We start from the raw sequence: 57,671 nt of genomic DNA, 5'->3' as shown, positions 1-57,671 counted from the left end.
TTGAACAACTGCCGCAAAAAATGGCTGATAGATTATCTGAAACCCTATCTAAGAGTGATGAGAATCAAATAGCAGGTACCGATATTCCTGATATTCATCAACAGACTGCACTGATAGCAAACGCACTTAAAGAGGCGCTTACGCCACTGACGATGCGAATGGACGAGAAGTTGGCAATTGATAGCAGCACCGATCAATCTGGCAAACTTATCGTCAATAGTCTTAATAGGCTGAACAAAATATTTGATGATTATGAATAGTCGTATTGATAATAGAGGTAAACTATTGATGTATCAAACAAACCAATGAGAAAAATATGGCGCACAAAAAGAAAAACGTCCGTAAGAAAGAATGTCCTGTCTGCGAGCGTGAATTTAGCTGGACTAAAAAGCTAGATAAAAACTGGGAGAGCATGGTCTATTGCTCCGACCAATGCCGACGGGTGAAAAAGTATGAGGGTCTAGATCATCAAAAAGAAGATAAATAGGCAGTAATAATTGACCATAGATATACTGCACAAGGGGGCAGATGATGGCACATAAAAAGGTAAACCTACCGCAAAAAACCTGCCCCGTCTGTCAGCGTCCATTTACGTGGCGCAAAAAGTGGGAAAAGGATTGGGAGCAGGTGATTTATTGTTCTGAGAAGTGTCGTAGAGCCAAGGTTAAAGTTGACTAAGAATTAACTATAGCTATTTCCTGCTTTTCGCTCATATCTGCTGGTCTATGCGAAACACTGGCTAAGGTATGGTGCGTCGCTTGCTCCGCGCGCCACTCCAAACTAAGCCATTGCAACTCGCCTAGCCAAGCAGGATAACCGCTACAATCAGGGCTAAACCACTCCCTAAGGCAACCATTATAAAGTAGGCAAGATCTAACCTGACTTCGAAGTATAGAGAATCGACTACCTGTAAGGTATATTCAGCGTGCATTTAGACTTAGTATGAATTATTTATCGCTTTTGAAAATTATAATATAAAGATATTTAATAGGGTTAGTATGGATGAATAATTTTGACAAAGCCTGCGCTACTATGTCTATGAGTTTTATTAATCAAATTTGTTATTGATAGGAGATTTAATATGAAAATGATATCTTATTGGAAAAACCCAAAGGTGATTTATACAGATACTGAGATGTCACTTATTATTGGAAGATATGACCACATGAACGAAAATGGTGGAGGAGAGAAAGCACTTGGCATACATTGGATAAATTATCCTCAATCTAGAGGAGTATTAAGTCCTTGTGTGATACCTAAGGGTACAAGAAATGCTATTTTGTCCGGTTTATTACATGATGCAATAATTTTAAAAGATAAAATCAGAATTGAAAAAATTACTGAGGCACTTGAATATTTTAGTAGATAGGTTGGGTCTCGTGCCTCGACACCAACCTACGAAAACGCCAAATCTTCAAACTGTACGTACTGCAAAATTTGGCGTAGGGTGCTCCCAGCGCACCAATTTCATAAAACTTCTACCTTACCAATGCGATCAAAAAACTTGGCAAAATAATTGCAGTTTACTAAATTATAAGAAGCCTTATTCTGATAACATAGTGCTATTTAAAGTTATATATTTTTAGGTGAGTACTTGATGAAAAAGATGACTTTTATTGACGTCTTCGCGGGTGCTGGCGGGCTGTCGGAGGGTTTTGTAAAAGCAGGGTTTGAGCCAATCGCCCATGTCGAGATGGATACTCATGCCTGTAAGACGCTTGAGACTAGAAACTACTACTATGCTTTGAAAAATGCCAACAAATTACAGGTATATTACGATTATCTATTGGGCGTTATTTCGCACGAAGACTTAGCAGAAAGTGTGCTGAATAAACTTGATAATGTCATTAATGCTTCAATCGGTGATGACAATACAAATATATTTAATCGTATTGATGAGTTATGCCAAGGTAGAAAGGTTGATTTAATTATTGGTGGACCTCCTTGCCAAGCGTATTCAGTCGTTGGTCGGCATCGTATCAATAAGCTCGAAGAGGACGATCCAAGAAATTTGTTATATAAACAATATGGTCTTTTTCTTGAAAAATATAGTCCAAAAGTATTTGTTTTTGAGAATGTTTTAGGGTTATTAAGCGCAGACAATGGAAGATATTTCTACGATATAAAGGATTATTTCAGAACGTTGGGTTATGAGTTAGATTCAAGAGTACTAAATACATCTGATTATGGGGTACTTCAGAACCGTAAGCGAGTAATACTTATTGGTTGGAAGAAAGGTAGTGACTTTTCTTATCCTGAACTTGTAGCAGAGCCGAACCCATATACTGTAGCCGATATCTTAGAGGATTTAGCTTATCTTGAGCCAGGTGATCAAAAGAACATTACTAACTATGCTAACGATATCAATGATTATCTTGAAAAATCAGAAATACGTAGTGATATGGATTTTGTTACCCAGCATGTAGCAAGACCGCATAATGATAGAGATTTAGAGATATATAAAATAGCTATTGATAAGTGGATAGGTAGCAGAGAAAGGCTTAAATATGCTGATTTACCAGAACGATTGAAAACACATAAAAATCAGACATCATTTACTGACCGTTTTAAAGTCGTAGATATTGATAATTACAGCCATACTATACTTGCTCATATATCAAAAGATGGACATTACTATATTTATCCTAGTACAGAGCAAATTCGTTCATTATCAGTGCGAGAAGCGGCTCGCATCCAGTCTTTCCCTGATGACTATTATTTTGAAGGTGGAAGAAGTGCCGCTTTTAAACAAATTGGAAATGCTGTGCCGCCATTAATGGCTTTAAAAATAGCTACAGAAATAAAGAGAGCTTTATGAATAAAAACACTTATACGATCAGACCTTCTGCAAGGTTAATAAAATCAATCGGTGAAGGCTTAATCGGTGATTCAAATTCAGCACTGATCGAACTAGTAAAAAACTCATATGACGCTGATGCTAAATCTGTTGAAATACTGTTTGAATATAAAGAAATTGATAGCGAGGATGTTTTATCTATAATTGTGAATGATGACGGTCATGGGATGGACTCTGAAACTATAATTAACAAGTGGCTAGTACCAGCTACGGGCGACAAATTAAATAGGAAAACTAGTCCCCAACTAGAGAGAAAGCTTCAAGGTCGTAAAGGCATAGGAAGGTTTGCTTCAGCTATTTTAGGGCAGGAATTAACTTTGACCTCTACTGTTGAGGATGAAAAGACAACTATAATGGTGGATTGGAGAGAGTTTGAATCAGATAAATTCTTATCAGATATAGAGTTGCTAATTGAAAATGAAGACGGCAACTTTAAACCTAGAACTACAATTGAAATTCTAGCAAAAGATATTGATGATGATTTAAAAAAATCATACTGGAATCAAGATGAGTTAGAGAACCTGATTAGTGAACTCAGAAAATTATTGTCGCCTTTTCAAGAGTATGAGAATGATTCTTTTCAAATATCAATTGAAGTTATAAATGCACCTTTTGATTTTATAAAAGAAAAAATTAGTGTTGAAAGTTATCCAATTATTGAATTTTATGATTATAGGATATTTGGAAACATTTCAGATAATGGAGAAGCAAGTCTAACCTACTTGAATGCTAAAGATATCAACAATATTCAGCGTATTAGTTTCACAAAAAAAATCGATTTGTTAGGTAATAAAAAATATTGTGGAGAACTATATATTGATCTTAGAGTTTTCGATAGAGAGCCAGATGCTATAGATAATTTGATAAATAAAGGACTCATAGACTCTTTTTCTGGCGAAAAAATGGGTAAGCTAGAGGCTAGAAGAGAACTTAATCGTGTACATGGAGTCAATATATTTAGAAATAGATTTCGATTAAAACCTTATGGAAATCCTGGCGTAGATTGGTTAAGGCTTGATAACTCTAGAATTCAAAATCCTTCTCTAAGAGTGAGTAACAACCAAGTAGTAGGATTCATATTCATAGAGTCTGAGGAAGAATCAGGCTTAGAAGAGAAAAGTGCTCGGGATGGGCTTAGAGAGAATAATTACTATAATGGTTTAATATATATTGCTAGAGACATTCTTAAAGAGCTAGAGGAAAGAAGATTTATATATCGTGACCAGACTAATAAAAGCAGAGGAAAAAAGGATAATATTGAAGCAGCAATAGATGATCTGTTTAATTTTGATGAAATAAGAAATATTGTAGAGAAAAGTCTAAAAAAACAAAATGTTAAAAGAGAAAAAATAGATGATATTGTTAATTTAATATCGAAAGAGGAGAAAGAGAAAAGTAAGGCTTTACTTGATATCAAAAGACAGATCGCAGTCTATCAAGGTCAAGCTACACTAGGCAAGATTGTAAATGTAGTTATTCACGAAGGTAGAAAGCCACTACAATATTTTAAGCAAGGATCTAGAATAGTTACGAGAGATATCGACGCTTTCAAAAAAACTAATGATTCAAAGTACCTAGAAAGCATAGAGAGCAGCTTAAATAAATTTGGAGATAATTCTAATAGAATAACTCAATTATTCAAAAGAATTACACCACTAGCAAGCCTTAGAAAAGGTCAGAAGAAAAATTTCAAAGTATCACAGGTAGTTGAGGATAGTATAGGTATATTTCAGACGCAGTTAGAAGATAGTAATATAACTTATGATATTAATATTCAAAGTGATTTTGAGATATATGGATGGAGAGAAGACTTAGTTACAGCTTTTACAAATTTGATAGAGAATAGTATTTATTGGGTCAATACTAAAAATGATGTTTTAAAAAATATCTCTATAGCTATATATCAAGAATTAGAAATGTTTGTTATAGATTATGAAGATTCAGGCCCAGGCATATCCAACGAAAAAATTGAATCAGGAATCATTTTTGTACCAGGATTTACTAGTAGAGACTCGATTGAAGAAGCCACTGGTTTAGGTTTAGCTATTGCAGGCGAAGCTGTAGAAAGAATGGGTGGCAAATTGATAGCTATGGAGCACAATGGAGGTGCATTTTTTAGATTTGAGTTTAAGGGGTTATCTTGATGGTTAAAAACTTAGAAATTCTTGTAGTTGAAGATAGTGAAAGTGTGATTGAAACCTATAGAGATATGGTTGATTCTCATAATCGGCATGACGATTTATACAATATATCTATTGATTCGGTAAAAGCTTTAGATGAAGCAATAGGTAAATTAAATGTTTTAGATAAAACTTATATCGGAGCTGTTGTAGATCTGGATTTGGCAAATTCAAATGGTGAAGATCAGTCTGGTAAAAAGGTTATAGAATTCATAAAGAAAAACCTTAGACTTCCAGTATACGTTATATCGTCTACAACCTTTAATTTGTCTGGAGAAGAGTTAGAAGAGAGCGACTTATATAAAGTTTATGATAGAGATGACGATTACGAGTTTATAGAAGATTTTATAAAAATTCATTCAACTGGAATAACTGACATTCTTAATCGAACAGGTAAAATTGAACAATTTATAAATACTATTTACTGGGATCATCTCTCAAGCTCTTTACTTCCTTGGATTGAGGACGAGATTAGGTCTGAAGAAGACAAGAAGCAGTCTTTAATCCGTTACTGTATCATGCACTTACAAGAATATTTAGATATGTCTTCAGGGGGAGTTGATGAGTTTTCTGATTATTTTCCAGCAGAGTTTTTTATTACAGGTCCTATAAAAAATAGAATGTTCACTGGAGATATCTTTACCTACAATAGTTGCCGTTATGTAGCAATAACTCCAGCCTGTGATTTTGGTAACAATAAGGCTGATAGAATATTATGTCTAAAAATAAATGAATTAAAAAAAATAGATGATAGGTTCATCCCTTTAAATATGACTAGTAGTGCTAAGAAAGATCTGAAACCGCTTTTAACTAATAATAAGCCTCGGTATCATTTCATTCCTTCGCTATACTTTAAAAATAAAAGCTATGATTCGGGAATTATTGACTTTCAAAATCAAACATCTTTCGATTTCAAAGAAATAAGCGACAATTCAAAAGTCGAAAGAATTGCCACTATATCTCAGCCCTTTTTAAAAGATTTAATTGAAAGGTATTCAAGATATTATGCCCGTCAAGGTGCTCCAAACATCTCTAGGAAACAATTAGAAGATAGTTATCTAAATTAAATCCCGTATTTTTAGAACTCTACTAACTTTTTGGTGAAAAAAATTAAATACTACAAATAGTAACAAGAATTAGATGCTGCATCTAGCCTCGATTGTCGCCTAGAGTGGCAGATAGAAGCAAAAGTGGGATTGGCTACTTAAGTAACCAATCTCATCTGAAACACTTCTTCAGAAAGTCCTAACCAAAACCAAACCTACAAATTCGGATTCAGCCACTTCTCAGCAGTCTTGATATCCCAACCTTTACGCTCAGCATAACTCTCTAACTGATCGCTGCTGATTTTACCGACGTTAAAGTATTCACTCTCAGGATGCGAGTAGTAAAAACCGCTGACCGATGACGCAGGCCACATCGCATAGCTTTCGGTGAGCTTAGTACCGATAGCATCGCCCGTACCAATCCACTCAAATAACTTGCCTTTTTCGGTATGCTCAGGGCAAGCAGGGTAGCCAGGCGCAGGACGGATACCGACGTATTTTTCTTTGATCATCTCGTCATTGGTTAGATTCTCGTCAGCCTGATAACCCCAGTACTCTTTACGTATGAGCTCATGCAGATGCTCGGCAAAGGCTTCCGCTAAGCGGTCAGATAAGGCTTGGGTCATGATGGCATTATAGTCGTCACCAGCTGCTTTGTACTGTTCAGCAAGCGCCTCTGTGCCCACGATAGAGACGGTAAAACCGCCAAGATAATCGGTATGCGCATCTGATGGCGAGATAAAGTCTGCCAAGCTAAAGTTTGGCTTGCCGCTGGCTTTATCTGACTGTTGACGCAAATGCTCAAATTGATATTCTGCTGTGCCGCCCTCAGTCGGTGCTTTGTCATAGACGGTGACGGTATCGGCACCCGTGCGACGGGCTGGCATGAGCTTAAAGACGCCTTTGGCGACGATTAACTTCTCATCAATCATCTTTTGCATCAAGTCATTGGCATTATCAAACAAATCACGCGCCGCTTCGCCAACGACATCATCTTGCAAGATTTTTGGGTATTTACCCGCCAAGCCCCAAGAGATAAAGAACGGTGTCCAGTCGATATAAGACAGCAGGCTAGTGATGGGGTAATCATCAAATATCACTTGTCCAAGCTTATTTGGCACTGGCGGTACATAGTTGTCCCAATCGTACTGAAAGCCAAGCTCAATCGACTCAGCATAAGATATTTTCGCCGCTTTCGGTTGACGTTTGGCAAGGCGCTCACGTACTTTGATGTACTCTTCGCGCGTCTCATCGATTAAGCCTTGACGGTGCTCTTGTGATAGTAATTTTGTCACGACACCAACGGAGCGTGAAGCGTCTGATACATAAATAACCGCATCGTTTTGGTATTGAGGCTCTACTTTAACCGCCGTATGCGCTTTAGAAGTCGTTGCCCCACCAATCATCAAGGGTAGGGTCATGCCGCGTTCTTGCATTTGCTTAGCGACGTAGACCATCTCATCGAGACTTGGAGTAATCAGACCTGACAAACCGATGATATCGACTTCCTCTTTGATGGCAGTATCGAGGATTTTTTCACACGGTACCATCACGCCAAGATCGAGGATTTCATAGCCGTTACAGCCAAGCACCACGCCGACGATGTTTTTACCGATATCATGGACATCACCTTTGACCGTTGCCATGAGGATTTTGCCTTTCTTTTCACCCTCAACTTTTTCCGCTTCGATGTATGGGTTTAGCCAGGCAACCGATTGTTTCATCACGCGTGCTGATTTGACCACTTGCGGTAAGAACATTTTACCTGCGCCAAATAAATCGCCGACGATATTCATGCCATCCATTAATGGCCCTTCGATGACTTCTAGCGGCTTAGGATATTTCTCCCACGCCTCTTTGGTATCGGCGTCGATAAAGGTGGTTATACCTTTCACTAGTGCATGGGCAATACGCTCCTCGACCGTGCCTTCGCGCCATGACATATCGACGGTGCTGTCTTTTTTCTTACCGCCGTCTTGATAACTTTCAGCGATGGTCATCAAACGTTCGGTCGCCTCTTGACCGCTTTCGCCTTGGTTGCGGTTGAGCATCACATCTTCGATGGCGTCGCGAGCTTCCTTCGGAATATCATCATAAACCTCTAGCATGGCTGGGTTAACGATACCCATGGTTAAGCCGTTTTGAATTGCATGGTATAGAAAGACTGAATTGATGGCTTCACGAATCGGGTTGCCACGGAAACTAAACGACACGTTGGAGACGCCGCCCGATACCATGGCGTTTGGCAGGTTATCGGTTATCCATTTGGTGGCATTGATAAAGTCAGCGCCGTAATTATTATGCTCAGTGATACCGGTCGCAACCGCAAAGATATTGGGGTCAAAGATGATATCTTCCGATGGGAAGCCGACCTCATTAACCAAGACATCGTAGCTGCGCTGACAAATCTGAATTTTACGCTCGTAAGTATCAGCCTGACCGTCTTCATCAAATGCCATGATGATGACCGCTGCACCATAGCGCATACAAAGCTTGGCACGCTCGACGAACTCGGCATGACCTTCTTTTAATGAGATAGAGTTGACGACGGATTTACCTTGGATACGTTTGAGACCTTCTTCGATAATGTCCCATTTTGAGGAGTCAATCATCAAGGGTACGCGGCTGATATCCGGCTCACCAGAGACCAAATTGACGAAGTGAATCATCGCTTGCTTGGAGTCAAGCATGCCCTCATCCATATTGATATCGACGATTTGCGCGCCGCCTTCGACTTGGTCGCGGGCGACATCCAGCGCTTCGGTATAAGCTTCGGTCTTAATCAAGCGTAAGAATTTCTTTGAGCCAGTAACGTTGGTACGCTCACCGACGTTGACGAACAAGCTCTCAGGCGTAATGGTAAAAGGCTCAAGTCCCGATAAGCGGCAAGCAGGGGCGATTTCAGGAATGACGCGCGGTGGATAATTGGCCACCATATTAGCGATTTGGCGAATATGCTCAGGCGTCGTACCACAGCAGCCGCCGACGATATTTAAGATACCAGCTTTGGCAAAGCCTTCAAGCAGTGCCGCGGTTTCTCTAGCGCTTTCATCATACTCACCAAACTCATTGGGCAGACCAGCGTTCGGATGCGCAGATACATAAGTATTGGCGATATTTGATAGTGTTTGGATATGTGGACGTAGCGCATCAGCGCCCAAAGCACAGTTGAAGCCAACTGATAATGGTTTAGCATGGCGAATCGAGTTATAAAATGCCTCAGCCGTTTGACCTGATAAGGTACGACCGGACGCATCGGTAATCGTGCCCGAAATCATAATCGGTAACTCAAAACCAATATTATCGAAGACGCCGGTTACCGCAAAGATGGCTGCCTTGGCATTTAGCGTATCAAAAATGGTCTCGATTAACAGGATATCGACGCCGCCTTCTATCAGTGCCAACGTCGCCTCGCGATAGTTCAGTACTAATTCATCAAAGGTAATATTACGAAAGGCGGGGTCGTTAACATCAGGAGATAATGAACAGGTACGCGACGTCGGACCAATAACCCCAGCGACAAAGCGCGGCTTTTCTGGGGTCTTAGCGGTGTATTCATCAGCAGCTTCGCGCGCAATCTTGGCAGCAGTTTTATTCAGTTCCGGCACCAGATGTTGCATATTATAGTCGGCCATCGATAGGCGCGTACCATTAAAGCTATTAGTCTCAATAATATCCGCACCGGCTTCCAGATGGGCAATATGAATCTCTTTAATCATCTGCGGCTGCGTGAGTACCAGTAAATCATTATTACCACGTACATCTTGCTCAATATCGGCAAAACGCTCACCGCGATAATCTGCTTCCTCGAGCTTATAGTTCTGAATATGCGTGCCCATTGCTCCATCTAACATCAAAATCCGCGACGCCATCTGCTCGGTGATACGAGCGCGCGCGTCCTGTTGCTGTACCTTATAAGGAAACACAGCCGGCGGCGTGAGAATAAAATCATTAGCCGTGTTTGATGCATTAGCTACATCTGTATAGCCATCAGCGGGAGAAGAGGTCGGTGATGTATTAGTCTTTTGAGTCATAGGAGCGCTGCTTATAGAGTCAAGATAATAAAGGGAAGGAGGTAACGTCGTTCAATATTTTTTAGGGTTAGCTTGGTAAATTAGCTTAGTAATAGAATAGGGCGTTTAAATCATATACTTCATAAAATAACGGCTTAAAACCGATAAGCAAATCTGGATTATTCTAGCATGAAATGTCTATGAATCACGGAATTGTACTTATTCCGCTTTGGCAAAACCATTGCAGCCATCGCATTTAAACATATTTGAAATTTGGCGTTTTACAAATAGCTTTATGATTAAACGTGCCATGGCTCACACATGATAGTGTTAGATTTTATGGCATTGATTTTCTTGTATTGATTCTATTGGATAATGCCATTTGGTACAAATGAATATCCTTTCACGCAATGATTACATAAAGCTTTGCTTTCAATAGTGAAACTCTGATTATTCACCTAAAACACTGACAAAACTTACATCGATAGCACAAAAAATAGCGTAAACGTAAATTTATAAAGACCAGCTATATGTTAATTTAAGTTCAGAAGGATTGGCGTTTCATAAGCAATGCTTATTAGTAACTGCTAATGATTTTTATTTGTGAGTGATTAACAATTGGGAATCAACCAGCGATGTAAGCAGTGCTTCTGATATAAGCAGTGGTTCTAAGGAAAGACAATCTGACTGTAAGACAGGCATAAAAACTGAATAAATTATAGTCATTCAATCATTAAGGACAATGTTATGAAACTAGTTAAAATCGCCACCCTTGGCACTCTGGCACTTTCTATCGCAGGTCTTAGCGCTTGTAATAATATGATGCCAACCAAAAGCCCCACTATGAAAGCACCGATGCATAGCCAAGCTACCACCAGTATGAACGTGGTACAAATCGCTCAAAGTAATCCAGATTTTTCGCTATTGGTAGAAGCGGTGGTCGCTGCTGATTTAGCAGGCGCATTATCTGATACCAGTGCAAGCTATACGGTATTGGCACCGACCAATGCCGCCTTTGTTCAAGCATTACAAGAAACGGGCATGACCAAAGCTGAGCTGTTTGCCAACAAACCATTGCTCACTAAGATTTTGACTTACCATGTGCTAAAAGGTAACACGCCCGTTTATCAAAAACACGTCAGACCCGGTAATTACACCATGCTAAGTACGGATACATTGGTCATTACACCACAAGGCAGACTCATGGATGAAAATGGCCGCATAACCAAGATTTTAAAAACTGATATCGCTGCGAGTAATGGAGTGGTGCATGTGATTGATAGAGTATTAATGCCTAAATAAGTAATTAATTAATTTCTTAAATAAGCTCTTATATAAGCTGTATAAATTCAAACAGGTATTTAATAAGCTGCTCATTTAGGTGGTACACAAGCTCATATAGTACAAAGCGATATTATTAGCCTATAAGCCAAAAATGGTTTTTAAGCTAAAAAGGGTTATTAACCTAACAATGGCTTTGTACACGTGATCGATACAGTGTCCCTACCTAAGTAAGCACCAATTAAAAAATAATCAGCTAATATGGTAGTCATTGAAATCGTTGGTTTATTTCTAAGCTTTCTTTATTAACTTAGCATATTAGTTATTAAAAGTTATCGGTATTACATATTCACTAAATTACTTATTTATAAGCCATTCACTCAAATCCTTCTCCATCTTTAACCCTTACCCATTTATAAACATCCAATCACCAACTATTTACCCCAAAGGAATACCCTATGTTAAAGAAGAACCTATTATCTATCGCTGTCGTTACCGCTGCATTGTCACTAGCTGCTTGTAACGATAAAGAAGCCGTTACCGAGCCAGTTAAGCCAGAAGCGACTACTGACGTCGTCGTTGAGCCAGAAGTTGCCCCTGAAGCAATGGCTGAAGCAGACGCGACTGCCATGCCAGCAGATATGGCTACCCAAAGCATTGGCGAGATGGCGGCCGGTAATGAAAATCTAACCATTTTAACGGCAGCACTACAAGCCGCCGACCTTGATGACATGATGATGGCAGAAGGTCAGTACACGGTATTTGCCCCAACTGATGATGCCTTTGCTGCTTTATTAACCAAGCTGAACATTACCAAAGAGCAGTTATTGGCAGATAAAGAGATGCTCACTAGCGTCCTGACTTATCATGTCGTACCGATGGTAGTAAAAGCCGCTGATATCCCTTATGGCAATGCTATTGAAACCGCAAACGGTCAAACGTTCTCTATCAGCGATGCCAACGTCATTACTGATGCGAGCGGCAATACGGCTAATATCGTTGGCACAGATATGATGGCGACCAATGGTGTAGTCCATGTGATTGATAATGTACTGCTACCTAAATAAGCTGATTTTATCGCTATAAACAACAGTAAAAGCATCTAAGTGTTTAAGAAGCCCAGCCACCGAGCTGGGCTTTTTTATATTTTATGACTTATTTTATGACTCATCGCAAAATATATCACAGTCTTTATGACAACATTACGCGCATAAAAAAGCCCGAGACGATGGCCTCGGGCTTTTGTTTTTTATCGATGTTATCAATGCTATCGATACTATTCATGCAATACTATCAATCTCATCGATACTATTAATACGACTTAGACAGCACTACAGTAGAGTGAATTATAGGCGCTCTTTATGTAGTGGATCTTGGGCTGCCATTCTTTGTTGTTGCTTAAGATGACGCTCTTCCCAATACGGCGCGTTTTTGATACCGAATTTTGCTGGATCAAAAGTATAGTGCTTCACGCCAGCTTTACGCTGTGCTTCATAGTCTTTAAGCATGGTAAGCGTTGGACGGGCGACAAAGAAGATGACCAAAATACCAACGATATTAAGCCAAGCCATGAGACCAACACCAATATCACCAATCGCCCAGATATAACCGGCTGAGTTAAGACCACCGTAGGCAACCATCACCATGATTAGTACTTTAACTAAGAATAGACCGGTTTTATTGGCACCGCGGCTGATAAAGCGCGTTAAGTACGCGACGTTTACTTCAGCAATATAGTAGTAAGCCAAGATGGTGGTAAAGGCAAAGAAGAATACGGCGATAGCGATAAAGGTGTTACCAAATTGACCGTATACTGATTCCATTGCCATTTGGGTAAAGGCAGGTGAGTTAATCTCAACGCCCGCTGCAACGTTTTGTACGATATATTGACCGTCAGGTAGCGTACCTTGGATGTTATAAGTACCCATGGTCAAAATCATAAAGGCAGTCGCCGAACAAACCAATAAGGTATCAACATAGACTGAAAATGCTTGTACTAAACCTTGCTGTGATGGATGCTCAACTTCAGCCGCACCAGCAGCATGAGGACCTGTACCTTGACCGGCTTCATTAGAGTAAATACCACGTTTTACACCCCAACCGATGGCCGCACCAAAACCGGCTTGAGCGGTAAAGGCATCACCAATGATTAAGCCAAATACTTCTGGAATCATCTGGTAGTTTGTAAACATGATGACTAGCGCTAGGCCAATATAACCCAGTGCCATAAAAGGAACCGCATACTCAGTAAAGGTTGCGATACGTTTAATACCACCAAAGATAATAATCGCTAGTACCACTAGAATGATACCCAATGCGACAAGACGCATAGAGCCCACTTCTAAGCTACCGATATTCATCACGGTGCCTTCACCCATCACCTGTGCAAAGGCATTGATAACGCCGTTTGCTTGCACACCAGGTAAGAACATACCACAAGCTAAGATAGACGCGATGGCGAAAATAATGCCGTACCAGCGTTGACCAAGCGCGCGCTCAAAGTAATAAGCGGGACCACCACGATATTCGCCAGTGACGACGTCTTTTTCTTTATAAATCTGCGCAAGGGTTGATTCGACATAAGCGGTAGATGCGCCTAAGAACGCCACAACCCACATCCAAAATACCGCACCAGGACCACCGAAGCCGATAGCTGCTGCTACCCCTGCGATGTTACCCATACCCACACGACCTGCTAAGGATACGGCAAGTGCCTGAAATGATGAAATACCCTGTGCACTCGACTTACCTTTAAATAGTAAGCTGATCATTTCACTGAATAAACGTACTTGTACGAAGCGCGTCATGATGGAATAAAATAAACCTGCGCCCAAGCATAAATAAATTAATGCCGGGCTCCAGATAATTCCGTTTACTACATTAACTAAACTTTCCATATGTATATATTCCTAGTACTGTCTCAAAATGGCTATATATGATGATGCTTAGAGTAAGTTTGCTATTTAATTTCCTTATTAAAACCAACTTCTCAAATAATCGGCATCTACTTGAACCTATCGATTAAGTTTCATACGCGCTTAGCCACCAAGAATGGACTGTAGTTTTCTGTCTTTATCCGCTGGGTCTATTAGCAATATTGATCGCAGGCAAGCGCTTATTGGCGCTAGCTAGTAATCAAATTCACTCCTTATTAACTGCTTATTTATAAATGGCAATAAATGAGCGGCGGTTGCTATTCTTATCTATCTTTTTGCGCTTTGATAACGACGATATTTTGTTATCACATTATAAATGCTTAAGCAGTTATCAATAGATCAGCGGATAAAGCAGGCGGTTATAATATTAAATCTCCATCCTTAAGGTGATGGCAATCCACTTTCTATGAGTCATATCGGTCGCTTACATCTCTATGCTAAGCTTGATAGGCAAGCATCTGTTTGCTTATCAATCCTTTTTTAAGGGGCTGTTATCAATTCTCTAATACCAAAAATGTAACAAGTCCACTACCAAATGTATTCAAACCGTACGGCTACGTAACTGCAATTTGCCATATTTTTTAGCCAATTACTAGAATTTTCTTTATAAAGGCGTTTATATAGTAGTGTTTATTAACACTGAATTTATGCCAGAGAGTGATAAAACCCTTTATTTATCACGCTTTTGTTACGACTTCTTCAATGTTGCTGAAAATATCGTTAGGATTTATGAGTTAAGAGAGGTCGAAAAAAGCGCTCAAACTCTTGCTAGGAGCCGTGCTTTTGCGGTTGTGTTTTGGTAACGATGAATTGTAAAAGTAACCTGATAGCGCCATTATTAGCACAATGTATGGCAGGCGACACATTTGTAGAGGAGGCGATATACGCCTATATAAATGTGTATGATTAAAAAAGTGCTTAAAAAAACGTCTTGTTTGTTATTTATCATTTTTAGGAGAGTCAAAAATGACGCGTAAATCTATTGTAAAACCTATGTTGCTAGCAGCCGTATTGGCCACATCTACCGTTGGCTTAACAGGTTGTGGTTATAACAATCTGCAAGCGCAAGACGAGCAAGTCACTGCGTCGTGGTCGGAGGTGGTCAACCAATACCAGCGCCGCTCGGATTTGGTGCCAAACTTAGTTAAAGTTGTGCAGCAATATGCTGAGCAAGAACAAGAGGTATTTACCCAAGTTGCTGCAGCGCGCTCACAAGCTGGCGGTATCACCATCACTCCAGAGCTGCTTAATGACCCTGAAGCGATGGAGCGTTATGCCGCTGCCCAAGACCAGATGACTGGGGCGCTATCACGTCTAATGGCAGTTTCTGAGCGTTATCCTGATCTAAAGTCAGATGCGCTGTTCCAAGACTTGCAAGCTCAGCTTGAAGGCACGGAAAACCGTATCGCTGTGGCGCGTAATCGTTATATCCAAGAAGTTCAAGGCTATAACACCACAGTGCGCCAGTTCCCAACCAATATTACTGCCAAAGTATTTGGTATGGATCCAAAGCCAAACTTTAGCGTCGCCAATGAAAAAGAGATATCGACTGCACCCAGTGTAGACTTTGGTGATGACGATACGAAGACCGCTCAATAAAGTGCAGTAAAGTAAAATCGTGGCGGATAAAGATGAGCGTTTATAGTGAGTTTTTCTATTGAGCGCTTTTATATCCGTCGCCTTGCCGTTAGCTTGGTTTTGCAGCCATTAATTTAGTCCAGATGTTATTTGAGGTGGTATAGATTAGATGAATAATTCAAAAGCACTTTTATCCGCATTATTATTCACCCTAAGCATCGCTAGTGGCTCGGTGCTGCATGCTGCGCCCAATACCGATGCTAATACCAACGGCAGTGTTAATGATAATATTGCTGTCGCTAGCGATAGCGCCTCAGATATGCAAAATCGTAGTGTCGAGGATTTGGTGGCGATTGCAAAAGCTGCAGAATCTAATGAAGCCCTTAACGATGCCGTTTTAGGTAACGAAGCGATTAATGAGGCCATCATTGGCAACGATGCTATTAATCCCAATGCGGCAAACGCTAATAATGGTAGCGGCGAAAAAGGAACAGGCGCGTCGACAGCCACTAAACCAGCTGTGCAGTCGAGTGCTGAAAGTGTCGATGCTGATAAGCTCATCCTAAATTCACCCGTCATTGATCAAGCCAATATCTTAAACCCGCAAGAAAAACAACGCTTAGAGGCGCAGCTAAGAGGTATTTATCAGCAAGGTTTGGCGCAAGCTGCGGTTGTCATTGTACCGACGACCAATGGCATGCCAATCTTTGACTATGCGTTACAGGTCGCCGAAAAATGGCAGCTTGGTAATAAAGACATTGATGATGGCTTGCTGATGGTCGTTGCCGTCAATGACCGCGATATGTACATTTTGACCGGTTATGGGTTAGAGGGTGTGTTGCCCGATTCTGCGGTCAACCGTATTATTCGTGAAGATATTACGCCGCTATTTAAGCAAAATGACTATGGCGCTGGGATATTGGCTGGCGTTGGTGCCCTGCAAACGCGTCTGACCGCTGACCCTGAAGTGTTGGCGCGTGCCGATGCGCAAGCGGCTGAACGCAGTCAAAGCCAAAGTGATATTGGTGAAAATCCATCACCGGTGTTTTTATTCGTGATGGCGATGATATTTGGTAGCTTTATTACCAGTATCTTTGGGCGCATCTTTGGTTCTATCCTGACTGCTGGCGGTTTCTTTGCAGGCTCGCTTGCCTTGGGCGGTGGTTTCTTTATGACCTTAATTATGGCGATATTTTTATGGCTGTTTTTAATTTCGCGCGGCTCAGGTGGCGGGCGCGGTGGTCGTGGAGGACGCGGCGGCGGTGGTATGGTGTTCTTACCGGGTATGGGCGGCAGTAGTGGCGGCGGCTTCGGCGGTGGTGGTTTTGGCGGCGGCTTCGGAGGAGGTGGCGGCGGCTTTGGCGGCGGCGGGGCAGGCGGCTCTTGGTAAAGGCGGTTTTGATAAAGGCGTGTTAGGTTCAGACATTAGATGACTGCCAGCAATGGCGTACTTGAGGAAATAATATAATGGTAAAAAGCAATTCGTCGCAGGCAAGTTTTGCTCGTTGGTGGCGTCAAGTACTGTTTGTCCCTATGCTGCATAGCAAATGGCTAACGCCCGCGGCTAAAGCGCGGCTGACAGAGCAGGTGACGTTGGCTGAGCGTGGGCATCGCGGTGAGGTGTTTTTAATTATAGAAAATCACTTACCTGTCCAAGATGCCTATCGTCTTGACTGTCGTGACCGGGCGATTGATTTGTTTAGTGAATATCGCGTTTGGGATACGGAAGAAAATACGGGTGTTTTAATCTACGTCAATATCTGCGAGCATAAGCTTGAAATCGTCGCGGATCGCGGTATTAGCACGCATGTGAGCCCGACTGTGTGGCGCGCCATGTGTGAAAAAGCGGTCTCAGGTATTGCCAATCAAAAAACTGAAGAAAGCTTAGCGGAGCTACTAGATGAGGTAGGTCAGTTATTGCGTCAGTATTATCATCTAGGCGATGATCCCGCCGGTAATGAGCTGTCTGATACTGTGGTATTTTTAAAATAGCGTTTTTAATACTGTATTTTTGAAATGGCTTTTATGCAGTAACCCTTATTATGAAGCAACCCTTATTATAAAGTTACCCTTATAAAGTCGTGTTTATAGCTGAATGCAAGGGTTTGCTGTTTGTCTATGGGGTTTTACGGCCAATTGAAATATAATAGCCTTTATAAATATACCCCGCTGACAAACGCAGCGCTTAATAAAAACCACTACTGGAACATTATGATTGAATTAATAAAGAAATTACCCAAAGCAGAGCTGCATTTGCATATTGAAGGCTCATTAGAACCTGAGCTGATGTTTAGATTGGCGAAAAAGAATAATATAGACATCCCTTATAATGACATCGAGGATGTACGCCGCGCCTATAATTTTACCAATCTACAAACCTTTTTAGATATCTATTATGCGGGCGCCAATGTCCTAATGACCAAAGACGATTTCTACGATTTAACGTGGGAATATATTTTAAAATGTGTTGAAGACAATGTCATTCATACTGAGATATTTTTTGATCCGCAAACCCATACCGCAAGAGGCGTGCCTTTTGCAGCCGTTATTACTGGCATCAAAGAGGCACTCGATGATGCTAAAGAAAAATACGGCATCACTTCTTGTATCATCATGTGTTTTTTGCGTCATTTATCGCAAGAAGATGCCTTTGAAACCTTAGAAGAAGCAATGGCATTTAAAGACGATATTATCGGTGTCGGTCTTGATTCTTCGGAGCTGGGTAACCCTCCTGCCAAGTTTAAAGAGGTCTTTAAAAAGGCCAAAGAAGCAGGCTTTACATTGGTCGCTCATGCTGGCGAAGAAGCCGATTTTTCGTATATTTATGAAGCGTTAGATTTACTGGGTATTAGTAGAATCGATCATGGTGTGCAATCGATAAAAAGTGCCGCATTGATGCAACGCCTAAAAGAGGAGCAAATGCCGCTGACGGTTTGCCCAAACTCTAATATCGAACTTAAAGTTTTTGACAGCTATCAAGCGCATAATATCAAAGCGCTGTTAGATTATGGTCTTAATGTCAGTGTCAACTCCGACGATCCTGCTTATTTCAAAGGCTATATCAATCAAAACTTTATCAATTTATGTGAAAATCTGCCGCTAACGGAAAACGATATCATTACTTTGGTAAAAAACTCTTTTAGATCATCATTCATAGATGATGAATTAAAAGAAGCATACTTAGCGAGAGTTGATCTTGCGCTGCAATAAGCATTGATGTAGTAAGGCACTGATTGAATAAAGCACTGATTGCATATATCTTTAATAATAAAGGCTTAACGATTGATTCAATCGTTAAGCCTTTTGTTTTGTCATTTGCTATTATTTTAGGGTCAAGCGATTATAAAGCAGTGATTTTTTGGATTAATAACGGCATCACCATTCCTGCTTTTTCCGCTAAGGTGATATCCACGATGGCATTGGGTGTCGGATTTGGATTTATCTCGATGATTTTGGCACCATTATCTTTTGCTAACAGTGCCAGCCCAGCGGCAGGGTAGACGAGACTTGACGTACCAATACTGATAAAAGCCTCACAATTAGCCGCCGCTTGTTCAGCCGTCTCCCATGCTTGTACGGGCAACGCTTCACCAAACCAAACGATATCTGGTCTAATATAACCATCACAATGCGGACAGCTAATCAGCGCCTCACTATAATCCATAGTGTCGGCGCTGCTGTATGAGCCTCTAGACTGCTTCTGATAGGGTGTCTTACATTGGCTACAGCGATTACGCCATAGATGTCCATGCAGATGAGTGACCGTACTGCCAGCCTGTTCATGCAAGTCATCGACATTTTGAGTAATAAGCGTTATGTGCTGGCCAGAGGATTGGCTATGATACTGCCACTGCGCTAAGGCGTCATGGGCGGGATTTGGTTTTTTATCGGCGACCACTTGTCTGCGCCATTGATACCATCCCCAAACCAGCTTTGGGTCACGTGTAAAAGCCTCTGGCGTCGCCAAATCTTCAGCGCCATAGTTTTCCCAGAGGCCTGTTTGCTTATCTCGAAAAGTAGGAATACCGCTTTCTGCGGAAATCCCTGCGCCAGTTAAAATACAAATGCGCTGTTTTGCGCCAAGTAGTTTGGCCGCACGCTCGACTTCTGCTATTAACGCTGCTGATAATTCTGCTAACATGACCTAACCCTTATTAACAATGGATATAGACTTCTATGATAGATGGAATGTGGTGGCTTGTCATATTGCTGGCGGTCGTCGTTGGATTATGGTTGTTGGCAAAATCACGCGCCCCTAAAGCTGCTGATAAGCATAGTTCAAAGTCGACAGCTATGAAGACACCGATAAATGATGCGCTGCAAAAAACCTCAGAGTTGCTAAAGCAGCATTTTCCTGACTACCGTGTCAACCGCAAAGCCAATCATTTGCTTATCAGTAAGCAAGATAAAAAAATTGCCATGATTACGATTGATAAAAAGATTGCCGCCGGTCAGCGCCGTTTAGGTGACGTACCTGTAATCAATTATCACCGTGTACCCAGCCGCGCTCAATTAACCGCAAATTTACAAGATGCAGAGTAGGGTTATATAAATTAAATAGATTTAACAACTCTATGTACAACATTTTATCGATGTTAGCGCACAACGATAGGCAGCAGTTAAGAACCCCAAACGTTGCTGTCAAAGGGTTATAGAGATAATAGGTGAGACTAGGAAAAGGTAAAATACTGCTGATTATGGTGATTGGTGCGCTCGGCGGGAATCGAACCCACGACCCTCGGCTTCGGAGACCGATACTCTATCCAACTGAGCTACGAGCGCATAATTTATTGACTAAAAACGTACTAATTAACGCCCTGTATAAACGAGGATGATTAGCTGTCGTTAATACTGCGAGACGTCTAAAAATTAAGACCGCTTAGTCTAACAAATAAAAGCCATAAAGCCAATGAATGAAGGTCGCTATTGAGGTTTTTTAAGAAAAAACACCATAGTCAGCAAACAGGCATGGCAATCTACCTGTCTTTTCCCTTATAATGTCAGGGAGAATCCATATTTATAATCACCGATTACAAGCGCGCCTGCATGCGGGATGGCTGTTTGCTATTGATAACTGGTTTGGTTGTCAAAGGAGGACAGACAGAATGTCCAAGCCGTGTCGGCCCTTGTATACGCAATAAGAGAACGTGACGAATGAGAAAAGTAGTTATGTTATCGGCAGCTGCCATTCTAGGAATCGCTAGTATCGCTGTGAGCCAAGCTGAAAGTGTTGTAGACACTCCTGTAACCATCTCTGATGTTGCAGAAGGGCAAGACGTTGTCGAAAATGCGCCGCAAAAACTGGGTGATGATACCCAAGCGGCTGCAGATACCACCGATGGGGCTGCACCTGCTGATGCCGCTGCAACTGCAACAGACGGCGCTGATGCCGCTGCGCCAACTGAAGCAACTGCCGCTGCAGCACCTGCTGCTGAAGAGCCAATTCCAGAGGACACGCCGCAAGTACAAAAGCTGATTGCTTTGTATCCTAACTTGATTGCTCGTATTCAACCTGTTGCTAAAGTATGCTTTGAAGACGACGAAGTTTGTGACGTGACCGCACGTTCTGCTGGTCCAGCTGCAGGCGATGGTCCTCGTGATGGTAAAGATGTTTATAACGCTGTCTGCCAAACTTGTCATGCGTCAGGCTTACTTGGCTCACCTATGTTAGGTGACGCTGGTGCTTGGGGACCTCGTATCGCAAAAGGTACAGAGACTTTGTATACCCATGCTATCAATGGCTTCAACGCCATGCCTGCCAAAGGCGGCGCGGATATTCCTGATGAAGAAGTACAAAGCGCGGTTGATTATATGATTGGTGAAGCAAGCTAGTTTTTATTAGTTATTAGTTATTAGTTATTAGTTGCTAGATAATAAGCTACATTTAGCCAAATGGTTTTTAGGCTTATGAGTTAACTGTGTAAGCATGATTTATTGCTAATAAATCTATTCAGCCTTTTAACGCCTGTATTGATAAAGCGTCTATTTCATTTAATGAGGTAGGCGCTTTTTTAATGATGAGTATTATCAATATGATACTTCTCATAGGGAACAGTTGAAATTCATTGCTAGTAGCCTCACTTTATGACATTACATCGTCTCTTCTAGATATTAGTATGCTAAAAAATACCAGTATGCTAAAAATCGCTGTCCATACAAATTTATAACCAATAAAGAGGTATTCATGTCTGAAGTACCAGCACTTGCTATTCAGAATTTATCCAAAACCTATAGCAATGGGTTTTCGGCACTCAAAGATGTCAGTTTAACCGTCCCGCAGGGTGGTTTTTTTGCGCTGCTTGGGCCAAATGGTGCTGGTAAGTCAACGATGATTGGCATTATTAGCTCACTATTTAAGCCGACGGCCGGTAGCGTAAAGATTTTTGGCACGGATTTATTAGAAAATCCTTCGGTGGCCAAGCAATACCTTGGGGTTGTACCGCAAGAATTTAACTTTAATCAGTTCGAAAAAGTGGAAGACATCTTGATTACTCAGGCGGGTTACTTTGGTATTTCTGCCAAAGAAGCACGTCCACGGGCCAAGCGCTTACTGACCGCGCTCGGGTTATGGGACAAACGTGATAGCAAATCACGCGAATTATCAGGCGGTATGAAACGCCGCTTGATGATTGCTCGCGCATTGATTCATAAGCCAAAACTGTTGATTCTTGATGAGCCAACGGCTGGTGTTGATATCGAGCTGCGCCGCTCTATGTGGGAGTTTATGCAGCAGATTAATATCGAAGAAAACACCACTATTATCTTGACCACGCACTACCTAGAAGAAGCAGAGCAGCTGTGTAAGCGTATCGCGATTTTGGATCATGGTGAGATTCGTATTAATACAGAAATGAAAGATTTACTTGCTCAATTATCGGTTGAGACTTTTGTTTTTGATTTAGAGACGCCGCTTACGCGTCAATTAGATTTGACTGGGATAACGGGATTGTCGCAGCCAGATGAGCAGACGCTGGAAGTGACTTTAACAGAAGGCGAGTCGTTAAATGGTGTCTTTAACCAATTATCAGAGCAAGGCATTACTGTGGCGAGTATGCGTAACAAGGCCAACCGCTTAGAAGAGTTGTTTATGCGCTTGGTAGACAAAAATATCGATAGTGCAGACAGTATGAAGGAGGCGGGACTATGAGTCAGGACATGAGTGATATGAATAAAGCAGCACAGGTATCTCGTCCTCATGACGGTTTAACCATCGCCCAAAAGTGGATTGCATTTCGCACTATCTTAGTCAAAGAAGTGCGCCGGATTTTACGTATTTGGCCGCAAACGTTGTTGCCGCCAGTCATTACCATGAGCTTGTATTTTGTCATCTTTGGTAAGATGATTGGCTCGCGTGTCGGTGAAATGGGCGGCGTGCCATACATGCAATTTATCGTACCCGGTCTAATCATGATGTCGATTATCACCAACAGTTACTCTAACGTGGTTTCGAGCTTCTTTAGTGCTAAATTTACCGCCAGTATCGAAGAGCTTTTGGTTTCGCCGGTGTCTAAGCATGCAATTTTGATGGGTTATATCAGTGGTGGTATCTTTCGCGGACTGGCGATTGGTATTATCGTCTCGATAGTGGCGCTGTTCTTTACTGACCTTGGTATCGAGCATTTATTTGTGACGGTATTTACGGTGCTTGGCACCTCTATCTTGTTTTCATTGGGCGGCTTTATTAACGCAGTATTTGCCCGCTCATTTGATGATATCTCCATCATTCCAAGCTTTGTATTGACGCCACTGACTTATCTTGGCGGGGTGTTTTACTCGATGGAAAATCTGTCACCATTTTGGCAAAACGTCTCGTTATTGAACCCGATTGTCTATATGGTGAATTCGTTCCGTTATGGCATCTTGGGATATTCTGATGTCAATGTTTGGTATTCGATGGCGGCGATTTTTGTATTCTGTGCGATATTTTATACCATCGCTTATCGATTATTGAGTAATGGCTCACGCGTACGCTTGTAGTATTTGCAGTTTAGCAGGTCATAGTTTTACTACCTGCTTGACCTAGTTGGTAATTGGCCATTTCAATAAGACTTTAACGCTTTAATATTAGGAAGATAAATGAGTATTCACGGTATCTTGGGTGAGCAAACTACCGACTATCCGACTGAGTATAGTCCAGAGACGTTATACCCGATTGCTCGTAGTATGGGACGTGATGCGATTGGCTGGCAAGACGATAAACTAAAAGTGGGCGTTGATTGGTGGCAGGCGTTTGAGCTGTCTTGGTTAAATTCCCAAGGTATTTCACAAGTGGCTATTGCACGCTTTGGTATTCCGGCAAGCTCGCCATTTATCGTTGAGTCAAAGTCGCTTAAGTTATATTTAAACAGTATTAACTTTACTGAGTTTTCTGGCTGGGACGATGTGCAAGCGCTGATAGCCAAAGACTTATCAGCCTGCGTACAAGCAGAAGTACAGGTTGAGCTATTTGATTTAAATGATGACCTGAACGATAAAGCAACACGCTTATTGATTGCACAACCTGAAGGTGTTTGCATCGATGCGGCGCTTGCAAATAGCAGCGAGAAAGTAGCGCTAACGGAGCATCCTGATGCGTCATTATTAGCTAAAAATGAAAGCGATTTTAGAGACTCTGAAAAAAAAGTTGGCAAAAATTTCAGTTTTTATTCTAACTTGCTGCGTAGTAATTGTCCGGTGACCAATCAGCCAGATTGGGGCACATTGGCGGTTTCGATAAGCAGTGAAAAGCCAGTTAATACCGCCAATATGCTGCGTTATATCTTAAGCTTTCGTCAGCATAATGGTTTTCATGAGCAATGTGTCGAGCAGATATTTGCTGATTTGAGTCAATACTATCAGCCAAGTACATTGATGGTTCGCGCATGGTATACACGCCGCGGCGGTATCGATATCAATCCTTGCCGTGTCAGTGATATGAGCTTATTACCTAAACCAAGCCGTTTAATACGTCAGTAGGTAAAAGGTTGGCTTTTCATCATTTACTGAGCAATTAGTGTAGACATAACAAAGCGCCTATCTTATTCACTAAGATAGGCGCTTTGTTATGGCATAAGTTTTATTAATAAAACTATTTGCTACTTACTTTCGCCATGACTTCTTCACGGCTAAGCATTTGCTTTTCTGCCTCACGGCGATTGACGTATTCGTATTTGCCTTCAGCCAAGTTACGGTCTGAAACCACGATACGATGTGGAATACCAATCAATTCAAGATCGGCAAACTTAACGCCTGGACGCTCGTTACGGTCATCAAGTAGTACATTGATGCCTTGCGCTTTTAGCTCTTCATACAAAGCGGTCGCCGTCTCCATGACGGTCTCTTCTTTTGACTTCATCGGAATGATAGCCACTTCAAAAGGCGCAATCGAGTCATCAACGGTTGGCGTTTTTGGCCACATGATGCCGTTTTCGTCGTTGTTTTGCTCGATAGCAGCAGCGATGATACGGCTAACGCCAATACCATAACAACCCATCATTAGAGTGACAGGCTTGCCATCTTCACCAGATACGGTAGCATTCAGCGCTTGCGAGTACTTATCACCCAACTGGAAGATATGACCGACTTCGATACCACGTTTGATTTTTAGCGTGCCTTTACCATCTGGAGAAGGGTCGCCTTCTTGTACATTGCGCACATCAACAATACGAGTAATGCTTGCATCACGTACCCAGTTCATACCAACGGTATGTTTATTGACTTCATTCGCGCCCGTGACAAAATCTGACAAGGTGGCGGCTGAGCGATCGACAAATACTGGCATATCCAAATCAACACCGATAAAGCCTTTATGCAGACCCGCTGCTATGAGCTCTTCATCAGAGGCCATCGTAAGCGGCACATTGGCTTCTTCGATTTTTTCAGCTTTAATGGTATTGAGCTGATGATCGCCACGTAAAACGATAGCGATTAATTGCGGCTCACCATCTTCAGTATGACCATGAACGATTAAGGTTTTCACCGTCGTCTCTAGCGGTACGCCTAGATGTTCAGCAACCACTTTACAGCTGGTCATGTTTTCCGTTAAGACGTCTTCGCGCTCCATCTTCGGCGGCTGACGCTCAGCGGTGCTTACCGATTCAGCAAGCTCGACGTTGGCCGCATAATCAGAAGAATCTGAGAAGGCGATATCGTCTTCGCCGCTATCTGCCAACACATGGAACTCATGCGAAGCAAAACCGCCGATAGAACCCGTATCCGCTTGTACCGCACGGAAATCCAAACCCAAACGGGTAAAGATGCGCGTATAAGCGTCATACATATCATGGTAAGTCTTAGCGAGTGACGCTTGGTCAACGTGGAACGAGTAGGCGTCTTTCATGGTAAATTCACGCGCACGCATTACGCCAAAACGCGGACGAATCTCATCACGGAACTTACCTTGGATTTGGAAAAAGGTAATCGGCAACTGCTTATAACTGCGCAGCTCGCCTTGGGCAAGATTGGTGATGACTTCTTCGTGCGTCGGGCCCAAAACAAAATCGCGGTCATGACGGTCTTTGAAGCGTAATAGCTCAGGACCATAATCGTCAAATCGACCGGTCATCTGCCAAAGCTCAGCAGGTTGGGTCATTGGCATCAGCACCTCTTGAGCGCCGACGTTTTGCATCTCTTCGCGAACGATGCGTTCGACTTTTTGCAACACGCGCAAACCTATCGGCAACCAGATATATAATCCAGAAGCGATTTTACGAATAAGACCTGCTCTTACCATTAATTGGCTTGAGGCGATATCAGCATCGCTGGGAGTTTCTTTTAGCGTGGCAAACAAAAATTGACTGGCTTTCATAAATAAAGCATAACCTTATCAACGATAAAATAAATAAGAAATAGTAGGATATTGAGCGTGTGCTTTGATGGCCGACGCAAGCTTACCTTTTATCACTTGGTAATAGTCTAGGACATGCCTAGCTAAAAAGTACTGCGACAAACAGTACATCAGTAGAAAGTGCGTTCATAAAACGCCTTGCAAAAAGGCTGGAACTTTTCATTTTGTATTAAACGTCCATATTGGCAACGTCATATTTTAGACATATAAGCCAGAAAAATAGGTGTACGCCAACATTTTGCTTATACAATCTGACTATGTTAGGTAAAGTTCGCCTAAGACGCAATGACTTTTTGTTTTTTCAGCCAGAACATTACTTAAAGAGCCAAATATGTTGGTATTAATTCGATTATTTAGCGGTTTTAAGCATATTTATAGCAAATAATGAGCTGACTTCTTCGCCATAGCACTATTGAGAATTATGTAGAGTATTGGTAGTTATTACTTGAAGTTAACGCGCGCAACTAGCATTTATATCTTAGATTTCGATATTAAATATTTAGCTTTTTAACTCGCTTATAAAAACAAAAAAACTTTGAGGTAGTTTACATGACCAATCCTGAGAACCATTCTTCTATCAGTAATAATAATGCCAATCAGCCGCCTGCGAAAAAACCCATCGCTATGATGTCGTGGTTGGTATTGATGATTGGTCTTGCCGCGCTCGTTTTTGCGATTTATAGTCTGCAAAAAAGTAGCAAAGAAGCGCCGATAGAGACCATTACCCGTGAAGGGGTGGTGATGCAGATTCAGAAATTGAATCGCTTGGAGACGGTGGCGTTTAGTGTTGATACGGTGATTACTAGCCAAAAATCGGGCAGTTGGATGAAGCTGTGGCAAGATGAGCAAAAAGGCTTGTTTATCGCTCGTGGGCGCGTAGAAGCGGGAATTGATTTGAGTGCTTTAACGCCTGAGATGGTACAAGTGATAGCGCCTGCTGAGGCTGCTATAAAAAATGCTGAAAGCGTTGATGCCAATAATCCCGTCTCTATCATGCCGCAAATTCATATTACTTTGCCGCCATCAGAGGTGTTTTCGGTTTATTTAGACGATATCGAGATTTATGATTGGCAAACGGGTGCTTTTGGCATGATGCAGGTTGATCCAAAGATTTTGCAACAAGCGCAAAGTATGGCGAAAAAGGAAGTGCTTGAACGTGCTTGCCGCGGTGATGTGATGAATATGGCATTAGAAAATGCGCAAACCCAGTTGCAGCAGTTATTTTCATTAACTGGCGCAGTAGTAACGGTAACCACGCAGGGCGCAGGGGCATGTCAGATGCCAGTGACTAATGCTTAAATGGTTTAAATGGTTTAAATGGTTTAAATGGATTGGATTTTGGCATTGTAAGGGGTTAGCACGAGGAGAGAGATTTCGGTGTTCTGATAAATATCTTCGCCAGTTAACAGTTGTTGCTTGAAATGATGAGTAATAGGGTTATTATATTATATAGCAGGACTTATTTGTGATTAACGACAGACTTATAAATGCTGTCGTTCAAATAGACCTATATCTCATATAATGTAAGAGGTGGCATCTATGACAACTTCTAATAATCAGCCGTCTGCCCATGAGAAGCAAAAATTAACCAAACATCCTAAAGCAAAAGGGTCGCTATCGTTTGCGACTTGGGTACTGTTAATTCTTAGTTTTACCTTATTCGCTTATGCCATTTACACCATTAAGACGCGGATATTAGAGTCAGATACTGATAGAGCGAGTGCGCCACAAAGTAGTTTGGTGCAAACAGACAGCTAAGGCTTTTAAAATCATGACTATTTTTTAACTCATAACTGAGTTTTAGTTCATGGCTATTTTTAGTGTATAACTGTTTTTAAACTTAGAGCTGTTTACACTCAGTCTTATCTTTTAAATTCTGCAATCGCTAATTGCCGAGCCGCTTTATGTTCAACTATTGGTATTGGATAGTTAATATTAGCAAACTTACCACCCTTAGCCAGTTCTTTACGCATTTTATCCTCGCTATGCAAGATGCTGGCAGGGACGTCTTTTAATTCCGGTAGCCAAGTCTTGATAAATTCGCCGTCAGTATCGTGAGTTTTGGCTTGGCTAAAGGGGTTCATAATACGGAAGTAGGGCGCAGCATCCGTACCTGTTGATGCACTCCACTGCCAGCCGCCGTTATTGGAAGCAAAATCACCGTCTATCAGCTGCTGCATAAAGTAGCGCTCACCTAAGCGCCAATCAATCAGTAAGTCCTTGGTCAAAAACATCGCGGTGACCATCCGCAAGCGATTGTGCATAAAACCAGTGGCATTTAGACAGCGCATTGCGACATCAACTAAGGGCACGCCTGTCTTACCTGTGCACCATGCCTTAAAATCATCATCGTTATATGACCAATGAATCTTACTATCTGTCTCTTCTTTATAAGCCTTGTGGCGGATGAGGGTTGGCTTATCTACTAAGACATGACGATAAAAATCTCGCCAAGCAAGCTCGCTTATCCAGCGATTGATGTCATTGTTGTCAGAGTTCTTAAGGGCGTTGCCATCATCACTGTGCAATTCTTCCAGCGCTTTTGTGGCTTGCAGATAACAAAGTCTCGGACTGATTGAGCCAATAGTCAGGTAAGCTGATAAATGACTAGTCGCGTGCAAGCTTGGCACATCGCGGCTGATATCATAGTTATTAATATCATCAGCGATAAACTCCTCTAAACGCTGGCAAGCAGCGTTTTCGCCAGCAGGGTAAGCTTCTCGAACGTAATCAAGCTGTGCGTCCATATCAATATGCTTTAATGAATCAATACCTTCTAAACAGCCATCTTGTAATGTCTTTTGATAATCACTAACAACATTTTCACTTAACTTTTCTATATCTTGGATAGTCGTGGCGCTGGCTTTCGAGGTTTTCAGCTTGGCGTTGTTGTTGTTATTTATAGCTGCTGCTTCATGCATTTGTATGGTGCTAACATCTAAGGTATGCCGCCATTTTTTATAAAATGGGGTGAATACCTTGTACATGCTGTCGCCATCGTTGGTGGTAATGCTTTGCGGCGGCAAGATACATTGGTCATGCCAGCGAATAAATTCGATATCGTTTTTTGCCAGTTGTTTGGTGAGTTTTTCATCACGCTCAATCTCATTGCCTTCGTACTCATGATTTGCCATCACACAGCTGATGTTATTAGCCTCACATAATGTGCTTAGCGCCTCGACACAATCAGAAAAGCTTGGACAAACCTGTACGTTCAATGTGATATTCAATTGTTTATGCAAAGATGTTGCTAAGATTGGCAAGGTGCGGGCGATGTGGTCGAGCTGTGTAAGTGACATATCGTGCGCTTGCCACTGTTCAGGCGTAAGGAAAAACATAGCACTGATTTGCGCCTTGTCTGCGTTCGCCCGCTCACAAAGTGCCGCCAACGCCGTATTGTCATGCAGCCGCAAATCACGACGAAACCACATTAAGTAATGCGGCATACTGACATTCTTATTATCATGATTTTCGTCATTTGCTGACGCTGTCTTAGACATTCAATTATTCCTATTTTAATCAATCGCAATCATAAACAAAACTATGAATAAAAGTATGCTAGGATAAGTTTTTGGATGCAATTGATTTGCCAATTGATTAACAAATCAGCATCATATTTAGGGATTAGAGTTTAGCGTGAACTTGTCAAATGATGTCATACTCAACACCACCTTTAACGTTTTAAGGTCATATAATGCACGTTAAGTTTTGCGGCTTTACCCAGCTTAGTGATATCAATACCGCTGTTCAGATAGGTGTTGATGCGGTCGGTTTGGTGTTTTATCCGCCCAGTCCACGTGCTGTGACGTTAAAACAAGCGCAAATATTAAGCGCGGCTTTACCTGCTTTTGTCAGTGTCGTAGCGTTAGTGGTCAATATGGCTCATGATGAGTTGATTGAGCTGGCAAATAATGTCCCTTTTGATATCATTCAATTCCACGGTGATGAAACGCCTGAGCAGTGTCAACAGCTGGCAAGTGCCGTCAATAAACGCTGGATGAAAGCGCTGCGTATTAATGCTGAGCAAGATACTGTGGAAAATGTAAGCGCACGGATTGACAGTTTTGCCGCCGCAGGGGCGAGCAGTATTTTGCTTGATGCTTATCATCAGCATAAATATGGCGGTACGGGTGCGCGCTTTGATTGGAGCCTGATTCCAGATAATAGCTCACTGCCGATTATCTTAGCGGGTGGACTGGATGCCGACAATGTCGCTGCGACTCTTGATTTGCCTATTTATGGCGTCGATGTTAGCGGCGGAATTGAGGCTGATAAAGGTAAAAAAGACGCTGCTAAAATGCGTGCCTTTATGAAAGCAGTCAAGCGTGACCGATGGCAAAACGAGACGGTCACTGACGTCATCTAAGATAATTGCTATATTTGTGTTATTTATTCTTATTTAAGCGTTATTCCGACTTCCTGATTGAGGCTTATGTTTCCCCGTCTCCATAGTTATCCCAATTTTTATACCATTACTCCTTATATCAAAAGATACCACTTATCGTAGGAATTATCATGAGTCATGCCACGAACAAAGCACCATCTGCTACTGCACAATCTATAAACACCTTTACCAATCCAACAGACGTACAAGACTTTAACCAATACCCTGACGCACGCGGACATTTCGGCGTTCACGGTGGTCGTTTTGTATCTGAAACCCTGATGGCCGCCTTAGAAGAGTTAGAAGCGCTATATACCAAAGTAAAAGCTGACCCTGCGTTTTGGGAAGAGTATCATAATGATTTGGTCAATTATGTTGGTCGTCCAACACCGCTTTATCATGCTAAGCGTTTAAGCGATGAGATTGGCGGTGCGCAAATTTATTTTAAACGTGAAGACTTAAACCATACTGGCGCACATAAAGTGAACAACACCATTGGACAAGCGCTCCTTGCCAAAATGTGCGGTAAAAAACGTATTATTGCGGAAACTGGAGCAGGTCAACATGGCGTTGCAACGGCAACGATTGCCGCGCGCCTAGGTCTAGAATGTATCGTTTATATGGGTGCTGATGATGTCGAGCGCCAAAAGATGAACGTTTATCGTATGCGTTTGCTAGGTGCGACCGTTGTACCTGTTACCTCAGGTTCACGAACCCTAAAAGACGCGATGAATGAAGCCATGCGTGATTGGGTGACCAACGTCGATAGCACTTATTATATTATCGGTACGGTTGCCGGCCCACATCCTTATCCGCTACTGGTGCGTGATTTCCAAGCGATTATTGGTAAAGAGGCGCGTATCCAACATTTAGAAAAAACGGGCAAATTACCAGATGCACTAGTTGCTTGTGTTGGCGGTGGCTCAAATGCTATTGGTCTATTTTTTGACTTCTTAAATGATACTGAGGTCAAAATGTATGGCGTTGAAGCAACGGGTGACGGTATTGAAACCGGTCGTCATTCAGCGCCATTGGCCGCTGGTCGTATCGGCGTGCTACATGGCAACCGTACTTATCTGATGGCAGACGATGAAGGTCAAATTCAAGAAACGCATTCTATCTCAGCTGGTCTTGACTATCCTGGCGTTGGTCCTGAGCATAGCTTCTTAAAAGATATGAAGCGTGTTGAATATGTTGGCTGTACCGATAAAGAGTCATTGGCAGCCTTTCATGAAGCGACACGTAAAGAAGGCATTATCCCTGCGCTCGAATCTGCCCATGCGGTTGCCTATGCGCTTAAGCTGGCTAAAACCATGACCCCTGAGCAAACCATTATCGTCAATATGTCAGGTCGCGGTGATAAAGATTTGCATTCGGTAATGAAGGCGGAAGGGATTGAGTTGTAGTCGCGTATTTTATTGCGCGCTATAAATCCGCTTTTATAAAATAAATTGATTGGCTCTCTCATTAAATCGTAGAGGGTCAATATAGCCAGTTTGAATTAATTGTAGAGAACACTATGACCCGAATTGAAAGCACCTTTGAAACCCTAAAAGCCCAAAATAAAAAAGCCCTGATTCCTTACGTGATGGCGGGCGATCCAACCCCTGATAACTTTGTTGGCTTACTACATGACTTAGTCAAGCACGGCGCAGATATGATTGAAGTGGGCTTACCGTTTTCTGACCCAATGGCCGATGGCCCAACGGTCGCATTGGCGGGCGAGCGCGCTTTAGCAGCAGGAACGAGTACGCGTGATGCACTAAAAATGGTGGCAGAATTCCGCAAGCAAGACACGCAGACGCCAATTATCCTCATGGGTTATCTTAATCCCGTTGAAATCATTGGTTATGATAACTTTGTCGCTTTATGCGAGCAGTCAGGCGTTGATGGGATTTTGATGGTTGATTTGCCACCAAGCGAGGCGGGCAGCTTTACTCAGCATTTAACTGAACATGCGATGAATGAGATTTTCTTATTATCGCCGACCACTTTGCCTGAGCGCCGTGAGCAAGTACTGACCCATTGCGGTGGTTATATTTATTATGTGTCGCTTAAGGGCGTGACTGGCTCGGCGACGCTAGATACCGATGATGTTGCGACCCAAGTGCAAGCGATTAAAGCGGAGACCGATTTGCCAGTATGCGTGGGCTTTGGGATTCGTGATGCAGCATCAGCGAAAGCAATCGGTAAGCATGCCGACGGTATCATTGTAGGAAGTACGTTGGTGCAAAACTTTGCTGATATCGATGCTAAAGATGCCTCTGCGGTTGCAAGCGCTCAGCAAAAAATCATGGCAAAAATGGACGAGCTACGCGGCGCACTCGATAGTTTAACGGTCTAATATTATATTGAGTGTATTGGCATCAACGTGTGAATGGCTCAGCAACGTCATTATCTTACTATTTATAAGAGGGGCGATAGCTGTTTTTATATCAAGGATTATCGTAACTTTTATAACAATGTTTATAAAGACACGGTTAAATGACTTTGCTAAAGTTAGTTTACGTGTGTAAACTAACATCATATATAAATTGTTACAGTTGCGCATAAGCGTGCTTTATAACTGCTCATGTTATAAGGCTATGTGACTTTTAAATTGATTCTTATAAACGGACTTCTTAGGGACAAGTAACTAAGCCAACTTGTCGATAAGCCTTTGATAATGGCGAATAATATGACTGATACCATAACACCAGATACTATAAATAATAATGCTGCGAATAACGGCGCCGCGCCAAACGGTAATACCGCAGGGCAATCGTGGTTTAATCGCCCGATACCAGGTATTAAGCAGCAACTGACCGCACCTTTAACGGCGGTAGAGACTGAACCGTCAACGAAATGTAGCAGTTGTCATTCAATGATTACCAATACCGCGCTGATTTTTAATTGCTATGTCTGCCCGCATTGTGACCATCATTTACCGATGAGTGCTCGTGAGCGCTTAAACTGGTTGCTCGACCAAGTAGAGGGTGAGCTAGGACAGCAGTTCACTGCCAAAGATCCATTGAGCTTTGTGGATAGTAAGCCGTACCCGCAGCGCATGACCGAAGCACAGGACAAAACCGGCGAGTCTGAAGCGCTAATTGTGATGTACGGTAAATTGCGCAATCTTGATATCGTTACTTGTGCCTTTGACTTCCGCTTTATGGGCGGCTCTATGGGCTCGGTGGTCGGCGACCGTTTTGTAGAGGCCGCTGAAAAAGCCCTTAAAGATAAAGTGCCATTAGTCTGCTTTGCTGCTTCTGGCGGTGCGCGCATGCAAGAAGGGCTACTATCATTAATGCAAATGGCTCGTACTGCGGCGGCGATTGAACGCTTACGAATTGCTGGCGTGCCGTATATTGTGGTATTAACCAATCCTGTTTATGGCGGAGTGACGGCATCGCTTGCTATGTTAGGTGATATCCATTTAGCAGAACCAAAAGCCATGATTGGTTTTGCGGGCAAGCGCGTGATTGAACAAACGGTGCGTGAGACGCTAGAAGAGCCGTTCCAGCGTGCTGAGTTCTTGTTAGAGCATGGCGTTGTCGACGAAGTGGTACATCGTCATCAATTGATTGATACCATTTATCGTTTGCTTGCAAAGCTATGCCGCGTACCGAATGTTGCTGCTTAATATGTGCTAAGCTGGTTTAGCAAGCAGGTAATCGAGCTTATCAATACTGAATAGCAGGTTTAGCTTTGCCGACTAAGTATAATCAGTGCAATATAAAATAAGAACGTTAGAAATAGCGTTCTGCGGGTATAAATTTTCCTCGCTTGCTGTGCGCTTCGCACCCTAGAGGCTTTGCAAAATTTATCCCAGCAGCACTGTACTCTTTTTAAACTGTATACTTTTTAAACTAAATCGACTAAGTCACACTCACTAATAGCATTTATCGTTAATAACGGTAAATGCTATTTTTGCTTTTTGGTCAGGTAGTTATATACTGTCTCTATTTTCTTAATGAATATCTTTTAAATAACTAGTTCCTAACCGACTATTTCAATATAGGTTCCGCTCATGTCTGACTCTTCACTTTCTACCTCTACCACTCCTACTGAGCACTCGAGTTTGACCGAATGGCTTGATTATATGCAGCAGATTCATGTCTCGGCGATAGATATGGGGTTGTCGCGAGTATTGCCGGTTGCTGAGGCATTAGGCGTGGTACAGTCAGCCAAAGACGATGCTTATGTATTTACCGTAGCAGGCACCAACGGTAAAGGCTCAACGACTGCGGTCATCGCGCAAATATGCCAAGCGGCAGGTTATAAAACCGCACTGTATCAATCACCGCATCTAAGTGTATTTAACGAGCGCGTGCGTATCAATGGCGAGATGGTCAGTGATGAGACGCTAATTGATGCCTTTAGCAAAGTGGAGACGGCGCGGTTGCGGTGCGCTTTAACCTTGTCATTCTTTGAGATGACAACGCTTGCAGCATTATTAATCTTTGCCGAAGCAGATTGCGATGTCTGGGTATTAGAAGTTGGGTTAGGCGGTCGCCTTGATGTGGTCAATATTATCGATCCTGATATGGCGGTGATTACCAACATTGCCATCGATCATGTCGATTGGCTAGGGGATAATGTCGAAGATATCGGCCGTGAAAAAGCAGGTATTTTACGTGATGGTATTACTCTAGTTTATGGCGCTACTGCGATGCCAGCTAGTGTACAACAAGCGATTACTACGCATCAGGCAACTTGTTATCAAGCTGGGCAAGACTTTGATTATCGTGAAGTGGATACCGACGTTTGGCAATACAGTAATGCCGCTGTCACCATGCAGCTACCACGCCCAGCGCTATCGTTGACCAATACCGCCAATGCCTTATCAGCGGTGCTGGCAAGCCCATTAAATATTGATAAAAAGGCTATCGAACAGGCATTGCAGACGGTCAAGCTCGCTGGTCGTTTTGATTATCGTGAGACGCATAACCGTCATTGGTTGTTTGATGTGGCGCATAACGAGCAAGGCGTTGAGTTTTTATTGGCGCAATTATTACCGCTTTGGCAGCAGCATTTGGCAACGCAAAATAGCGCTGATGCTCTCAATCAAGGCAGCAATCAAAGCAGCAATCAAGCCAACCGTAAACCTGCCAGCATTAAAATGCTGTTTTCTATGTTGGGCGATAAGGATATCAATAAAGTCGTACAGCGTTTGACCGAAGCGGGCTTGCCTATTAGCGATTGGTTTATCGCTGAGATTGATTATCCACGGGCGGCGAGCACTGAGCAGCTGCAAAGTATCTTAGCAAGCTATGTCGATAATGCGCAAATACATGAGTTTAAACGTTTATCAGAAGCCACCGATGCCGTTATAAATGACAGTCAAGCGCAAGACTTAATCGTGGTATGTGGCTCGTTCCATACGATTGGCGAGGCGCTAGCGGCACTTGCCGATGATGATTTAAGTTAAAATCGTATTCACATAATGTTAATCTTAGCAGGAGCATGATGGCAGACAGTATGAAAAATATGCTTTATAATCAAATTGATTTAGCATCCTGCTATACAGTGCTATGAGATATATGCTCAGCATAACCTTTATAAATGGATGGACGTAACCGGCGGCAATAGCAACTATTTAACTATCAAGGCTGTTTATCAAAGCGATTTAGACTATTTAAGTATAGTTTTAAGACGACCGTTTTTGAAATGATAGTTTTTGAAACGACAGTTGCGCCGCTCAATCAACCTTATTACCAACTAAGAGACGTAAACGGATGAACTTTTCGAGACAAGCCTTATTGGGCATTGGGATGATTATAGGCGGTAGCGTGATGCTATACGCCATGGTGCAACAAATTGGTGATAGCAATAAACCCCAACCAGCGTCAGCGATGATAGATAAGCCAAGCCCCGCACAAGAGTCTCCGCAGCCATTGACGACTGATATCGAGACTGAAAAGCGCATCTTGGCACAAAAACAAAAAGAGCGCGCCGCTCGTGTTGCAGAACAAGAAAAGCGTGCTCAGCAGTTCTTAACCGAACAAGAAGCGGCTGAAGCACAAGCATTGGCAAAAGCCCGTGCGGAAAGTCAGCAATATATGGCCAGTAGCGCACCAGCTGCTGAAGAAAGTAAAGAGTCAGAGGCTGCAAAAAACAACCTTGCAACGCCAACGGTAAAGCCTCGTACGGATAGCAGTAATAGCACTACTGCTTCAGCTGAAAATGATGCAAAAGCTCGCGAGCAGCAAAAAGTTACCCAAGCGCAACAAGAAGCTCAGCGCCAAGCCGCCCTTAAAGAACAAGCGGCTGCTAAGAAATTAGCAGATAGTAAAAAGGAAGCTGAGGCAAAAAAGCAGGCTGATGCTAAGAAACAAGCGCAAGCTGCCGCTGAGAAAAAGCGAGAGGCAGCAGAAGCAGCTAAAAATGAGCCACCAAAGTCGCCTTCTGATTACCAAGTAAAAAAAGGTGACGGGCTGATTAAACTGGCGCGGCAATACAATATGCCGGTAGAAGTCTTGGCACAAGCGAATAATCTATCACCTTCAACATCACTACAACTGGGTCAAAGCCTTACCATTCCATCGCGTAAGCAGGTGGAGCGCTTAGCGCGTGAAGCAGCGGCAGCTGAGCAGGCGCGTGAAGACAAGCGTCAAAAAGAAGAAGCGTTAGCCAAGAAGTCGGCCGATGCCAAGCGTGAGGCGCAGCAGAAACTTAGTGAGGCGCGCAAAGAAGTGAAAGAAACCGATGCTAAAGGTAGCTTTGGCGTGCAAGTGGCCTTGGCAAATGACCAAGCCAAAGCGGATGAGCTGGCAAAGAAATTCCAATCTGCCGGCTATCAAGTAAAAACTAGTCCTACCAGTCGCGGTGTACGCGTTATCGTTGGTCCTGAGCGTGGCAAAGTTGCGGCATTGGCCTTAAAAGATAAGATTAATAGTGACCCCAAAGTTAATACGACAAGTGCTTGGGTCTTATACTGGCGCTAAAGTAGCGTTTATAGTGCTGTAACCCGATAACTATTATTGCTAAATACATAGCTACATTTTAATTCGGCTGGTTTATATCTTTATCGCTGTAGCTAATTTTATTCAAACACGACATCTATTGTCGTGTTTTTTGTTTTATCGTTTGCCGATTGGCTTAAGCTTGGTTACGATGAGCGCCGCTCTTTCCTATTTCTTTCTGTTCCTCTCTGTACTGTATAACCTGTCAGCCTACAAAGGCTGCCCTGTCGCGGTTGGCCATGTGTTGTCATTTTTTTTAGTGACATCAGCACACGTAGCTGACGGCTTTCATTATGTATAAGGTAAAACCATGTCATTTGGCGTTATATTTTTAATATTGGCGATTGGATTTGTAGGGTTGATCACCCTGCCAAAACTGTTCTCTCCTAAGCAAGTTACTGAACCTGAACCGCCGCCTGTACGCGGTGATGAGCTGGCTATTTGGCCATTTGCGCCGATGCCTATTATGACGGATACGGAAGTGATATTTTTTAATAAATTAAAAAATGCTTTGCCAGAATATCATATTTTTGTTCAAGTTCAGCTGTCACGTATCATCGAAGCCAATAGCAGTGAAACCTCAGAACGCAGTTTTTGGTTTAATCGTATTTGTCGTCAAAGCGTTGACTATGTCATCGTTGATGTCGATGCACAGACTACTTTGCTCGCCATTGAGCTTGATGATTGGACGCATAGCAGTAAGGCACGGCAAAAGGCCGATGATAAAAAGGATAAAGCGCTTGCCAGTGCGGGTATTGCTATCGTCCGTTTTCATGCCGAGCGTATGCCAAGTGCTGATATGCTGAGATATGAGCTGATGCAGGTGATTGAGAGTTATTGAAAGGCATAGATAAGTGTTAATAGGTATTAAACCAAAATATAAGCTAGGCAAAATTAATCATCTACACAATCACGCAGCCGAGGATAAATGACAATCGGTCTATCACCTTCAAAGTAGAGCCCTGTTTTTAAGATAGCATTTTCAGAATTGATAAGTGGCAACTGACGACCATCGTAGAAGTCGCGCTTGCTAAACCATTCGATATAATGGGCGGCGCGCAATACGTTGATATCAAACTTCGCAAGACTCATGCTATCAGTTTTATCGCACCATTCGTGTATGGGGAAGCTGGGTGTTAGCCAGTGAGGATAGACGAAATTAGCGACATTCATTGGCAAAAAGAATCGCCCTTTTATGACGCCATAACGCTTATCAATCTTAACTTGTCCATGCTTCTCAGTATCGACCCAAATGCTACAAAACTGCTTGGTTTGCATATGGGTCATTTTGCGCTGTAGATTGTCGTTGGAGTTGATCCCAACCCAATTAATCGGCTCAAAAGGTGCGGCACCCATAAAAAACTTAATCGCCAATTCCCAATGTTCAGTGAGCTTTTCCTCATGATTATACAAAATCAAATCCAGCTCACCAATCGTCTGTTTGCCATTGTATAACTGCACGTTATTAGCAAGCGTCTCATACGAATGCAATTTGCGCGCAAAGCCATCTTCTAGCCAAAATGACAATAAGCCTTCAAAGTGAAAACCCAAGCGATTGGGGCTAGGACGTTTTAATAAATAGCGGGTCAGTGCCTGATAGTCATTGGTGGTATCCAACTCCTTTAAACGTTGCTGATAAGCTTCAAACTGCTGTTGCCAAAAGCTTGCGCTATGTACGAAGATAGCATGGGTATTTTGGTACGGTGCTACATCTAGCCACTCCGTCAAGACGTTAGGGCAGGCAAGCACATACGCCAAATCACGCACATAAGGTCGCTGGTACGCTTCCCAAGTCGCATAATTGGCATGAGTTGCGAGAGTTGTAGGGCGTGGCACGCTAAGCTCAGACATAGGTCAAATCAGAATAAATATAAAGTATTTACCCTAGCGGCTCAATTGCTAAAAGTCTATAGGCAATCGTAATATGTTAAGATTGTAGTCATCTGGCAGCATATCTTTTGCCAATTATTCAATAATAATGAGGGCTAAAAAATGAAATATCTTTTGCAAGTAGACTTTCCTTATAGCGGACCTTTTGGCAGTGCGTTTTTTGACGCCATGAAAGAGCTGGCCGAAGACATCGCAACCGAGAACGGTCTGGTCTATAAGCTATGGACAGAAAATGAAGAGACGCAAGAAGCGGGCGGCATTTATGTATTTGATAATCTGGACGATGCCAACAGATATTTAGAAAAGCATACCCAAAGGCTGACCTCATTTGGTTTTAAAGACATTAAATCTAAAGTATTTGTCATCAATGAAGCGCTAAGTACGATTACTAAAGCATCTTTGTAATACTTAATGAAGAATAGTTAAGTATAAAAAAAGCCAACCATTAAAAATAATGATTGGCTTTTCTCTTTAACTACTATATTTGGTCGGAACGGCAGGATTTGAACCTGCGACCACTACACCCCCAGTGTAGTGCGCTACCAGACTGCGCTACGCCCCGAATGACTGACTATTTTACGCAAAATTATGCATATTGCAAGGGCTATTTATTTTAGCCAAAATCTACAGTCGCATTTTACTTATCATAGTCAGCATAACCAATGAGCAGTTAACCTTAACCCAATAGCTCTTTTAGGATTTGGTTTACTTGTTGCGGGTTGGCACTACCACGGCTGGCTTTCATCACTTGACCAACCAGACCGTTAAAGGCTTTTTCTTTACCGCCGCGATACTCGTCGACCATCGCTTGATTTTTCGCGATAACTTCTTCAACGATGGCTTTGATAGCGCCGGTATCGGTTTCCTGCTTAAGACCTTTTTCTTCGATGATTTTATCAGCGGCGTCATCAGCGTCGCCGCCTTCACGCTCATAGAGAGCACTAAAGACTTTCTTAGCCAATTTGCCAGATAGGGTATCGTCTTTAATACGCGCTAGCATACCAGCCAATTGCTTGGCACTGATAGGCGAGTCGATGATGTCTTTATCATCTTTGTTAAGTGCACCGAGCAGATCGCCCATGACCCAGTTAGCCGCCATTTTGGCATCCTGTTGTCCAACCTCAGCGACGACATCTTCAAAATAATCGGCTAGCGGACGGCTACCGGTTAGGATACGAGCGTCATATTCTGATAGACCAAGTGCCTCTTCAAAACGGGCGCGGCGAGCAACCGGCAATTCAGGCATCGCTGCACGAATGCTATCAACGGTATGCTGCTCGATACGGACAGGCAGCAAGTCAGGGTCAGGGAAGTAGCGATAGTCGTTGGCGTCTTCTTTGGTACGCATGGTACGAGTTTCATCGCGCTCTGGATCGTACAGCATCGTGGCTTGGATGACTTTACCGCCGTCCTCAATGATATCGATTTGGCGCTCGATTTCACGGTTGATAGCGCGCTCGATAAAGCGGAACGAGTTGAGGTTTTTCAGCTCAGTACGTGTGCCAAGCTCGCTTCCTGGCTTGCGCACAGAGACGTTACAGTCGCAGCGGAATGAGCCTTCTGCCATGATGGCATCAGAGATACCAAGCCATGTGACCAGCTGGTGAATGGCTTTGATATAAGCAAGGGCTTCATGAGCTGAGCGCATATCAGGCTCAGAGACGATTTCGATTAATGGCGTACCAGCGCGGTTCAAATCCACGCCTGTCATGCCATCGACGGCATCATGCACAGATTTACCGGCATCTTCTTCTAAATGGGCGCGGGTGATGCCCATGCGTTTAGGGTATTCGTTTTTCTCGCCTTCATTGACCACGACATCGATATAACCCTTGCCAACGATAGGATTGGCCATTTGGGTAATTTGATAGCCTTTTGGTAAATCAGGGTAGAAGTAGTTTTTACGATCAAACGTATTAAATAAACCCAGCTCAGCATTGACGCCAATGCCGAATTTTAAGGCGCGATCGACGACGCCACTGTTTAATACGGGCAAGACACCCGGCAGACCTAAATCGACGATACTGGCTTGGGTGTTTGGCTCATGACCAAAGTCAGTCGGTGCGCTGGAAAATATCTTACTTTCGGTATTGAGCTGGCAGTGAATCTCAATCCCGATGACCACTTCATAGCCATCGACGAACAGCTCTTTACGGATGATTTCTTGGTGAGCGGCATTATCAGTAGTAGTTGCTGTGTTCATTATACCGTCTCCTTCGCGATGGTAGAGTGTTGTAAATGGTGGTCGGTATGCTGCTGGAATAGGTGCGCGGTAGAGAGCAACTTGCTCTCTTGCCAATACTGACCAATCAATTGCAGGCCAATTGGCAAACCATTTGAGGTTAAACCAACAGGCTGACTAAGTGCAGGTAAACCGGCTAAGTTAACACCGATGGTATATACGTCACCCAAATACATCGTCGCAGGGTCAAGGTCTTCACCAAGCTTATAAGCAGCGGTTGGCGCGGTTGGACTGGCGATGACATCACAGTTAGCAAAAGCGTCTTCGAAGTCTTTGACGATGATACGACGTACTTTTTGTGCCTTGGTGTAATAAGCATCAAAGTAACCAGCGGATAGCGCATAAGTACCAGTCAAAATACGACGTTGTACTTCAGGGCCAAAGCCTTCTGAGCGTGAGCGCGTGTATAAGTCGAGAAGGTCGGTTGGGTTTTCACAGCGATAACCAAAACGCACGCCATCAAAACGTGACAGGTTCGATGAGGCTTCCGCTGGTGCGAGCATATAATAAGTCGCAAGGGTAATCTCAGGGTCAGTAATATTGACCTCTACAATCGTTGCACCAAGCGCTTCGTATTGCTTTAGCGCTGCACGTACCGCTTGTTCGACTTCCGTATCTAGTCCGCTCGTAAAGTACTCTTTTGCCACGCCAATACGTAAGCCTTCTAATGGCTTCGCGTTATCACCAGCGGCAGTGACCGCAGCATTCAAATCTTGGACATAATCTGGCATATCATGTTTGATAGAAGTGGCGTCGCGTGGATCATGACCAATCATCGGTTGTAGCAGATACGCACAGTCCATGGCACTACGACCCATGCTACCTGCTTGGTCAAGACTTGAGGCGTAGGCAATCATACCGAAGCGCGAGATACGACCATAAGTTGGCTTGATACCGGTTAAACCACAAAATGACGCTGGCTGACGAATAGAACCACCCGTGTCACTAGCGGTAGCAACGGGCACAAAGCCTGCGGCGACGGCGGCAGCACTACCACCTGATGAGCCACCGGGGACGTGATTTAGATTCCAAGGATTGTGTACCGCACCATAATGCGAGCTCTCATTATCCGAGCCCATCGCAAACTCATCCATATTGAGCTTGCCAAGGCTAATCATGCCCGCTTTATCAATATTGGTGACAATGGTTGCGTCATAAGGTGAAATGAAGTTATGTAGCATTTTTGAACCACAAGTCGTCAATACGCCTTGGGTACAAAAAATATCTTTGTGTGCCATCGGTACGCCAAGCAGTGGACGCTTGTCGCCTTGGGCACGCATCTCATCTGCTGCTTGTGCTTGTGCGCGCGCGGTTTCAGAGGTATGAGTGATAAAACTGTTAATCTTGCTGTCAAGCGCGTCGATGCGCTTTATATAATGTTCAGTTAATTCCGCGCTGCTAAATTGTTTGTCTTGCAAGCCCGTAATAAGCTGCTGGGTACTTAAGAGGTGAAGTTCAGACATAAGGTGTCGTCCGTCAAAATGTGAGTAGCAGTAAATAGGATAAAATAAAGGTAAAAATTATTAGAATAATTATTCAATCACTTGTGGCACAAGGTATAGACCCGCTTCAACAGCAGGGGCCATTGATTGATTGCGCTCGCGATTGATATCGTGTTTGGCGACGTCTGCGCGCAAATCTTGGCAAACTTCATGAATGTTTGACAAGGGTTTGATATCGGTGGTGTCTACATTGCCAAGCGTTTGCATCAGCTTTAGTACTTTGGTGATATCGTCGGCGTAGCTGCTGGCGGTGTCTTCATCAACACCTAAGCGCGCAAGGCGGGCAACTTCTAAGATTTCTTGACGGCTGACAGTATTTTCAGTCGCTGGGGTTGGCTGTGACATAATTTCTCCAGTTAAGGACAGTTTTTATTAGAGTAGGGTATGACTAAAATGGGTCAGTATTAAGAGAGATAATCGCTAAAACATACTAAAATAGGTTAAAAAATATGAAAACACAGGCTCTATCTGTATGTTTTATAGAGAGTGTCCTTATTATAAAGCATCTCAGTCAAGATTACAGAGCAGGGCTTTGATTGCTGCATTATTATCTATGCTTTATTGGTTTTTATGCTTCATTCATTTTTATGTTTTGCTCGTTGGCTTTATGAGGCGCTGCTGTTATTAAGCCTTGCTGTTACTAAGCGCGCAACTGTCTTTATTAATATAGTCAATCTTAAATGAAACAAGTACAAGTATTATAACGCGCTACTGGTATTCATTTTCCTTGCTTGCTGTGCCTACGCAGACAGAGGCTGCGCAAACTGAATACCAGTAGCTCTGTGTTTATTTTATAGCGGATTGCCTATAGGCTGACTTTAGAAAACAGCCCTATTTGCAAAATTGACCGGATAGTTATGGATTGATTATCAATTACTCACTATTTGGTTATGAAATACGTTACAGTATGCACCCACTGCTAAGCAAATTAATAAGCAAAACACTCAGCAGAAATGTCACATGGCTGTAGCGCCTTGTTAGTTATTGAATTAAATGATGTTTCATTAAATGAAGTGGTATTGTCCGCCATTTCAAACTTTGTAACAACTTTTAGCGCTTAAGAGCAAAATCCTAGCGTACTGATGCAAATATCTGTGTTTTTTTTGAGCTAAATCGGTATAATTTAGCTCAGTTTTTGCATTTCATCATTATGGCTTCGGTTTGACTTGTTGCGATGATAAACTCTCGCCACAGGTCATGTCTAACGACGACCTGCTCAACACTGACGAGTAAACCCTCAGTCAATTTCGTTCGCCTCATTCGCCTCATTTGTAAGACGCTGGATATATTAGTCATGAACCTGTTTGGATTTTTATCAAATAATATCGCAATCGACCTCGGTACTGCGAACACCCTTATTTTTATTCCTGGTAAAGGCGTGGTGCTCGACGAGCCTACGGTGGTCGCGCTACGAAGTAATCGTACCCAGAACCCTACCGTTGCCGCCGTTGGTATTGATGCCAAGCAAATGCTAGGTCGTACGCCTGCCAATATTACGGCGATTCGCCCGTTAAAAGACGGCGTGATTGCGGATTTTGAAGTGACGCAAAAAATGCTCAAGCATTTTATCACTAAGGTAAGAGCCAAGCGTTTTATGGCACAGCCTAACGTGGTGGTTTGTGTTCCTTGCAAATCAACCCTTGTTGAACGTAAAGCGATTCGCGAAGCGGTCTCATCAGCAGGCGCAAGCAAAGTATTGTTGCTAGAAGAGCCTATGGCGGCAGCAATTGGTGCTGGCATGCCGGTTCATGAAGCCAGTGGTTCAATGGTGGTCGATATCGGTGGTGGCACCACTGAGATTGCTGTTATCGCATTGTCAGGTTGCGTCTATGCGGAGTCGATTCGTATCGGTGGCGATATGTTTGACGAAGCCATCATTACTCACGTACGCCGTACCCATGGTTGCGTGATTGGTGAAACCACCGCTGAACGTATCAAACAAGAAGTTGGCTCAGCATTAAATGAAGACAGCCAGCTAGAAGTTGAAGTTCGCGGTCGTAGTATGGCAGAAGGCGTGCCAAAGACCTTTACGGTCAATTCAGAAGAAGTGCAAAAAGCCCTTAGCGATCCATTAAGTGGTATCGTCAGCGCAGTAAAAACCGCACTTGAGCAAACACCACCTGAGCTGTCATCAGATATCGCAGAACGCGGTATTGTATTGACTGGCGGCGGTGCGTTATTAAGAGGTTTAGATAAGCTGATTTCAAAAGAGACCGGTCTACCTGTTACTGTTGCTGAAGATCCATTAACTTGCGTCAGCCGCGGCGGTGGTATTTCGCTTGATTTTATCAATAACAAAAGTCTTAATATGATTTTTGTCTAAATCGGTAATGCTTATATAGGTGGTGCTGTTCATATAGTTGGTACCGTTTATTTCGTACTGCCTATATAGTTAGTAATCAGGCATGGCTATATTTGCTCTGTTTGATGAACGCTAGCATGACATTGCGTGGGCGCTTTATCATAAAAACCGTTTTTTCTTATTCGTTTTATTCTATTAAAGGTAGCCAATCAGGTTGCCTTTAATAACATTAATCCATGCTAAAACCCATGCCAAAATTCATGCTGAAATTAAATAGCAGCACGATATTACTTGCTTGGTCGTTTTGGTCATTGGTTTTTAGCATTGCTATAGTTAGTTTAAAATAAAAGCGCTACATTATAGTTATGTGCGACTGGTATAAATCTTCCTTGCTTGCTGTTATCACAAAGGCTACGAAAAATTCATCCCAGTCGCATTGTATCGATTTCAAAATTGTATCGATTTTAAAGTAGTTCTACTATATCGACGAGATGCTAAGTACAAAATTTTGATAGGGTCATATTTTATATCTTGATATTTGCTATTGTTATGTCAAGTAGCCGTTATTGCTCACATTAAAACCTCTAGATTAGACCAACTATGATTCCAAGTATTTTTGCTCGCCAACCGCTAGCGCTTCGTAAGACTGCTATTGTATTGATAGTGGCGCTGATATTGATGTGGTTTGATAGCAAAAATCCAGAATGGTTCAATCCCATACGTACGACCACCCATGCCGCCATGCAGCCCATTTATGAGCTGTCGTTATTGCCAAGCTATGCAAAACACTGGTCAAGTGGCAGTTTGCAATCTAAAGAAGCGCTACGCCGCGAAAACATGCAGCTAAAGTCGCAACTTATTCACGCGCAAGCTAAATTGCAGCAGCAAGATTATATCTTGGCACAAAACGCTCGCCTGCAAGGTATCCTATCGACCACACGTCCCGAACAGTTTGATTTAAATTTGGCCCAAGTGATTGGTACTGATACCAATCTGCTCAGGCAAATCGTGGTGCTCAATAAAGGCGAGCAAGATGGCGTGCAAGTGGGTCAAACGGTCATCGATGAAGACGGTATCTTAGGACAGATTATTAATGTCTATCCCAATACCAGCCGCTTGTTATTGATTACCGATGAGCAGCAGTCTGTTGCCGTAACCGTCAAGCGTACGGGACAGCGCGCCATTGTCACCGGTGAGGGCATACCGACCTCTTTACGTCTAAACTATGTTTTTAAAACCTCAGATGTGCGCGTCGGTGATGAGCTGGTGTCATCGGGATTGGGCGGGCGTATACCGGCAGGGTATCGGGTTGGGCGCATTGCTCATGTTGAAGATACGCAAGCCGATAACTTTAGAAGTATTGAAGTCACGCCAGCGGCAAACTTTATCGACAATGCTTACGTGCTGGTGCTACAAGATAAGCTGAGCAATAAACGCAATGCAGGCATCAGTGAAAATTAATAGCTTATTCATAAGAAAGTATAGCTTGTCATAATCCATAGCGTGCATGTATGGATAGATGGATGATATCCAAAGATATTATTAACCGTTAACCGCCGTGTTATTCCCCTCAATGCTAGATTAATAGTCAAATAGCAGCCGCTAAACACTCGCTAAAGGTAAGTATTCATGGCATATCCTGATTCTGATAATGCAACTGGGCTGTTGCTTGCCGTGATTGTCCTGAGCTTTATTGTCGCCTCCTCGCTCAGTGTTTATCCGTTAAGCCCGAGCATGGCAACATTGCGCCCGATGGTTATGATGATGGTGCTGATTTTTTGGTTACTGTTTCAACCGCGTTATGTTGGGGTTTTTGCCGCCTTTACCATTGGTATCATCGCTGATTTGTTGATGGACACACACTTAGGTCAGCAAGCCTTTGCTGCCGTGATGGTGGCATTGGTGATAAAAGTCACTAGCATCTATATCAGACAGCTAAATACCATCAGTGCGTGGTTAATTGCCAGCCTAGGATTGGTTATCTTCCAAGTTACTTTATGGATATTACAGATGTATATCCAAGATACCTTTGTCGCCCAATCTGCCTTATCTTTATTGATGAGTATTATAAGTTGGCCATTGGTGCTGTTTATATTACGCAAATTTGCACGCTGATTTTAGATGCTTATTAATCTGCAACACTAAAAAGTCATAAATTTATAAAATAAGAGAATAGCAATGAAACTCATTTTAGCGTCTGGCTCACCGCGCCGTCATGAGCTGTTAACCAGAGCGCAACTGGACTTCACGGTCATGAGCGTCGATATCGATGAGACGCCTCATATTGACGAAGCGCCCAAAGCGTATATTGAACGTATGGTCGCTACCAAGGCAGAGGCAGCAGTCGAACAATTAAATAGAGCATTGAATAAAGATTTAAACGACAAACAAGCTGACTTACCCGAATCCATTATTATTTTAACCGCTGATACCATCGGTGTCTTAGCAGACGGCAAGACAGTGCTGGTTAAACCGGCTAATCGTGAAGACGCTTATCGCATGTGGCAGCAGATGTCTGATAATGTCCATGAAGTCTGGACAGCGGTGCAAGCAACCCATATAGCATTCTCCTCTGAGAATGCTAGCAGCCCAAATAATAAGCCAGTATTGCAAGTCGTTAATCAGCAAAAAATTACTGAGCGTACCGAAGTGACCTTTATACCTTTAACCATAGAAATGATGAGTAATTACTGGGACAGCGGCGAGCCTGCTGATAAAGCGGGTGGTTACGGCATTCAGGGTTTGGGTGCAGCATGGGTGAGCCGTATCAATGGCAGCTATACCAATGTGGTTGGTTTGCCGCTGGCACAGACATTGGCGCTTATAAACAAGATGCAAATAAATGACATGCAACTAAAAGAAATACCAGAGGATGAAGCTAAGGCTGTCAATTCGCTAAAAGCAGATGGCTAGCCCTTATGCACATAATGACACGGTAGGGTGATGGGCAAACGCAAGGTGCATTTGGTACACTGTGAGGCTACCAAACTATGAACGCTTCACAAGAAAGCTGAGTGATAAGAGAAAATATTATGTCCGAAGAGCTGCTGATTAATATTAGTCCCATGGAATCTCGGGTCGCCGTGTTGGATAACGGTGTCTTAGGCGAGATTTATATTGAGCGTCATCATAAACTGGGTTTGGTCGGCAATATCTATCTAGGGACGGTGGTACGTGTGCTTCCCGGTATGCAAGCAGCTTTTGTTGATATTGGACAATCGCGCACCGCATTTTTACATGTCAATGATATGCAGCGTGAACCGCGTCCAGTCGCCGAAAAGAAAAACAAATCCCAAGATTCGACCAATAACGAACGCACTATTATAGACGCTGCTACTGATGAATTAGCAATCACGCCGCCCGTTGTCAGTGCGCAAAGCACTGAAGTCGTCCCCGTTACAAAAACTCTGATTCAGCATCGTCTACACGAAAGCCAACGTATTTTAGTACAAGTCACCAAAGACCAGCTCGGTAGCAAGGGTGCGCGTCTAACCACCAATATCTCGCTACCATCACGTTATTTAGTGTACCTGCCATCAAGTGAGCATATCGGTATCTCGCAACGTATCGATGGCGACGAAGAGCGCACACGGCTGAAAACTGAGCTTGCTAGCCTGATGCAAACGGTCAACCTAAAAGGCGGTCTCATTGCTCGTACAGCGGCTGAGCGTGTCCCTGTTGATAAGCTTGAAGAAGATATTTACTATCTATTGCAGCTGTGGCGCACTATTTGTGCCCGTCGCCAAGAAATGAAGCCCAATCAAAGCTCCGAGCTTATCTATCAGGAGTTATCGCTACCTTTGCGCTCGATTCGTGACTTGGTACATGCCGATACCGAAAAAGTGGTGATTGATAATGAACAAATTTATGAGCAAGTTAGATACTTTGCCAAAGAATTTGTCCCCTTTGTCTATGACCGTATTGTGCATTATACCGCTGAGCAATCACTGTTTGATGTGCACCGTGTCGAAGACGATTTACGCGACGCCCTAAAACGGCGGGTTGACTTAAAGTCGGGTGGCTATCTGATTATCGATCAGACTGAAGCCATGACCACGATTGATGTCAATACTGGCTCATTCGTTGGCGCGCGCTCGTTAGAAGATACCGTTTATAAAACCAATCTTGAAGCCACCCATGCTATTGCACGGCAGCTACGTCTACGCAATCTAGGCGGTATTATTATTCTAGATTTTATTGATATGCTAGAGCAGCAGCATAAAGACGATATTTTAGAGAGTTTGCAAGCACAGCTGACACAAGATTATGCCAAAACCAAAATCACCCAAGTCAGTGAGCTTGGCTTGGTTGAGATGACGCGCAAACGTACGCGCGAATCGCTCGGTCAGCAGCTTTGTGAGCCGTGCTCAACCTGTCAGGGTCGCGGCTTTGTTAAAACCGCTGAAACCGTCTGCTTTGAGATTTTCCGTGAAATCATGCGCTGTGCTCGTACTTATAACTCACCAAAGAAATTTACCGTGGTCGCCCATGCTGCCGTGATAGATTTATTACTGACTTCAGAATCGGACACCGTGGCAGATTTAGAGTACCTATTGGGTCGGGTAATTACCTTTGACGTTGAGAATCTTTATACCCAAGAGCAGTATGATATTGTTCTAGATTAAGCGTTTATTATTAAATACCCAAAGCAAGTAGTTTAGAGATTAGCGACTGCATAAGTTAATCTTTAATGACCAATACTCTTATAAAAAGTGGGGATGTAGTGTACAAATAATGTTTTATATCAATTACTATCTAACATCATTGCAAATAACCTCCTTGCAATGGGTCAAAAATTATGTATAATACACACCACTGAATTATATATGCGCAGCCAATCAAACAGCTGGCGCTATGACAGCTAGAGCATCGTTTCTAGCACTATTTCATTATGCCTTTGCTGACATCCTATAATGGAAGGGTCGGCGGGGCTTTAAACTATTTTGCTTTTAGTACGCTATAAGTTCCGTTAACGAACTCATTCTGGTTTAGAACAGAAGGCCGCTTTAAGTGAATATTTAACCAAACGGCTTTTGCTCATTTACTTGCAAAGCAAGAATGACAAAGGCACATATTAGGAGCTTGCTGGCATGGCTAACCAGAGAATCCGTATCCGTCTTAAGTCTTTTGATCATCGTCTGATTGATCAATCTGCACAAGAGATTGTTGATACTGCAAAGCGCACCGGTGCGCAAGTTTGTGGTCCTGTACCGTTGCCGACTCGCATTGAGCGCTTCAACGTTCTAACCTCACCACACGTAAACAAAGACGCTCGTGATCAGTACGAAATCCGTACTCATAAGCGTATGGTTGACATCGTTCAACCTACCGACAAAACTGTGGATGCGCTAATGAAGCTTGACTTGGCGGCGGGTGTTGACGTTCAAATTGCTTTGGGTTAATGCACATAAACACCCAACCCATTAATATAAGATATAAAGAGGTCTAAAATGGCGATCGGTTTAGTCGGTAAAAAATGCGGCATGACCCGTGTCTTCACTGAAGCAGGCGCATCTATCCCTGTAACAGTGGTTGAGATCAGTGCTAACCGCATTACTCAAGTAAAAAATACTGATGTAGATGGCTATCAAGCCATCCAAGTTACCACAGGTACCCGTCGTGACAGCCGCGTAACAGCAGCTCAAAAAGGTCACTTCGCTAAAGCTGGTGTTGCAGCTGGCCGTGGTGTTTGGGAATTTCGTGCCAATGAAAGCGATCTTGAAGGTCGTGAAATTGGCGGTGAGATCCTAGCTGACTTGTTCGAACAAGGTCAGATGGTTGATGTCACAGGACAGAGTAAAGGTAAAGGCTTTCAAGGCGGCGTGAAGCGTCACAACTTCAGCATGCAAGATGCCACTCATGGTAACTCAGTATCTCACCGTGCCCTTGGTTCAACTGGTCAAAACCAGTCACCAGGTAAAGTCTTCAAAGGCAAAAAAATGCCAGGTCAGATGGGTAACAAACGTGTTACCGTTCAGGGCCTAGAAGTGATATCGGTTGATGTTGAAAAAGGGTTACTTGTCATCAAGGGTGCTATCCCAGGTGCCACCGGTGGCGATGTCATCGTACGTCCGTCAGTCAAAGCCTAAGCAAGGGGATTAACGTGGATTTAAAAACAGTTACAGGGGCGGCAGTTGAGCTTTCTGATACGGCTTTCGGTCGTGAATTCAACGAAGCATTAGTGCATCAAGTCGTCACCGCATATCTTGCTGGTGCTCGTCAAGGTACACGCGCTCAAAAAACCCGTGCCGAAGTTTCTGGCGGTGGCATTAAGCCATGGCGCCAAAAAGGTACTGGTCGCGCTCGTGCAGGTTCTATTCGTAGCCCAATCTGGCGTTCTGGTGGTCGTGCATTCGCTGCAAAACCACAAGATTGGTCACAAAAAGTTAACCGTAAGATGTATCGCGGTGCGATGCAGTGCATCCTAGCCGAATTGATTCGTCAAGATCGTCTAATTTTGGTTGAAGAGCTAAGCGTTTCTGGCCCTAAGACCAAAGAGCTGATTGCAAAGTTAAATGACTTAGGCGCACCTCGTGCACTAATCGTCACCAAAGAAGTTGACGAAAACTTATACTTAGCTGCTCGCAACATTCCACACGTCAATGTACTTGGTACAAACGAAGTGGATCCAGTGAGCTTGATTGCTTTTGATAAAGTAATCATGTCAGTTGAAGCTGCGAAACAATTTGAGGAAGCACTAGCATGAATAACGCAAGACTTTATCAGATCCTAAGAGGACCTGTATTCTCAGAGAAATCTCAAATGCTTGGCGATTCACTTGGTGTGCAGGTATTTAAAATTGACTCTAACGCTACTAAGCTAGAAGTCAAAAAAGCAGTTGAGATGATGTTCGAAGGCGTTGAAGTTTTAAAAGTAAACACTTTGAATGTTAAAGGTAAGACAAAGCGTTTTGGTAAGAATATCGGCCGTCGTAATGACTATAAAAAAGCCTACGTTACCTTAAAAGCTGGTCAAGATGTACAAATGGCTGATGCTGGTGAAGACGTCGCAAAAACGACTGCTTCTACTAGTGAAACAGCGAACAACGAATAAGGATTACACTCATGCCTATCGTAAAAGCAAAGCCAACATCACCAGGCCGTCGTTTTGTTGAAAAAGTGGTGCATCCACACCTTTACAAAGGTCGTCCTTTTGCAGCGCTTCTCGAATCAAAAAGTAAGTCAGGTGGTCGTAACAATAATGGTCGCATCACGACTCGTCACATCGGTGGTGGTCATAAGCAACATTATCGTATTATCGATTTCAAACGTACTAAAGACAATATCCCAGCCACGGTAGAGCGTATCGAATACGATCCTAACCGTACTGCGCACATTGCTTTACTTAAGTACGCTGATGGTGAACGCCGCTATATCATTGCTGCTAAAAAACAAGCAGTTGGTGATACAGTAATGTCAGGAGAGAACTCTCCAATCCGTCCAGGTAACTGTTTACCGCTGAAAAACATCCCATTGGGTACTGTGATTCACAATATCGAACTTAAAATCGGTAAAGGTGCACAGCTAGCTCGTTCTGCGGGTGCCAGCGTTCAATTACTTGGTCGTGACGGTATTTATGCTATTCTACGTCTACGTTCTGGCGAAACACGCCGCGTACACGTGAACTGCCGTGCCGTTATCGGTGAAGTTTCTAACACTGAAAACAACTTGAAATCACTTGGTAAAGCCGGTGCTTCACGTTGGCGTGGTGTTCGTCCTTCTGTTCGTGGTGTTGCTATGAACCCGGTTGATCACCCACATGGTGGTGGTGAAGGTCGTAACAAAGGTCGCCATCCAACCAGCCCTTGGGGTCAGAAGTCTAAAGGACTTAAAACGCGTCACAATAAGCGTACTGACAGTATGATCATCCGCCGCCGCGCCAAGAAGAAATAAAGGAAGAATTTCATGCCTCGTTCATTGAAAAAAGGTCCATTCATAGACGCGCACTTGTTTGCCAAAGTTGAGAATGCATTAGACACCAACTCACGCAAACCAATTAAGACTTGGTCGCGCCGCTCGATGATTTTGCCACAAATGGTTGGCCTAACCTTATCTGTTCACAACGGCCGTACTCATGTACCGGTTATCGTGAGCGAACAGATGGTTGGTCATAAACTAGGTGAATTTGCCCCGACTCGTACGTATCGTGGTCATGGCATTGACAGAAAAGCTAAGAAATAAGGTGCTTACCATGGAAGTAACTGCAAAATTACGCGGTGCCGCCATTTCGGCACAAAAAGTTAGACTCGTTGCTGATGAAGTTCGTGGCAAATCTATCGAGCGTGCTTTGGATATCCTAACGTATAGTAATAAAAAAGGCGCTGTCTTCGTTAAGAAATGTCTTGACTCAGCCATCGCCAATGCCGAACATAACAACGGTTTAGATATTGATACCCTTAAAGTATCAACCATCTACGTTGATGAAGGCATTACGCTAAAACGTATCCTACCACGTGCTAAAGGTCGCGCTGATCGTATCAGTAAGCGTACTTGTCACATCACTATAAAGGTAGGAGAATAAGTTATGGGTCAAAAAGTACATCCAATCGGAATTCGTCTTGGTGTTGTCAAAAAGCATAACGCAAACTGGTATGCTAACCCTAAACAATACTCAGAATACCTGATCAACGACATCCAAGTCCGCGAGTATCTACGCAAAAAACTAGATAATGCTATGATTAGCAATATCATGATTGAGCGTCCTACTGGTGCTGCTAAGATTACCATCGCCACTGCGCGTCCTGGTATTGTTATCGGTAAGAAAGGCGAAGATATCGAAAGACTTCAAAAAGAATTGACCAAAATTATGGGCGTACCTGCTCAGGTCAACATTGAAGAAATCACTTCACCTGATCTTGATGCACGTTTGGTCGCTGATGGTATCGGCAGCCAACTTGAGCGTCGCGTTATGTTCCGTCGTGCGATGAAACGCGCGGTACAGAACAGCATGCGCTCTGGTGCTAAAGGTATTAAAGTTGAGTTGTCTGGCCGTCTTGGCGGTGCTGAGATCGCTCGTACTGAATGGTACCGTGAAGGTCGTGTGCCATTGCATACACTCCGCGCTGATATTGACTACGCGTCAGTACGTGCAGAGACAACTTACGGCACTATCGGTGTAAAAGTTTGGATTTTCCGTGGCGAAATCCTTGACGGCATGAACAGTGTATACAATCCCGTCAAAGAAGAGCAGACTCGTGCGCCAAAACGCCGTGGTCGTGGAAACGGAAACCGTCGAAACACAGACAGAGGTTAAACTATGTTACAGCCAAAACGTACCAAGTTTCGTAAAATGCACAAAGGTCGTAACACTGGGCTAGCTCATCGTGGAAGCACCGTTGCATTCGGACAAATTGGTCTAAAATCGTTGACTCGTGGTCGTATGACTGCCCGTCAAATTGAAGCAGCACGTCGTACCATCACTCGTAAAATTAAGCGTGGCGGTAAGATTTGGATTCGTGTATTCCCAGACAAACCAATTACCAATAAACCACTAGAAGTACGTATGGGTAAAGGTAAAGGTCCTGTAGAATATTGGGTATGCGAAGTCAAACCTGGTAAAATGCTATATGAAATCGAAGGGGTTTCAGAAGACCTTGCTCGCGAAGCGTTAACGCTTGCTGCAGCAAAACTGCCCTTTAAAACTACCATTGTTAAGCGGACGATAATGTAATGAAGATCAGTGAATTACGTGATAAATCATTAGAAGAACTGACCCAGTTACTTGATGAAAAGCAACTTGATGCTTTCCGTATTCGTATGGCTAAAGCAACTGGTCAGTTGGGGAATACCCATGAAGTGCGTGTCAATCGTCGTGCGATTGCTCAGCTTCAGACTTTGATTAACGAGAAACAACGAGGCGACTCATGAGCGATAACAATCAAACAGCGACCAATGCTAGCGTATTGACAGGACGAGTTGTCAGCGACAAGATGGACAAGTCCATCACAGTTTTGATTGAGCGTCTGGTTCGTCATCCTTTGTATGGCAAACAGCTTCGTCGTTCTACAAAAATCAAGGCTCATGATGAGAATAACGTTTGCCAACAAGGCGACCTTGTCCGCATCAAAGAAACGCGTCCAATCTCAAAAACCAAGTCTTGGACTTTGGTTGAAGTGGTTGAAAAAGTAGAAAAAATCTAAGTAAATTGCATTAAAAGCCAGAAGCTGTTAAAATAGCCGCCTTTTTAAGGATGCTGATTGCGCCGAGCGTATATCACTCACATTAAGAGTAGCAGCGGTTATTATTATTAAAATGCCGACTACTCATACTGTGCTAGCGGCAGCAACTGGTTTTTATTGCTCATACGTGTGGAGTAACGCTATGATTCAGGTTGAATCGATGCTGGAAGTTGCAGATAATAGCGGTGCAAGACGAGTTCAGTGCATTAAAGTACTGGGTGGCTCTCATCGTCGTTATGCATCAGTTGGCGACATTATTAAAGTAACGGTTAAAGAAGCCATTCCGCGTGGTCGTGTTAAAAAAGGCGACGTGATGAATGCTGTAGTTGTACGTACCAAAAAAGGCGTTCGTCGTCCTGATGGTTCTGTTCTGCGTTTTGACGACAATGCTGCGGTATTGTTGAACCAAAACAAAGCACCGATTGCAACTCGTATTTTTGGACCGGTAACTCGTGAACTACGTGGTGATCAGTTTATGAAAATTGTATCACTAGCACCAGAAGTATTGTGAGGTAATCCATGTCAAAATTACGTAAAGGCGATACAGTTATCGTGATTGCTGGGAAAGACAAAGGCAAGCAAGGTACTGTACAAGCTGTAAAAAATGATCGTATTAAAGTTGAAGGCATTAATATTGTTACTAAACATCAGAAGCCAAATCAGGCAACTGGCGTTGAAGGTGGCATTCTTAAGCAAGAAGCTTTTCTGCATATCTCAAATGTCGCAATATTAAATGCGCAAACCCAAAAAGCTGATCGTATTACTTATCAGTTCGGCGAAGACGGCAAGAAACAACGCGTCTATCGTTCGAACGGTGAAGTAGTGGCGACTGCGTAAGACACTAAGGGTGTAATGGTAATGGCAAGATTAAAATCTTTATATAACGAAGAATTAAAGCAGCAAATCAAAGAAGAACTTGGTTTGGCGAATGTGATGCAAGTGCCTAAAATCACTAAAATCACACTAAATATGGGTGTAGGCGGCGCGTCTCAAGACAAGAAATTGCTTGAAGGTGCAGTAGCTGACATGACCGCTATCGCTGGTCAAAAACCTGTTGTCACCAAAGCGCGTAAATCAGTTGCTGGCTTTAAAATTCGTGAAGAATGGCCAATTGGCTGTAAAGTAACGCTACGCGGTGAGCAAATGTACGAATTTTTAGATCGTCTCATTGCCATTGCAATTCCTCGTATTCGTGATTTCCGCGGTTTTTCACCTAAAGCCTTTGACGGACGTGGTAACTACTCATTGGGTATCAAAGAACAAATCGTATTCCCAGAAGTAGACTTTGACAAGATTGATCGTATCCGCGGTATGGATGTGACAATCACCACGTCAGCTGGTACTGATGAAGAAGGTCGTGCGTTGCTTAAAGCATTCGGCTTCCCATTTAAATAAGGTAAAGACGTTATGGCAAAGAAGAGCATGATTAACCGCGAATTAAAGCGCGAAAAAATGGTTGCTAAGTACGCTGACAAGCGTATCAAGCTAAAAGAAACTATCAGTGATATGACTGC

At 43.0% G+C, this 57,671-nt stretch carries 56 protein-coding genes, 2 tRNA genes and 1 pseudogene (2 of these 59 running past the window's edge); 48 read left to right on the top strand and 11 right to left on the bottom strand.

Annotation, left to right across the window (positions count from 1 at the left end; genetic code table 11):
• The 7 genes from ACP7AA_RS10990 to ACP7AA_RS10960 form a co-directional block, all read left to right on the top strand.
• Nucleotides 1-260, top strand: the 3' portion of a protein-coding gene (locus ACP7AA_RS10990; RefSeq protein WP_426223578.1) for a DNA repair ATPase. Its footprint begins 5,995 nt before the window's first position; the window shows 260 of its 6,255 coding nt (coding positions 5,996-6,255); its start codon lies off the left edge, out of view; the stop codon is at nt 258-260.
• Nucleotides 261-316: 56 nt separating this feature from the next.
• Nucleotides 317-487, top strand: coding sequence for a DUF2256 domain-containing protein (locus ACP7AA_RS10985; protein ID WP_200663860.1), 171 nt, complete (start codon nt 317-319; stop codon nt 485-487).
• Between the two features lie 44 nt (nt 488-531).
• Nucleotides 532-678, top strand: coding sequence for a DUF2256 domain-containing protein (locus tag ACP7AA_RS10980; protein ID WP_426223597.1), 147 nt, complete (start codon nt 532-534; stop codon nt 676-678).
• 403 nt (nt 679-1,081) lie between these two features.
• Entirely contained in the window at nt 1,082-1,369 is a 288-nt protein-coding gene (locus tag ACP7AA_RS10975) for a hypothetical protein (RefSeq protein ID WP_426223577.1), read from the top strand.
• 228 nt (nt 1,370-1,597) lie between these two features.
• Nucleotides 1,598-2,818, top strand: a complete 1,221-nt coding sequence (locus ACP7AA_RS10970) for a DNA cytosine methyltransferase (protein ID WP_426223576.1) — start codon at nt 1,598-1,600, stop codon at nt 2,816-2,818.
• Nucleotides 2,815-5,001 (top strand): sensor histidine kinase, encoded by a 2,187-nt coding sequence (locus ACP7AA_RS10965; RefSeq protein ID WP_426223575.1) that lies wholly within the window; start codon nt 2,815-2,817, stop codon nt 4,999-5,001. The genes ACP7AA_RS10970 and ACP7AA_RS10965 overlap by 4 nt, the downstream gene beginning before the upstream one ends.
• Nucleotides 5,001-6,104, top strand: coding sequence for a hypothetical protein (locus ACP7AA_RS10960; protein WP_426223574.1), 1,104 nt, complete (start codon nt 5,001-5,003; stop codon nt 6,102-6,104). The genes ACP7AA_RS10965 and ACP7AA_RS10960 overlap by 1 nt, the downstream gene beginning before the upstream one ends.
• A 194-nt stretch (nt 6,105-6,298) precedes the next feature.
• On the opposite strand, the gene metH is transcribed toward ACP7AA_RS10960, so the two are convergent.
• Complete coding sequence (metH, locus tag ACP7AA_RS10955; RefSeq protein ID WP_426223573.1) at nt 6,299-10,117, bottom strand: methionine synthase; 3,819 nt, start codon at nt 10,115-10,117, stop codon at nt 6,299-6,301.
• Between the two features lie 726 nt (nt 10,118-10,843).
• On the opposite strand from metH, the gene ACP7AA_RS10950 reads away from it, so the two are divergent.
• The gene (locus tag ACP7AA_RS10950; RefSeq protein WP_201620458.1) at nt 10,844-11,398 is read left to right on the top strand and encodes a fasciclin domain-containing protein; all 555 of its coding nucleotides are present in this window, start codon (nt 10,844-10,846) and stop codon (nt 11,396-11,398) included.
• Nucleotides 11,399-11,835: 437 nt separating this feature from the next.
• Nucleotides 11,836-12,444 carry a fasciclin domain-containing protein gene (locus tag ACP7AA_RS10945; RefSeq protein ID WP_426223572.1) on the top strand — a complete coding sequence of 203 codons (609 nt, stop codon included), beginning with the start codon at nt 11,836-11,838 and terminating at the stop codon, nt 12,442-12,444.
• Between the two features lie 279 nt (nt 12,445-12,723).
• Here ACP7AA_RS10945 and ACP7AA_RS10940 read toward each other — a convergent pair whose 3' ends face one another.
• Nucleotides 12,724-14,274 (bottom strand): alanine/glycine:cation symporter family protein, encoded by a 1,551-nt coding sequence (locus tag ACP7AA_RS10940; RefSeq protein WP_201620377.1) that lies wholly within the window; start codon nt 14,272-14,274, stop codon nt 12,724-12,726.
• Between the two features lie 1,005 nt (nt 14,275-15,279).
• Between ACP7AA_RS10940 and ACP7AA_RS10935 the strand changes: the two genes are divergently transcribed.
• From ACP7AA_RS10935 to ACP7AA_RS10920, 4 genes are all read left to right on the top strand, one after another.
• Nucleotides 15,280-15,912 carry a LemA family protein gene (locus ACP7AA_RS10935; RefSeq protein ID WP_201562725.1) on the top strand — a complete coding sequence of 211 codons (633 nt, stop codon included), beginning with the start codon at nt 15,280-15,282 and terminating at the stop codon, nt 15,910-15,912.
• A 148-nt stretch (nt 15,913-16,060) separates the two neighbouring features.
• Nucleotides 16,061-17,281: a TPM domain-containing protein gene (locus ACP7AA_RS10930; RefSeq protein WP_426223571.1), complete on the top strand. Its 1,221-nt coding sequence runs from the start codon at nt 16,061-16,063 to the stop codon at nt 17,279-17,281.
• Nucleotides 17,282-17,358: 77 nt separating this feature from the next.
• Nucleotides 17,359-17,883 (top strand): TPM domain-containing protein, encoded by a 525-nt coding sequence (locus ACP7AA_RS10925; RefSeq protein WP_201562721.1) that lies wholly within the window; start codon nt 17,359-17,361, stop codon nt 17,881-17,883.
• A gap of 219 nt (nt 17,884-18,102) precedes the next feature.
• Nucleotides 18,103-19,101: an adenosine deaminase gene (locus tag ACP7AA_RS10920; protein ID WP_201624114.1), complete on the top strand. Its 999-nt coding sequence runs from the start codon at nt 18,103-18,105 to the stop codon at nt 19,099-19,101.
• Between the two features lie 130 nt (nt 19,102-19,231).
• Here ACP7AA_RS10920 and ACP7AA_RS10915 read toward each other — a convergent pair whose 3' ends face one another.
• A complete protein-coding gene (locus tag ACP7AA_RS10915; protein ID WP_201624112.1) occupies nt 19,232-20,032 on the bottom strand; it encodes an NAD-dependent deacylase in 801 nt (266 codons plus the stop codon).
• Between the two features lie 35 nt (nt 20,033-20,067).
• Between ACP7AA_RS10915 and ACP7AA_RS10910 the strand changes: the two genes are divergently transcribed.
• Nucleotides 20,068-20,433, top strand: a complete 366-nt coding sequence (locus ACP7AA_RS10910; RefSeq protein ID WP_426223570.1) for a hypothetical protein — start codon at nt 20,068-20,070, stop codon at nt 20,431-20,433.
• A gap of 163 nt (nt 20,434-20,596) precedes the next feature.
• On the opposite strand, the gene ACP7AA_RS10905 is transcribed toward ACP7AA_RS10910, so the two are convergent.
• A tRNA-Arg gene (locus ACP7AA_RS10905) sits at nt 20,597-20,673 on the bottom strand.
• 372 nt (nt 20,674-21,045) lie between these two features.
• Between ACP7AA_RS10905 and ACP7AA_RS10900 the strand changes: the two genes are divergently transcribed.
• The 4 genes from ACP7AA_RS10900 to queF all read left to right on the top strand — a co-directional run bounded on the left by ACP7AA_RS10900 (nt 21,046) and on the right by queF (nt 24,846).
• Entirely contained in the window at nt 21,046-21,723 is a 678-nt protein-coding gene (locus ACP7AA_RS10900; protein ID WP_426223569.1) for a c-type cytochrome, read from the top strand.
• Nucleotides 21,724-22,075: 352 nt separating this feature from the next.
• The gene (locus ACP7AA_RS10895; protein WP_201562712.1) at nt 22,076-23,038 is read left to right on the top strand and encodes an ABC transporter ATP-binding protein; all 963 of its coding nucleotides are present in this window, start codon (nt 22,076-22,078) and stop codon (nt 23,036-23,038) included.
• A gap of 17 nt (nt 23,039-23,055) precedes the next feature.
• Entirely contained in the window at nt 23,056-23,868 is an 813-nt protein-coding gene (locus ACP7AA_RS10890) for an ABC transporter permease (RefSeq protein ID WP_201562788.1), read from the top strand.
• 99 nt (nt 23,869-23,967) lie between these two features.
• Nucleotides 23,968-24,846, top strand: coding sequence for an NADPH-dependent 7-cyano-7-deazaguanine reductase QueF (queF, locus tag ACP7AA_RS10885; RefSeq protein ID WP_426223568.1), 879 nt, complete (start codon nt 23,968-23,970; stop codon nt 24,844-24,846).
• Nucleotides 24,847-24,958: 112 nt separating this feature from the next.
• Here queF and ACP7AA_RS10880 read toward each other — a convergent pair whose 3' ends face one another.
• Nucleotides 24,959-26,677: a proline--tRNA ligase gene (locus ACP7AA_RS10880; RefSeq protein WP_426223567.1), complete on the bottom strand. Its 1,719-nt coding sequence runs from the start codon at nt 26,675-26,677 to the stop codon at nt 24,959-24,961.
• Between the two features lie 588 nt (nt 26,678-27,265).
• Between ACP7AA_RS10880 and ACP7AA_RS10875 the strand changes: the two genes are divergently transcribed.
• Both ACP7AA_RS10875 and ACP7AA_RS10870 read left to right on the top strand, forming a co-directional pair.
• Nucleotides 27,266-28,015, top strand: a complete 750-nt coding sequence (locus tag ACP7AA_RS10875) for a DUF4230 domain-containing protein (protein WP_298907876.1) — start codon at nt 27,266-27,268, stop codon at nt 28,013-28,015.
• 240 nt (nt 28,016-28,255) lie between these two features.
• The gene (locus ACP7AA_RS10870; RefSeq protein ID WP_426223566.1) at nt 28,256-28,474 is read left to right on the top strand and encodes a hypothetical protein; all 219 of its coding nucleotides are present in this window, start codon (nt 28,256-28,258) and stop codon (nt 28,472-28,474) included.
• 104 nt (nt 28,475-28,578) lie between these two features.
• Here ACP7AA_RS10870 and ACP7AA_RS10865 read toward each other — a convergent pair whose 3' ends face one another.
• On the bottom strand, nt 28,579-30,216 hold the full coding sequence (locus ACP7AA_RS10865; RefSeq protein ID WP_426223565.1) for a cryptochrome/photolyase family protein: 1,638 nt from the start codon (nt 30,214-30,216) through the stop codon (nt 28,579-28,581).
• A 194-nt stretch (nt 30,217-30,410) separates the two neighbouring features.
• Here ACP7AA_RS10865 and ACP7AA_RS10860 point away from each other — a divergent pair, with 194 nt between their 5' ends.
• The 7 genes from ACP7AA_RS10860 to ACP7AA_RS10830 all read left to right on the top strand — a co-directional run bounded on the left by ACP7AA_RS10860 (nt 30,411) and on the right by ACP7AA_RS10830 (nt 38,885).
• On the top strand, nt 30,411-31,082 hold the full coding sequence (locus tag ACP7AA_RS10860) for a phosphoribosylanthranilate isomerase (RefSeq protein WP_426223564.1): 672 nt from the start codon (nt 30,411-30,413) through the stop codon (nt 31,080-31,082).
• A 149-nt stretch (nt 31,083-31,231) separates the two neighbouring features.
• Complete coding sequence (gene trpB, locus ACP7AA_RS10855; protein WP_227671025.1) at nt 31,232-32,506, top strand: tryptophan synthase subunit beta; 1,275 nt, start codon at nt 31,232-31,234, stop codon at nt 32,504-32,506.
• A gap of 113 nt (nt 32,507-32,619) precedes the next feature.
• Nucleotides 32,620-33,444, top strand: a complete 825-nt coding sequence (gene trpA, locus ACP7AA_RS10850; RefSeq protein WP_426223563.1) for a tryptophan synthase subunit alpha — start codon at nt 32,620-32,622, stop codon at nt 33,442-33,444.
• Between the two features lie 321 nt (nt 33,445-33,765).
• A complete protein-coding gene (gene accD / locus ACP7AA_RS10845; RefSeq protein WP_314885121.1) occupies nt 33,766-34,722 on the top strand; it encodes an acetyl-CoA carboxylase, carboxyltransferase subunit beta in 957 nt (318 codons plus the stop codon).
• 387 nt (nt 34,723-35,109) lie between these two features.
• Nucleotides 35,110-36,510, top strand: a complete 1,401-nt coding sequence (folC, locus tag ACP7AA_RS10840; RefSeq protein ID WP_426223562.1) for a bifunctional tetrahydrofolate synthase/dihydrofolate synthase — start codon at nt 35,110-35,112, stop codon at nt 36,508-36,510.
• A gap of 307 nt (nt 36,511-36,817) precedes the next feature.
• Nucleotides 36,818-38,026: an SPOR and LysM peptidoglycan-binding domain-containing protein gene (locus ACP7AA_RS10835; RefSeq protein WP_426223561.1), complete on the top strand. Its 1,209-nt coding sequence runs from the start codon at nt 36,818-36,820 to the stop codon at nt 38,024-38,026.
• A gap of 328 nt (nt 38,027-38,354) precedes the next feature.
• Nucleotides 38,355-38,885, top strand: coding sequence for a DUF2726 domain-containing protein (locus ACP7AA_RS10830; protein ID WP_426223560.1), 531 nt, complete (start codon nt 38,355-38,357; stop codon nt 38,883-38,885).
• A 53-nt stretch (nt 38,886-38,938) separates the two neighbouring features.
• Here ACP7AA_RS10830 and ACP7AA_RS10825 read toward each other — a convergent pair whose 3' ends face one another.
• Nucleotides 38,939-39,895: a DUF1853 family protein gene (locus tag ACP7AA_RS10825; protein WP_426223559.1), complete on the bottom strand. Its 957-nt coding sequence runs from the start codon at nt 39,893-39,895 to the stop codon at nt 38,939-38,941.
• 141 nt (nt 39,896-40,036) lie between these two features.
• Between ACP7AA_RS10825 and ACP7AA_RS10820 the strand changes: the two genes are divergently transcribed.
• Nucleotides 40,037-40,339, top strand: a complete 303-nt coding sequence (locus tag ACP7AA_RS10820) for a monooxygenase (protein WP_413501303.1) — start codon at nt 40,037-40,039, stop codon at nt 40,337-40,339.
• An 80-nt stretch (nt 40,340-40,419) separates the two neighbouring features.
• Here the strand turns inward: ACP7AA_RS10820 and ACP7AA_RS10815 are convergent.
• From ACP7AA_RS10815 to gatC, 4 genes are all read right to left on the bottom strand, one after another.
• Nucleotides 40,420-40,496 (bottom strand) — tRNA-Pro (locus ACP7AA_RS10815).
• Between the two features lie 114 nt (nt 40,497-40,610).
• Nucleotides 40,611-42,137, bottom strand: a complete 1,527-nt coding sequence (gene gatB, locus ACP7AA_RS10810) for an Asp-tRNA(Asn)/Glu-tRNA(Gln) amidotransferase subunit GatB (RefSeq protein ID WP_426223558.1) — start codon at nt 42,135-42,137, stop codon at nt 40,611-40,613.
• Nucleotides 42,137-43,639, bottom strand: a complete 1,503-nt coding sequence (gatA, locus tag ACP7AA_RS10805) for an Asp-tRNA(Asn)/Glu-tRNA(Gln) amidotransferase subunit GatA (RefSeq protein WP_426223557.1) — start codon at nt 43,637-43,639, stop codon at nt 42,137-42,139. The genes gatB and gatA overlap by 1 nt, the downstream gene beginning before the upstream one ends.
• 69 nt (nt 43,640-43,708) lie before the next feature.
• Nucleotides 43,709-44,023 (bottom strand): Asp-tRNA(Asn)/Glu-tRNA(Gln) amidotransferase subunit GatC, encoded by a 315-nt coding sequence (gatC, locus tag ACP7AA_RS10800; RefSeq protein ID WP_183621128.1) that lies wholly within the window; start codon nt 44,021-44,023, stop codon nt 43,709-43,711.
• Nucleotides 44,024-44,963: 940 nt separating this feature from the next.
• Here gatC and ACP7AA_RS10795 point away from each other — a divergent pair.
• The 20 genes and pseudogenes from ACP7AA_RS10795 to rpsN form a co-directional block, all read left to right on the top strand.
• The gene (locus ACP7AA_RS10795; protein WP_201562784.1) at nt 44,964-46,001 is read left to right on the top strand and encodes a rod shape-determining protein; all 1,038 of its coding nucleotides are present in this window, start codon (nt 44,964-44,966) and stop codon (nt 45,999-46,001) included.
• A 579-nt stretch (nt 46,002-46,580) separates the two neighbouring features.
• A complete protein-coding gene (gene mreC / locus ACP7AA_RS10790) occupies nt 46,581-47,441 on the top strand; it encodes a rod shape-determining protein MreC (protein ID WP_201619944.1) in 861 nt (286 codons plus the stop codon).
• Between the two features lie 168 nt (nt 47,442-47,609).
• Entirely contained in the window at nt 47,610-48,095 is a 486-nt protein-coding gene (gene mreD, locus ACP7AA_RS10785; RefSeq protein WP_201619945.1) for a rod shape-determining protein MreD, read from the top strand.
• 63 nt (nt 48,096-48,158) lie between these two features.
• Nucleotides 48,159-48,893, top strand: a complete 735-nt coding sequence (locus tag ACP7AA_RS10780; protein WP_426223556.1) for a Maf family protein — start codon at nt 48,159-48,161, stop codon at nt 48,891-48,893.
• A gap of 119 nt (nt 48,894-49,012) precedes the next feature.
• Nucleotides 49,013-50,605 (top strand): Rne/Rng family ribonuclease, encoded by a 1,593-nt coding sequence (locus ACP7AA_RS10775; RefSeq protein WP_201629445.1) that lies wholly within the window; start codon nt 49,013-49,015, stop codon nt 50,603-50,605.
• 465 nt (nt 50,606-51,070) lie between these two features.
• Nucleotides 51,071-51,382, top strand: a complete 312-nt coding sequence (rpsJ, locus tag ACP7AA_RS10770; RefSeq protein WP_010196670.1) for a 30S ribosomal protein S10 — start codon at nt 51,071-51,073, stop codon at nt 51,380-51,382.
• 48 nt (nt 51,383-51,430) lie between these two features.
• On the top strand, nt 51,431-52,069 hold the full coding sequence (rplC, locus tag ACP7AA_RS10765) for a 50S ribosomal protein L3 (protein ID WP_201562653.1): 639 nt from the start codon (nt 51,431-51,433) through the stop codon (nt 52,067-52,069).
• Nucleotides 52,070-52,083: 14 nt separating this feature from the next.
• Nucleotides 52,084-52,686, top strand: a complete 603-nt coding sequence (gene rplD, locus ACP7AA_RS10760) for a 50S ribosomal protein L4 (protein ID WP_149490930.1) — start codon at nt 52,084-52,086, stop codon at nt 52,684-52,686.
• Nucleotides 52,683-53,033, top strand: coding sequence for a 50S ribosomal protein L23 (rplW, locus tag ACP7AA_RS10755; protein WP_183621135.1), 351 nt, complete (start codon nt 52,683-52,685; stop codon nt 53,031-53,033). Before rplD ends, rplW begins: the two co-directional genes overlap by 4 nt.
• A gap of 11 nt (nt 53,034-53,044) precedes the next feature.
• Nucleotides 53,045-53,872, top strand: coding sequence for a 50S ribosomal protein L2 (gene rplB, locus ACP7AA_RS10750; RefSeq protein ID WP_149490928.1), 828 nt, complete (start codon nt 53,045-53,047; stop codon nt 53,870-53,872).
• Between the two features lie 12 nt (nt 53,873-53,884).
• Nucleotides 53,885-54,160 (top strand): 30S ribosomal protein S19, encoded by a 276-nt coding sequence (gene rpsS, locus ACP7AA_RS10745; protein ID WP_021813372.1) that lies wholly within the window; start codon nt 53,885-53,887, stop codon nt 54,158-54,160.
• Nucleotides 54,161-54,170: 10 nt separating this feature from the next.
• Complete coding sequence (gene rplV, locus ACP7AA_RS10740) at nt 54,171-54,500, top strand: 50S ribosomal protein L22 (protein WP_068408473.1); 330 nt, start codon at nt 54,171-54,173, stop codon at nt 54,498-54,500.
• Between the two features lie 3 nt (nt 54,501-54,503).
• Nucleotides 54,504-55,296, top strand: a pseudogene (gene rpsC, locus ACP7AA_RS10735) (30S ribosomal protein S3).
• On the top strand, nt 55,236-55,649 hold the full coding sequence (rplP, locus tag ACP7AA_RS10730; RefSeq protein WP_183621137.1) for a 50S ribosomal protein L16: 414 nt from the start codon (nt 55,236-55,238) through the stop codon (nt 55,647-55,649). Before rpsC ends, rplP begins: the two are co-directional and overlap by 61 nt.
• On the top strand, nt 55,649-55,846 hold the full coding sequence (rpmC, locus tag ACP7AA_RS10725; RefSeq protein ID WP_011279794.1) for a 50S ribosomal protein L29: 198 nt from the start codon (nt 55,649-55,651) through the stop codon (nt 55,844-55,846). Before rplP ends, rpmC begins: the two co-directional genes overlap by 1 nt.
• Nucleotides 55,843-56,118 carry a 30S ribosomal protein S17 gene (gene rpsQ / locus ACP7AA_RS10720; protein ID WP_201562651.1) on the top strand — a complete coding sequence of 92 codons (276 nt, stop codon included), beginning with the start codon at nt 55,843-55,845 and terminating at the stop codon, nt 56,116-56,118. The genes rpmC and rpsQ overlap by 4 nt, the downstream gene beginning before the upstream one ends.
• A gap of 181 nt (nt 56,119-56,299) precedes the next feature.
• Nucleotides 56,300-56,668, top strand: a complete 369-nt coding sequence (gene rplN, locus ACP7AA_RS10715; protein WP_010196702.1) for a 50S ribosomal protein L14 — start codon at nt 56,300-56,302, stop codon at nt 56,666-56,668.
• An 8-nt stretch (nt 56,669-56,676) separates the two neighbouring features.
• Nucleotides 56,677-56,994 (top strand): 50S ribosomal protein L24, encoded by a 318-nt coding sequence (gene rplX, locus ACP7AA_RS10710; protein WP_011279796.1) that lies wholly within the window; start codon nt 56,677-56,679, stop codon nt 56,992-56,994.
• Between the two features lie 21 nt (nt 56,995-57,015).
• Complete coding sequence (gene rplE, locus ACP7AA_RS10705) at nt 57,016-57,552, top strand: 50S ribosomal protein L5 (protein ID WP_102077550.1); 537 nt, start codon at nt 57,016-57,018, stop codon at nt 57,550-57,552.
• Nucleotides 57,553-57,564: 12 nt separating this feature from the next.
• Nucleotides 57,565-57,671, top strand: partial view of a 30S ribosomal protein S14 gene (rpsN, locus tag ACP7AA_RS10700; protein WP_011279798.1) — the 5' end (the start) only. Its footprint extends 199 nt past the window's final position; the window shows 107 of its 306 coding nt (coding positions 1-107); its start codon is at nt 57,565-57,567; its stop codon lies off the right edge, out of view.

Source organism: Psychrobacter sp. DWR1-2-3, assembly GCF_049896465.1.
GTDB classification, from domain to species: Bacteria; Pseudomonadota; Gammaproteobacteria; order Pseudomonadales; family Moraxellaceae; genus Psychrobacter; species Psychrobacter maritimus.
This window is presented reverse-complemented; position numbering and strand designations above follow the sequence as displayed.

Coding starts and splice junctions, on each gene's coding strand:
- ACP7AA_RS10870 (WP_426223566.1), top strand. CDS start 28,256: ATGACAACTTCTAATAATCAGCCGTCTGCCCATGAGAAGCAAAAATTA.
- rplC (WP_201562653.1), top strand. CDS start 51,431: ATGGCGATCGGTTTAGTCGGTAAAAAATGCGGCATGACCCGTGTCTTC.
- queF (WP_426223568.1), top strand. CDS start 23,968: ATGAGTATTCACGGTATCTTGGGTGAGCAAACTACCGACTATCCGACT.
- ACP7AA_RS10860 (WP_426223564.1), top strand. CDS start 30,411: ATGCACGTTAAGTTTTGCGGCTTTACCCAGCTTAGTGATATCAATACC.
- ACP7AA_RS10965 (WP_426223575.1), top strand. CDS start 2,815: ATGAATAAAAACACTTATACGATCAGACCTTCTGCAAGGTTAATAAAA.
- gatC (WP_183621128.1), bottom strand. CDS start 44,023: ATGTCACAGCCAACCCCAGCGACTGAAAATACTGTCAGCCGTCAAGAA.
- ACP7AA_RS10780 (WP_426223556.1), top strand. CDS start 48,159: ATGAAACTCATTTTAGCGTCTGGCTCACCGCGCCGTCATGAGCTGTTA.
- ACP7AA_RS10880 (WP_426223567.1), bottom strand. CDS start 26,677: ATGAAAGCCAGTCAATTTTTGTTTGCCACGCTAAAAGAAACTCCCAGC.
- ACP7AA_RS10900 (WP_426223569.1), top strand. CDS start 21,046: ATGAGAAAAGTAGTTATGTTATCGGCAGCTGCCATTCTAGGAATCGCT.
- ACP7AA_RS10985 (WP_200663860.1), top strand. CDS start 317: ATGGCGCACAAAAAGAAAAACGTCCGTAAGAAAGAATGTCCTGTCTGC.
- ACP7AA_RS10915 (WP_201624112.1), bottom strand. CDS start 20,032: ATGTTAGCAGAATTATCAGCAGCGTTAATAGCAGAAGTCGAGCGTGCG.
- ACP7AA_RS10890 (WP_201562788.1), top strand. CDS start 23,056: ATGAATAAAGCAGCACAGGTATCTCGTCCTCATGACGGTTTAACCATC.
- ACP7AA_RS10970 (WP_426223576.1), top strand. CDS start 1,598: ATGAAAAAGATGACTTTTATTGACGTCTTCGCGGGTGCTGGCGGGCTG.
- trpA (WP_426223563.1), top strand. CDS start 32,620: ATGACCCGAATTGAAAGCACCTTTGAAACCCTAAAAGCCCAAAATAAA.
- ACP7AA_RS10910 (WP_426223570.1), top strand. CDS start 20,068: ATGATAGATGGAATGTGGTGGCTTGTCATATTGCTGGCGGTCGTCGTT.
- ACP7AA_RS10875 (WP_298907876.1), top strand. CDS start 27,266: ATGACCAATCCTGAGAACCATTCTTCTATCAGTAATAATAATGCCAAT.
- ACP7AA_RS10950 (WP_201620458.1), top strand. CDS start 10,844: ATGAAACTAGTTAAAATCGCCACCCTTGGCACTCTGGCACTTTCTATC.
- ACP7AA_RS10980 (WP_426223597.1), top strand. CDS start 532: ATGGCACATAAAAAGGTAAACCTACCGCAAAAAACCTGCCCCGTCTGT.
- rpmC (WP_011279794.1), top strand. CDS start 55,649: ATGAAGATCAGTGAATTACGTGATAAATCATTAGAAGAACTGACCCAG.
- ACP7AA_RS10895 (WP_201562712.1), top strand. CDS start 22,076: ATGTCTGAAGTACCAGCACTTGCTATTCAGAATTTATCCAAAACCTAT.
- ACP7AA_RS10775 (WP_201629445.1), top strand. CDS start 49,013: ATGTCCGAAGAGCTGCTGATTAATATTAGTCCCATGGAATCTCGGGTC.
- ACP7AA_RS10975 (WP_426223577.1), top strand. CDS start 1,082: ATGAAAATGATATCTTATTGGAAAAACCCAAAGGTGATTTATACAGAT.
- accD (WP_314885121.1), top strand. CDS start 33,766: ATGGCGAATAATATGACTGATACCATAACACCAGATACTATAAATAAT.
- rplP (WP_183621137.1), top strand. CDS start 55,236: ATGTTACAGCCAAAACGTACCAAGTTTCGTAAAATGCACAAAGGTCGT.
- ACP7AA_RS10865 (WP_426223565.1), bottom strand. CDS start 30,216: ATGTCTAAGACAGCGTCAGCAAATGACGAAAATCATGATAATAAGAAT.
- rpsJ (WP_010196670.1), top strand. CDS start 51,071: ATGGCTAACCAGAGAATCCGTATCCGTCTTAAGTCTTTTGATCATCGT.
- ACP7AA_RS10820 (WP_413501303.1), top strand. CDS start 40,037: ATGAAATATCTTTTGCAAGTAGACTTTCCTTATAGCGGACCTTTTGGC.
- rplB (WP_149490928.1), top strand. CDS start 53,045: ATGCCTATCGTAAAAGCAAAGCCAACATCACCAGGCCGTCGTTTTGTT.
- rplX (WP_011279796.1), top strand. CDS start 56,677: ATGTCAAAATTACGTAAAGGCGATACAGTTATCGTGATTGCTGGGAAA.
- ACP7AA_RS10935 (WP_201562725.1), top strand. CDS start 15,280: ATGACGCGTAAATCTATTGTAAAACCTATGTTGCTAGCAGCCGTATTG.
- folC (WP_426223562.1), top strand. CDS start 35,110: ATGTCTGACTCTTCACTTTCTACCTCTACCACTCCTACTGAGCACTCG.
- trpB (WP_227671025.1), top strand. CDS start 31,232: ATGAGTCATGCCACGAACAAAGCACCATCTGCTACTGCACAATCTATA.
- rplE (WP_102077550.1), top strand. CDS start 57,016: ATGGCAAGATTAAAATCTTTATATAACGAAGAATTAAAGCAGCAAATC.
- rpsS (WP_021813372.1), top strand. CDS start 53,885: ATGCCTCGTTCATTGAAAAAAGGTCCATTCATAGACGCGCACTTGTTT.
- gatA (WP_426223557.1), bottom strand. CDS start 43,639: ATGTCTGAACTTCACCTCTTAAGTACCCAGCAGCTTATTACGGGCTTG.
- gatB (WP_426223558.1), bottom strand. CDS start 42,137: ATGAACACAGCAACTACTACTGATAATGCCGCTCACCAAGAAATCATC.
- rpsQ (WP_201562651.1), top strand. CDS start 55,843: ATGAGCGATAACAATCAAACAGCGACCAATGCTAGCGTATTGACAGGA.
- ACP7AA_RS10940 (WP_201620377.1), bottom strand. CDS start 14,274: ATGGAAAGTTTAGTTAATGTAGTAAACGGAATTATCTGGAGCCCGGCA.
- mreC (WP_201619944.1), top strand. CDS start 46,581: ATGATTCCAAGTATTTTTGCTCGCCAACCGCTAGCGCTTCGTAAGACT.
- rplN (WP_010196702.1), top strand. CDS start 56,300: ATGATTCAGGTTGAATCGATGCTGGAAGTTGCAGATAATAGCGGTGCA.
- rplW (WP_183621135.1), top strand. CDS start 52,683: ATGAATAACGCAAGACTTTATCAGATCCTAAGAGGACCTGTATTCTCA.
- ACP7AA_RS10925 (WP_201562721.1), top strand. CDS start 17,359: ATGGTAAAAAGCAATTCGTCGCAGGCAAGTTTTGCTCGTTGGTGGCGT.
- metH (WP_426223573.1), bottom strand. CDS start 10,117: ATGACTCAAAAGACTAATACATCACCGACCTCTTCTCCCGCTGATGGC.
- mreD (WP_201619945.1), top strand. CDS start 47,610: ATGGCATATCCTGATTCTGATAATGCAACTGGGCTGTTGCTTGCCGTG.
- ACP7AA_RS10960 (WP_426223574.1), top strand. CDS start 5,001: ATGGTTAAAAACTTAGAAATTCTTGTAGTTGAAGATAGTGAAAGTGTG.
- ACP7AA_RS10835 (WP_426223561.1), top strand. CDS start 36,818: ATGAACTTTTCGAGACAAGCCTTATTGGGCATTGGGATGATTATAGGC.
- ACP7AA_RS10930 (WP_426223571.1), top strand. CDS start 16,061: ATGAATAATTCAAAAGCACTTTTATCCGCATTATTATTCACCCTAAGC.
- rplV (WP_068408473.1), top strand. CDS start 54,171: ATGGAAGTAACTGCAAAATTACGCGGTGCCGCCATTTCGGCACAAAAA.
- ACP7AA_RS10830 (WP_426223560.1), top strand. CDS start 38,355: ATGTCATTTGGCGTTATATTTTTAATATTGGCGATTGGATTTGTAGGG.
- ACP7AA_RS10825 (WP_426223559.1), bottom strand. CDS start 39,895: ATGTCTGAGCTTAGCGTGCCACGCCCTACAACTCTCGCAACTCATGCC.
- ACP7AA_RS10945 (WP_426223572.1), top strand. CDS start 11,836: ATGTTAAAGAAGAACCTATTATCTATCGCTGTCGTTACCGCTGCATTG.
- ACP7AA_RS10920 (WP_201624114.1), top strand. CDS start 18,103: ATGATTGAATTAATAAAGAAATTACCCAAAGCAGAGCTGCATTTGCAT.